Origin of the sequence: Leclercia sp. GLN_9 (genome assembly GCF_043105735.1) — a bacterium.
In the GTDB taxonomy this organism is placed as follows: domain Bacteria; phylum Pseudomonadota; class Gammaproteobacteria; order Enterobacterales; family Enterobacteriaceae; genus Enterobacter; species Enterobacter adecarboxylatus.
Window position 1 is genome coordinate 1 of sequence record NZ_JBICLV010000013.1, and the last position, 57,671, is coordinate 57,671.

51 protein-coding genes and 1 riboswitch (1 of these 52 running past the window's edge) are annotated in these 57,671 nt (G+C 57.2%); of the genes, 19 read left to right on the forward strand and 32 right to left on the reverse strand.

Annotated elements, in window-relative coordinates; translation table 11 throughout:
- Positions 1-552: 552 nt before the first annotated feature.
- Positions 553-1,461, reverse strand: a complete 909-nt coding sequence (gene yvcK, locus ACF8PE_RS06990; RefSeq protein WP_103791936.1) for a uridine diphosphate-N-acetylglucosamine-binding protein YvcK — start codon at positions 1,459-1,461, stop codon at positions 553-555.
- A gap of 225 nt (positions 1,462-1,686) precedes the next feature.
- A riboswitch (molybdenum cofactor riboswitch) is annotated at positions 1,687-1,821 on the forward strand.
- Between yvcK and moaA the strand changes: the two genes are divergently transcribed.
- The 6 genes from moaA to ACF8PE_RS07020 all read left to right on the forward strand — a co-directional run bounded on the left by moaA (position 1,809) and on the right by ACF8PE_RS07020 (position 5,278).
- Positions 1,809-2,798, forward strand: a complete 990-nt coding sequence (gene moaA, locus ACF8PE_RS06995; RefSeq protein ID WP_032617142.1) for a GTP 3',8-cyclase MoaA — start codon at positions 1,809-1,811, stop codon at positions 2,796-2,798. It overlaps the preceding riboswitch by 13 nt.
- A gap of 20 nt (positions 2,799-2,818) precedes the next feature.
- Positions 2,819-3,331 carry a molybdenum cofactor biosynthesis protein B gene (moaB, locus tag ACF8PE_RS07000; RefSeq protein WP_392494710.1) on the forward strand — a complete coding sequence of 171 codons (513 nt, stop codon included), beginning with the start codon at positions 2,819-2,821 and terminating at the stop codon, positions 3,329-3,331.
- A gap of 3 nt (positions 3,332-3,334) precedes the next feature.
- Positions 3,335-3,820, forward strand: coding sequence for a cyclic pyranopterin monophosphate synthase MoaC (moaC, locus tag ACF8PE_RS07005; protein WP_392494711.1), 486 nt, complete (start codon positions 3,335-3,337; stop codon positions 3,818-3,820).
- The gene (gene moaD / locus ACF8PE_RS07010) at positions 3,813-4,058 is read left to right on the forward strand and encodes a molybdopterin synthase sulfur carrier subunit (RefSeq protein ID WP_032617145.1); all 246 of its coding nucleotides are present in this window, start codon (positions 3,813-3,815) and stop codon (positions 4,056-4,058) included. Before moaC ends, moaD begins: the two co-directional genes overlap by 8 nt.
- A gap of 1 nt (position 4,059) precedes the next feature.
- Positions 4,060-4,512, forward strand: a complete 453-nt coding sequence (moaE, locus tag ACF8PE_RS07015; protein ID WP_163603595.1) for a molybdopterin synthase catalytic subunit MoaE — start codon at positions 4,060-4,062, stop codon at positions 4,510-4,512.
- Positions 4,513-4,570: 58 nt separating this feature from the next.
- A complete protein-coding gene (locus ACF8PE_RS07020; protein WP_032617147.1) occupies positions 4,571-5,278 on the forward strand; it encodes a Bax inhibitor-1/YccA family protein in 708 nt (235 codons plus the stop codon).
- An 87-nt stretch (positions 5,279-5,365) separates the two neighbouring features.
- Here ACF8PE_RS07020 and ACF8PE_RS07025 read toward each other — a convergent pair whose 3' ends face one another.
- The 3 genes from ACF8PE_RS07025 to ACF8PE_RS07035 are packed head-to-tail and all read right to left on the reverse strand — an operon-like array spanning position 5,366 to position 8,327.
- Positions 5,366-6,328 (reverse strand): YbhN family protein, encoded by a 963-nt coding sequence (locus ACF8PE_RS07025; RefSeq protein WP_032617148.1) that lies wholly within the window; start codon positions 6,326-6,328, stop codon positions 5,366-5,368.
- The gene (clsB, locus tag ACF8PE_RS07030; protein WP_032617149.1) at positions 6,328-7,569 is read right to left on the reverse strand and encodes a cardiolipin synthase ClsB; all 1,242 of its coding nucleotides are present in this window, start codon (positions 7,567-7,569) and stop codon (positions 6,328-6,330) included. Before clsB ends, ACF8PE_RS07025 begins: the two co-directional genes overlap by 1 nt.
- Positions 7,566-8,327: an endonuclease/exonuclease/phosphatase family protein gene (locus ACF8PE_RS07035; protein WP_032617150.1), complete on the reverse strand. Its 762-nt coding sequence runs from the start codon at positions 8,325-8,327 to the stop codon at positions 7,566-7,568. The genes clsB and ACF8PE_RS07035 overlap by 4 nt, the downstream gene beginning before the upstream one ends.
- Positions 8,328-8,459: 132 nt before the next feature.
- On the opposite strand from ACF8PE_RS07035, the gene ACF8PE_RS07040 reads away from it, so the two are divergent.
- A complete protein-coding gene (locus ACF8PE_RS07040; RefSeq protein WP_032617151.1) occupies positions 8,460-8,870 on the forward strand; it encodes a YbhQ family protein in 411 nt (136 codons plus the stop codon).
- On the opposite strand, the gene ACF8PE_RS07045 is transcribed toward ACF8PE_RS07040, so the two are convergent.
- The 5 genes from ACF8PE_RS07045 to cecR all read right to left on the reverse strand — a co-directional run bounded on the left by ACF8PE_RS07045 (position 8,832) and on the right by cecR (position 14,559).
- Positions 8,832-9,938: an ABC transporter permease gene (locus tag ACF8PE_RS07045; protein WP_032617152.1), complete on the reverse strand. Its 1,107-nt coding sequence runs from the start codon at positions 9,936-9,938 to the stop codon at positions 8,832-8,834. The two genes, ACF8PE_RS07040 and ACF8PE_RS07045, sit on opposite strands and share 39 nt — an antisense overlap.
- Before the next feature lie 96 nt (positions 9,939-10,034).
- Positions 10,035-11,168, reverse strand: coding sequence for an ABC transporter permease (locus ACF8PE_RS07050; RefSeq protein WP_059308461.1), 1,134 nt, complete (start codon positions 11,166-11,168; stop codon positions 10,035-10,037).
- A complete protein-coding gene (locus ACF8PE_RS07055) occupies positions 11,161-12,897 on the reverse strand; it encodes an ATP-binding cassette domain-containing protein (RefSeq protein ID WP_144883848.1) in 1,737 nt (578 codons plus the stop codon). The genes ACF8PE_RS07050 and ACF8PE_RS07055 overlap by 8 nt, the downstream gene beginning before the upstream one ends.
- The gene (gene hlyD, locus ACF8PE_RS07060; RefSeq protein WP_392494712.1) at positions 12,890-13,885 is read right to left on the reverse strand and encodes a secretion protein HlyD; all 996 of its coding nucleotides are present in this window, start codon (positions 13,883-13,885) and stop codon (positions 12,890-12,892) included. The genes ACF8PE_RS07055 and hlyD overlap by 8 nt, the downstream gene beginning before the upstream one ends.
- A complete protein-coding gene (gene cecR, locus ACF8PE_RS07065; protein WP_117385795.1) occupies positions 13,882-14,559 on the reverse strand; it encodes a transcriptional regulator CecR in 678 nt (225 codons plus the stop codon). The genes hlyD and cecR overlap by 4 nt, the downstream gene beginning before the upstream one ends.
- 229 nt (positions 14,560-14,788) lie before the next feature.
- On the opposite strand from cecR, the gene rhlE reads away from it, so the two are divergent.
- Positions 14,789-16,153 (forward strand): ATP-dependent RNA helicase RhlE, encoded by a 1,365-nt coding sequence (rhlE, locus tag ACF8PE_RS07070; RefSeq protein ID WP_392494713.1) that lies wholly within the window; start codon positions 14,789-14,791, stop codon positions 16,151-16,153.
- 95 nt (positions 16,154-16,248) lie between these two features.
- Positions 16,249-18,426: an ATP-dependent DNA helicase DinG gene (gene dinG, locus ACF8PE_RS07075; protein WP_392494714.1), complete on the forward strand. Its 2,178-nt coding sequence runs from the start codon at positions 16,249-16,251 to the stop codon at positions 18,424-18,426.
- Here dinG and ACF8PE_RS07080 read toward each other — a convergent pair.
- The 5 genes from ACF8PE_RS07080 to ACF8PE_RS07100 form a co-directional block, all read right to left on the reverse strand.
- Positions 18,413-18,916, reverse strand: a complete 504-nt coding sequence (locus ACF8PE_RS07080) for a fimbrial protein (protein WP_392494715.1) — start codon at positions 18,914-18,916, stop codon at positions 18,413-18,415. The genes dinG and ACF8PE_RS07080 overlap by 14 nt on opposite strands.
- 5 nt (positions 18,917-18,921) lie before the next feature.
- On the reverse strand, positions 18,922-19,911 hold the full coding sequence (locus ACF8PE_RS07085) for a fimbrial protein (protein ID WP_144839866.1): 990 nt from the start codon (positions 19,909-19,911) through the stop codon (positions 18,922-18,924).
- Between the two features lie 22 nt (positions 19,912-19,933).
- Positions 19,934-22,477: a fimbria/pilus outer membrane usher protein gene (locus tag ACF8PE_RS07090; RefSeq protein WP_392494716.1), complete on the reverse strand. Its 2,544-nt coding sequence runs from the start codon at positions 22,475-22,477 to the stop codon at positions 19,934-19,936.
- 30 nt (positions 22,478-22,507) lie between these two features.
- Complete coding sequence (locus tag ACF8PE_RS07095) at positions 22,508-23,182, reverse strand: molecular chaperone (RefSeq protein WP_392494717.1); 675 nt, start codon at positions 23,180-23,182, stop codon at positions 22,508-22,510.
- Positions 23,183-23,251: 69 nt separating this feature from the next.
- On the reverse strand, positions 23,252-23,788 hold the full coding sequence (locus ACF8PE_RS07100) for a fimbrial protein (RefSeq protein WP_032617161.1): 537 nt from the start codon (positions 23,786-23,788) through the stop codon (positions 23,252-23,254).
- Positions 23,789-24,007: 219 nt separating this feature from the next.
- Between ACF8PE_RS07100 and ybiB the strand changes: the two genes are divergently transcribed.
- The gene (ybiB, locus tag ACF8PE_RS07105) at positions 24,008-24,973 is read left to right on the forward strand and encodes a DNA-binding protein YbiB (RefSeq protein ID WP_165717565.1); all 966 of its coding nucleotides are present in this window, start codon (positions 24,008-24,010) and stop codon (positions 24,971-24,973) included.
- Between the two features lie 112 nt (positions 24,974-25,085).
- On the opposite strand, the gene ybiJ is transcribed toward ybiB, so the two are convergent.
- The 5 genes from ybiJ to mcbA all read right to left on the reverse strand — a co-directional run bounded on the left by ybiJ (position 25,086) and on the right by mcbA (position 29,507).
- On the reverse strand, positions 25,086-25,346 hold the full coding sequence (ybiJ, locus tag ACF8PE_RS07110; RefSeq protein WP_032617163.1) for a DUF1471 family protein YbiJ: 261 nt from the start codon (positions 25,344-25,346) through the stop codon (positions 25,086-25,088).
- Between the two features lie 285 nt (positions 25,347-25,631).
- Positions 25,632-25,898: a DksA/TraR family C4-type zinc finger protein gene (locus ACF8PE_RS07115; RefSeq protein WP_032617164.1), complete on the reverse strand. Its 267-nt coding sequence runs from the start codon at positions 25,896-25,898 to the stop codon at positions 25,632-25,634.
- A 72-nt stretch (positions 25,899-25,970) separates the two neighbouring features.
- Positions 25,971-26,648 carry a PKHD-type hydroxylase YbiX gene (gene ybiX / locus ACF8PE_RS07120; protein WP_032617165.1) on the reverse strand — a complete coding sequence of 226 codons (678 nt, stop codon included), beginning with the start codon at positions 26,646-26,648 and terminating at the stop codon, positions 25,971-25,973.
- 41 nt (positions 26,649-26,689) lie between these two features.
- Complete coding sequence (locus tag ACF8PE_RS07125; protein ID WP_392494718.1) at positions 26,690-28,975, reverse strand: catecholate siderophore receptor Fiu; 2,286 nt, start codon at positions 28,973-28,975, stop codon at positions 26,690-26,692.
- 271 nt (positions 28,976-29,246) lie between these two features.
- Positions 29,247-29,507, reverse strand: coding sequence for a DUF1471 family periplasmic protein McbA (gene mcbA, locus ACF8PE_RS07130; protein ID WP_032617167.1), 261 nt, complete (start codon positions 29,505-29,507; stop codon positions 29,247-29,249).
- A gap of 242 nt (positions 29,508-29,749) precedes the next feature.
- Between mcbA and rlmF the strand changes: the two genes are divergently transcribed.
- On the forward strand, positions 29,750-30,664 hold the full coding sequence (gene rlmF, locus ACF8PE_RS07135; RefSeq protein WP_032617169.1) for a 23S rRNA (adenine(1618)-N(6))-methyltransferase RlmF: 915 nt from the start codon (positions 29,750-29,752) through the stop codon (positions 30,662-30,664).
- A 54-nt stretch (positions 30,665-30,718) separates the two neighbouring features.
- Here the strand turns inward: rlmF and ybiO are convergent, their stop codons facing one another.
- The 6 genes from ybiO to rhtA form a co-directional block, all read right to left on the reverse strand.
- Positions 30,719-32,932, reverse strand: coding sequence for a mechanosensitive channel protein (ybiO, locus tag ACF8PE_RS07140; protein WP_032617170.1), 2,214 nt, complete (start codon positions 32,930-32,932; stop codon positions 30,719-30,721).
- Positions 32,933-33,137: 205 nt separating this feature from the next.
- Positions 33,138-33,860: a glutamine ABC transporter ATP-binding protein GlnQ gene (gene glnQ, locus ACF8PE_RS07145; RefSeq protein WP_032617171.1), complete on the reverse strand. Its 723-nt coding sequence runs from the start codon at positions 33,858-33,860 to the stop codon at positions 33,138-33,140.
- Positions 33,857-34,516 (reverse strand): glutamine ABC transporter permease GlnP, encoded by a 660-nt coding sequence (glnP, locus tag ACF8PE_RS07150; protein WP_032617173.1) that lies wholly within the window; start codon positions 34,514-34,516, stop codon positions 33,857-33,859. Before glnP ends, glnQ begins: the two co-directional genes overlap by 4 nt.
- 80 nt (positions 34,517-34,596) lie before the next feature.
- Positions 34,597-35,343, reverse strand: a complete 747-nt coding sequence (glnH, locus tag ACF8PE_RS07155; RefSeq protein ID WP_032617174.1) for a glutamine ABC transporter substrate-binding protein GlnH — start codon at positions 35,341-35,343, stop codon at positions 34,597-34,599.
- A 361-nt stretch (positions 35,344-35,704) separates the two neighbouring features.
- Positions 35,705-36,208, reverse strand: coding sequence for a DNA starvation/stationary phase protection protein Dps (gene dps, locus ACF8PE_RS07160; protein WP_032617175.1), 504 nt, complete (start codon positions 36,206-36,208; stop codon positions 35,705-35,707).
- 280 nt (positions 36,209-36,488) lie between these two features.
- Positions 36,489-37,376, reverse strand: a complete 888-nt coding sequence (gene rhtA / locus ACF8PE_RS07165; protein ID WP_032617176.1) for a threonine/homoserine exporter RhtA — start codon at positions 37,374-37,376, stop codon at positions 36,489-36,491.
- A gap of 355 nt (positions 37,377-37,731) precedes the next feature.
- Here rhtA and ompX point away from each other — a divergent pair, with 355 nt between their 5' ends.
- Positions 37,732-38,250: an outer membrane protein OmpX gene (gene ompX, locus ACF8PE_RS07170; protein WP_032617177.1), complete on the forward strand. Its 519-nt coding sequence runs from the start codon at positions 37,732-37,734 to the stop codon at positions 38,248-38,250.
- Between the two features lie 540 nt (positions 38,251-38,790).
- Here ompX and ACF8PE_RS07175 read toward each other — a convergent pair.
- Positions 38,791-40,374, reverse strand: a complete 1,584-nt coding sequence (locus ACF8PE_RS07175; RefSeq protein WP_059308450.1) for a phosphoethanolamine transferase — start codon at positions 40,372-40,374, stop codon at positions 38,791-38,793.
- 279 nt (positions 40,375-40,653) lie between these two features.
- Positions 40,654-40,779, reverse strand: coding sequence for a manganase accumulation protein MntS (mntS, locus tag ACF8PE_RS07180; protein WP_032617180.1), 126 nt, complete (start codon positions 40,777-40,779; stop codon positions 40,654-40,656).
- A 432-nt stretch (positions 40,780-41,211) separates the two neighbouring features.
- Here mntS and mntR point away from each other — a divergent pair, with 432 nt between their 5' ends.
- From mntR to ACF8PE_RS07210, 6 genes are all read left to right on the forward strand, one after another.
- Positions 41,212-41,685, forward strand: a complete 474-nt coding sequence (mntR, locus tag ACF8PE_RS07185; RefSeq protein WP_032617181.1) for a manganese-binding transcriptional regulator MntR — start codon at positions 41,212-41,214, stop codon at positions 41,683-41,685.
- A complete protein-coding gene (locus ACF8PE_RS07190) occupies positions 41,682-42,791 on the forward strand; it encodes an anion transporter (protein WP_059308449.1) in 1,110 nt (369 codons plus the stop codon). The genes mntR and ACF8PE_RS07190 overlap by 4 nt, the downstream gene beginning before the upstream one ends.
- Before the next feature lie 103 nt (positions 42,792-42,894).
- A complete protein-coding gene (locus ACF8PE_RS07195; RefSeq protein WP_059308448.1) occupies positions 42,895-43,995 on the forward strand; it encodes an HlyD family secretion protein in 1,101 nt (366 codons plus the stop codon).
- On the forward strand, positions 43,992-45,563 hold the full coding sequence (locus ACF8PE_RS07200; protein WP_059308447.1) for a DHA2 family efflux MFS transporter permease subunit: 1,572 nt from the start codon (positions 43,992-43,994) through the stop codon (positions 45,561-45,563). The genes ACF8PE_RS07195 and ACF8PE_RS07200 overlap by 4 nt, the downstream gene beginning before the upstream one ends.
- Positions 45,563-47,086 (forward strand): efflux transporter outer membrane subunit, encoded by a 1,524-nt coding sequence (locus ACF8PE_RS07205; RefSeq protein WP_392494719.1) that lies wholly within the window; start codon positions 45,563-45,565, stop codon positions 47,084-47,086. The genes ACF8PE_RS07200 and ACF8PE_RS07205 overlap by 1 nt, the downstream gene beginning before the upstream one ends.
- A gap of 98 nt (positions 47,087-47,184) precedes the next feature.
- Positions 47,185-48,225, forward strand: a complete 1,041-nt coding sequence (locus ACF8PE_RS07210; protein ID WP_059308446.1) for an aldo/keto reductase — start codon at positions 47,185-47,187, stop codon at positions 48,223-48,225.
- Positions 48,226-48,896: 671 nt separating this feature from the next.
- Here the strand turns inward: ACF8PE_RS07210 and ldtB are convergent.
- Entirely contained in the window at positions 48,897-49,817 is a 921-nt protein-coding gene (gene ldtB / locus ACF8PE_RS07215) for a L,D-transpeptidase (RefSeq protein WP_032617187.1), read from the reverse strand.
- Between the two features lie 220 nt (positions 49,818-50,037).
- Between ldtB and ACF8PE_RS07220 the strand changes: the two genes are divergently transcribed.
- The gene (locus tag ACF8PE_RS07220) at positions 50,038-51,633 is read left to right on the forward strand and encodes an ABC-F family ATPase (protein ID WP_077226631.1); all 1,596 of its coding nucleotides are present in this window, start codon (positions 50,038-50,040) and stop codon (positions 51,631-51,633) included.
- A gap of 236 nt (positions 51,634-51,869) precedes the next feature.
- Here the strand turns inward: ACF8PE_RS07220 and ACF8PE_RS07225 are convergent, their stop codons facing one another.
- From ACF8PE_RS07225 to ACF8PE_RS07240, 4 genes are all read right to left on the reverse strand, one after another.
- Positions 51,870-53,132 carry a DUF1479 domain-containing protein gene (locus ACF8PE_RS07225; RefSeq protein WP_059308444.1) on the reverse strand — a complete coding sequence of 421 codons (1,263 nt, stop codon included), beginning with the start codon at positions 53,130-53,132 and terminating at the stop codon, positions 51,870-51,872.
- Between the two features lie 148 nt (positions 53,133-53,280).
- A complete protein-coding gene (locus ACF8PE_RS07230) occupies positions 53,281-54,096 on the reverse strand; it encodes a Cof-type HAD-IIB family hydrolase (RefSeq protein ID WP_032617199.1) in 816 nt (271 codons plus the stop codon).
- Between the two features lie 813 nt (positions 54,097-54,909).
- A complete protein-coding gene (locus tag ACF8PE_RS07235; protein ID WP_164540042.1) occupies positions 54,910-57,342 on the reverse strand; it encodes a formate C-acetyltransferase/glycerol dehydratase family glycyl radical enzyme in 2,433 nt (810 codons plus the stop codon).
- A gap of 4 nt (positions 57,343-57,346) precedes the next feature.
- A protein-coding gene (locus tag ACF8PE_RS07240) for a glycyl-radical enzyme activating protein (protein ID WP_032617202.1) crosses the window boundary here: on the reverse strand, positions 57,347-57,671 show its 3' portion. Its footprint extends 575 nt past the window's final position; only the last 325 of its 900 coding nucleotides appear in the window; its start codon lies beyond the right edge, outside the window; it ends in the stop codon at positions 57,347-57,349.

Here is a 57,671-nt window from a genome sequence, read left to right on the forward strand (position 1 = left end):
CCCGTGCCACATTCAGGCGACTGAGAAGCGTGAGGGTGGGGGAATCCGGCTGAAAATCGACGAAGCGTTTCCGTAAGGCCGGGGCGAGGCGCAGGGACGCGCCGAGAGGGTATAGCCTGCAGGGATGCAGGCTGGTGCCCCGCCCGAAAGCCGGAGGGAATAAGCTGAGGACAAAATTGCCGGGAGCAATGTTGAACAGCGCCTGCGCTGGCCCCGAAGGGGTGAGGCTCGGGGATGGGGCGAATATTCTGCGAAGCGGCGATTTTCTTTGCCGGGAGCCGGGGTAGCCAGGGGGGAGGCGGCGAGCCCCCCTGGCACGTTCACCGCAGCGGAGGGGGCATAAAGCAGAGGTGCTGTAGTGAACAAAACTCTTCCACTTCACTCATTTAGAAATAACAAATTGCTCAACTGCCTGGCATTACAGACGAAGGCAGCCATTTTTAGGGTTTATACCTCCTCTCGGTGTGAGAAGGCCGGGATGAGGACACCAGACCGCACCAGCCCGTAGGCCCGGTAAGCGTAGCGCTACCGGGCAATAAAGGCCCCACAATCTCAACCTAACGCCTGAATGGCCTTCTCCAGCGCCACGCGCAGTAAATGCCGGTCATGACGGTATTTGATATCGCTGGCCTCCAGCGGCTCTTGCACCACCACCCGGCCTTCCATCCCTGATACATCCGCGTTCGGCCCGACCACCACCGCATCAATAATCTTTTTGCCGACATACTGCTCCATCAGCGCCAACTTAGCGGGCAGCGAAAGCCCGGCGGCGGCAGGGCTGAGTTCACGGCCCAGATTGCCGATGTAGACCACCGGCGCGGGCGTCCGGCGCAGCGCCTGGGCCAGCTCTTTGATGAGCAGCAGCGGTATCAGACTGGTGTAAAAACTGCCGGGGCCAATCAGAATCAGATCTGCTTCGCCAATCGCCTCTACCGCTTCCCGGGTGGCCGGGACGGTGGGGTAGAGCATCAACTCTTTTGGCGGCAGGTCCAGCTGGTCGATATTCACTTCGCCATACACTTCATGGTCGTGACTGTCGATAGCCATTAAATCGACCGGATGTTCGGACATCGGAATCAAAAACGCATCCACTTTTAACAGATTACGAATTAAATTGATCGCCTCCAGAGGCCGCACGCTGAGGTGGTCCAGCGCCTTTAACATCAGGTTTCCGAGGTTATGCCCCGAAAGCTCGCCATTACCGCCAAAACGATACTCAAACATGGCGGAAGCGACGCTGGGTTCAGTGATAAGCTGATTTAAGCAGTTGCGCATATCCCCCCAGGCGATCCCCCCTTCGGCGCGTCGAATGCGTCCGGTGGAGCCGCCGTTATCGGTGGTGGTAACGATCCCGGTCAGCCGTGAACCGAGCGATGACAACGAGGACATAACCCGGCCCAGTCCGTGGCCTCCGCCGAGAGCGACGACACGGTCGAGATCAGCAAAAATGCGATTGCGCATAGAAATTCCTTAGAAAGACGAACACCTTAACAGTAACTCAACTACCCCTAAATGACGATGTTACGCCGGGGGCAAAATGACATATATCAATGCAAGAATTTGATAATGACGTATTCTGGATCGAAATGGCACGAACATGTCGATATATACAAGTTTATATAACGAAAGACGGTAATAGCGAAACTGCTTTTAACACGCTACTATCGGCATAACCACGTTTTCGTAATCGAAAACATACACTCTAGCCTTTGCGCCTGTGTCGAAAGATATGGTGCTCTGGCCGTGGCGGTTTCGCCACCAGGGTACAGAAAGAAATGACTGTGCCTCCCGTATCAGGAAAGGTGTACATGGCATCACAACTTACCGATGCATTCGCGCGTAAGTTTTTTTACCTGCGTTTGTCTATTACCGATGTGTGCAATTTCCGTTGCACCTACTGTCTGCCGGACGGCTACAAGCCGGGCGACACCACCAATAACGGCTTTCTCTCCGTGGATGAAGTGCGCCGCGTGACGCGCGCCTTTGCCGCCATGGGAACAGAGAAGATCCGTCTCACCGGCGGCGAACCCTCGCTGCGCCGGGATTTCACTGAGATCCTCGCGGCGGTACGTGAAAACGACGCCATCCGTCAGATTGCGGTGACCACCAATGGTTATCGTCTGGCGCGCGATGTCGCCCAGTGGCGCGAGGCGGGGCTGACGGCCATTAACGTCAGCGTCGACAGCCTGGATGCCCGCCAGTTTCACGCCATCACCGGGCAGGACAAATTCCGCCAGGTGATGGAGGGCATCGATGCGGCCTTTACGGCGGGCTTCGACAAGGTGAAGGTCAACACCGTGCTGATGCGCGATGTAAACCATCATCAGCTGGATACCTTCCTGGCGTGGATCAAACCTCGCCGCATACAACTGCGTTTTATCGAGCTGATGGAAACCGGCGAGGGCAGCGACCTCTTCGCCCGTCATCACATCTCCGGCATGGTGCTGCGCGATGAGCTGCTCAGACGCGGCTGGATCCACCAGCTTCGCCAGCGTAGCGACGGCCCGGCGCAGGTCTTTTGTCACCCCGATTACGAAGGGGAGATCGGGCTTATCATGCCGTATGAAAAAGACTTCTGCGCCAGCTGCAACCGCCTGCGTGTCTCGTCGGTGGGCAAGCTGCACCTGTGCCTGTTTGGCGACGGTGGCGTCGACCTGCGCGACCTGCTGGCCGATGATGCCCAGCAGCAGGCACTGGAAGCGCGCATTTCTGAGGCGCTGATGCACAAAAAACAGACCCACTTCCTGCATCAGGGCAACACCGGGATCACCCAGAACCTGTCCTATATCGGCGGGTAATCGCTACAAGGAACCAGAAGATGAGTCAGGTAAGCGCAGAATTTATCCCGACGCGTATTGCTATCCTTACCGTTTCCGAACGTCGCGGCGAAGAGGATGACACCTCCGGCCACTGGCTGCGCGATGCCGCCCACGAGGCGGGGCATCAGATTGTCGACAAGGTCATCGTCAAAGAGAACCGCTACGCCATTCGCGAAGAAGTGTCGCGCTGGATCGCCAGTGACAACGTACAGGTGGTGCTGATCACCGGCGGCACCGGGTTTACCGCGGGCGATCAGGCTCCGGAAGCACTGCTCCCGCTGTTCGACCGCGAGATCGAAGGCTTTGGGGAAGTGTTCCGCATGCTCTCATTCGAAGAGATCGGCACCTCTACCCTGCAGTCGCGCGCTGTCGCCGGTATCGCCAATAACACGGTGATTTTTGCTATGCCGGGTTCCACCAAAGCGTGCCGCACCGCGTGGGAAAACATTATTGCCCCGCAGCTGGATGCCCGCACGCGTCCGTGTAATTTCCATCCACATCTGAAGAAGTAAGTTATGTCGCAACTGACCCACATTAACGCCTCGGGCGAAGCCCATATGGTGGATGTCTCCGCCAAAGCCGAGACCGTACGTGAAGCCCGCGCGGAAGCGTTCGTCACCATGCTCCCCGAAACACTGGCCATGATCATTGACGGCAGCCACCACAAAGGGGATGTCTTTGCCACGGCGCGCATCGCCGGGATCCAGGCGGCGAAACGCACCTGGGATCTTATCCCGCTGTGCCACCCGCTGATGCTCAGCAAAGTGGAAGTGAATTTACGGGCCGAGCCGGAGCATAACCGGGTACGCATCGAATCCCTCTGTCGCCTGACGGGCAAGACCGGAGTGGAGATGGAAGCGTTGACCGCCGCGTCGGTGGCGGCATTAACCATCTACGACATGTGCAAAGCGGTGCAGAAAGATATGGTGATCGGGCCGGTTCGCCTGCTGGCGAAAAGCGGCGGTAAATCGGGTGATTTCAGGGCGGATGAAAATGATTAAAGTGCTGTTTTTTGCGCAGGTTCGCGAGTTGGTCAATACCGATAGCCTGACGCTGGATAACGAATTCGCTACCGTAGAAGCGCTGCGGGCGCATCTGGCGGCGCAGAGCGACCGCTGGGCACTGGCGCTGGACGCCGGTAAGTTGCTGGCGGCGGTGAATCAGACCCTGGTGGAATTTAATCATCCGGTGACGTCGGGCGATGAAGTGGCCTTTTTCCCACCGGTGACCGGGGGCTGACATGACAGAGACCAAAATCGTTGTCGATGAGGCGCGTTTCAACGTCGGCACAGAATATACCTGGCTGGCGGAGCGCGACGAAGACGGGGCGGTGGTCACCTTCACGGGTAAAGTGCGTAACCACAATCTGGGCGACAGCGTGAAGGCGTTGACGCTGGAGCACTATCCCGGCATGACCGAAAAGGCGCTGGCAGAGATTGTCGAACAGGCCCGTGAACGCTGGCCGCTCGGTCGGGTGACGGTTATCCACCGCATCGGTGAAATGTGGCCCGGAGAAGAGATTGTCTTTGTGGGTGTCACCAGCGCCCATCGCGGCGGCGCCTTTGCCGCGGGCGAGTTCATTATGGATTATCTGAAAACCCGCGCCCCGTTCTGGAAGCGCGAAGCCACCCCGGAAGGGGAGCGTTGGGTGGAATCCCGCGACAGCGACAAGGACGCCGCCAGCCGCTGGTAGCCGGATTCCGGGGATGTGTTAGGCTATAACAGTGCGTCCACTTAAAAAGGAGTATGTTATGGACAGATTTCCCCGTTCCGATTCCATCGTTCAGCAGAGCCGTACCGGGCTGCAAACTTACATGGCCCAGGTCTACGGCTGGATGACCTGCGGTTTATTGCTCACCGCGTTTGTCGCGTGGTTTTCTGCGAACACCCCCGCCGTGATGATGTTCGTCTTCTCCAGCAAAATTACCTTTTTCGGCCTGATCATCGCCCAACTGGTGCTGGTATTTGTCCTGTCGGGGCTGGTGCATAAACTCAGTGCCGGGATGGCCACCACGCTGTTTATGCTCTACTCGGCGCTCACCGGCCTGACACTCTCCAGCATCTTCATCGTCTACACCTACTCCTCGATTGCCAGCACCTTTGTCGTGGCGGGCGGGATGTTTGGCGCGATGAGTCTCTACGGTTACACCACCAAACGCGATCTGAGCGGCTTTGGCAATATGCTGTTTATGGCGCTGATTGGTATCGTGCTGGCCTCGCTGGTGAACTTCTGGCTGAAGAGCGAAGCGCTGATGTGGGCGGTGACCTATATCGGGGTGATTGTGTTTGTTGGCCTGACAGCCTACGACACGCAGAAGCTGAAAAATATCGGTGAGCAGATCGACGTGCGCGACAGTTCAAACCTGCGCAAATACTCCATTCTTGGGGCGCTGACGCTCTATCTGGACTTCATCAACCTGTTCCTGATGCTGCTGCGCATCTTCGGCAACCGCCGTTAAGTGTGATGCCCGGCGGCGCGTTGCTTGCCGGGCCCGCAAAGGACTTCTCCCTCTCCCCGATGGGAAGAGGGTTGAGGTGAGGGGACATCACTTCGCCATCTGCTGCTCGTTTTTGGCCCGCATTTTCTTCGCCCGGCTCTCCAGCACCAGATAACAGACCGTCGCCAGCGCCAGCGGCAGGAAGTAATAGAGCATACGGTAGGCCAGCAGGGCGGCGATAATGGTGCCGTGGGAGACATGTTCCCCCGCCAGCAGGGCAATAAACACCGCTTCCAGCACGCCGATCCCGGCCGGGATATGCACAATCACCCCGGCAATACTGCTCACCAGCAGCACCCCCAGCACGAAGAAGTAGTTCACATCTTCGCCCATCAGCAGCCAGATAATCGCCCCCATCGCCATCCAGTTAGCGGCAGAAATGGCCATCTGCGCCAGCGCAAAGCGCCAGGAAGGCAGCACCAGCTTCTGTCCTTTGATGGTCATATGGCGATGTTTGGCAAAGGCGCAGGCCCACAGATAGACGGCAATCACCAGCAGCAATACCACGCCCAGAATGCGCAGCGTAGACTGGTCGATGTACCAGTGGTCAGGCAGTTGCACCACCCCGGCGGTAAAGATCACCCCGCCCAGCAGGATATAGCCCAGCCAGTTGGTGGTAATGCTCAGGGAGAAGATCCGCGTGATGGTACTGCTGGGCAACCCCAGGCGGGAATAGAGCCGGTAGCGCATCCCGATGCCGCCCACCCAGGTGCTCAGGGTCAGGTTGAAGGCATAGCAGATAAACGACACCAGCATAACCTGGCGTTTAGCCAGCTTATGCCCGCAGTAGACCCGTCCGAGCAGGTCGTAACAGCCATACAGCAGATAGCTCAGCACCACCAGCGCCACCGCGCCCATCAGCGACATACGGTCGTAGTCACGAATAACCTTCCAGACCTCAGCCCAGTCGACCTTTTTCGCGTAAACCACCAGCAGCACCGCAACGGCAATAAAAAACACCCAGGTGAGGATCTTTTTTGCCAGACGCCAGCGCGAATGTTTTTTGCTCATCAGGGTTTCACTCCCGTGCTACCTGCTTCGACTCGATCCTGGGTCTCCATTTCGGGTTGTACCGGCGGCGGCACCTGCGCCAGCTTAGGCGTATGGGCCGGCAGCCAACCCACCAGGGCCGGGAAGTGACGCAGGAAGTGGAACACCAGCACGCTTTTGCCCAGATTCCACCAGGTGCGTTTCGGCACCATGGTTTCATCAACCCGCACGCAATCCTCGGCGATGATGGCGGAAAGATTATCGCGCAAGGTCTGGTTAAACTCGCGATCGTGAATAATCAGGTTGGCCTCCAGATTCAGCGACAGGCTGAGGGGGTCGAGGTTACTGGAACCGACGGTCACCCAGTGATCGTCCATCAGCGCCACCTTGCCGTGCAGCGGACGGCGGCGGTATTCGTAAATCTCTACGCCACCTTTCACCAGATAGTTGTAGAGCAGGCGCGCCCCCACCGTGACAATCGGCATATCCGGCTCGCCCTGTACAATCAGCTTAACCCGCACCCCGCGACGGGCCGCGTTACGCATGGCGTGCAGCAGACGATAGCCCGGGAAGAAATAGGCGTTGGCGATGATCACTTCGCGCCGGGCGTTAGCCAGCATCTTCAGATAGTGCCGCTCAATATCATCCCGGTGCTCTTCGTTATCGCGCCAGACAAACAGCGCCTGGGCTTCGCCCGGTTTGGTGTTCTCTTCGGGGCGATGACGCCGCTTCCACCAGCGACGCACGGCGGCTTTGCCGGGCAGGTTTTCCACGACAAACTGCAAAATATCCTGCACCACAGGCCCTTCGACCTGGACGGCATAATCCTGTTTCGCCTCCGGGCCGTAGTCCGACATATGTTCGGCGGAGTAGTTAATGCCGCCGACAAACGCCACCTGCTCATCCACCACCACAATTTTACGGTGCATGCGGCGGAACACGTTTGTGCGCATACCAAACAGAGGAGGGCGCGGATCGTAATAACGGAATACCACGCCTGCCGCGGTGAGTTCCCCTACAAAGTCGTCGTCGAGGTCGGGGGAGCCGTAGCCGTCGAGCAGCACTTCGATATGCACCCCACGCTGGGCTGCACGCAGGATAACGGCATGCAGCTTGCGGCCCACACTGTCATCGAACCAGATGAAGGTCTCAAGGAACACCCGACTCTGCGCCTTATCAATGGCAGCAAAGACCGCCGGGTAAAATTGATCGCCATTTTCCAGCAGCTTGATCCGGTTACCGCTTTGCCATGAACTTTTCATAAATGGATCTCCGCACTTAACGGTGCATGGTCGGAGAGATGACGCCAGTTACTCAGGGCCAGCGCGGTTGGGCTGCTGGCATGGGCATTTTTCACATAGATACGATCAAGACGCAGCAGCGGGAACCTTACCGGGAAGGTGCGGGCAGGTCGGCCATGAGCAAGGGTGAACACCTCCTCCAGCCCGGCCTCCGCCTTCAGCGGATGGCTGGCGCGCTGGCGCCAGTCATTAAAGTCGCCAGCCACCACCACCGGATCGCCTTCCGGCAGGGCGTTGACCCATTCGGCCATCATCTGCAGCTGCGCCTGGCGGTGGGCTTCCCGCAGGCCAAGGTGAACCGAGGCCACATGCAGCGGCATGGTCAGCTCCGGCACGGCAAGCCGACAGTAAAGCAGCCCGCGCTTTTCGCTCTCGCCAACCGAGACATCGTGGTTTTCATAGTGTTCGATGGGGTAGCGGGAGAGGATCGCGTTGCCGTGATGCCCTTCTGGATAGACGGCGTTACGCCCGTAGGCATAATCGCTCCACATGGTGTCAGCCAGAAATTCGTAGTGGCTGGTATCAGGCCAGTTCTCCACATGCATCGGATGCACCTCATGCGCGCCCATGACCTCCTGCAGGCAGACGACATCGGCGCTGACGGTACGTACGGCGTCGCGCAGTTCGGGCAGAATGAAACGGCGGTTAAAAGCCGCGAATCCTTTATGAATGTTGATCGTTAACACTTTTAGCGAAAAATGCCGGGTTTGTTGGGCCATACACTCCTTCCCGCGTCTCTATCCTGATGAAAATAAAGTGTAGTCGTCGTCACAAAAAGGTGCTGTGTTACGGAATTTTCCGTAAAGTGCGATAGTCTGAACAAGCAGAGTAAAATCCTTCAGGAGAGTGCCATGAAGTGGCAACAACGCATACGCGTCGCGACCGGCCTCAGTTGCTGGCAGATTATGTTGCATTTATTGGTAGTGGCTGTACTGGTGATGGCCTGGATGAGCGGAACCCTGGTGCGGGTCGGCCTGGGATTATGTGTGTTGTACGGCGTCACCGTACTGTTAATGCTCTTTTTACAGCGTCACCATGAAGAGCGCTGGCGCGAAGTGGCGGATGTGCTCGAAGAGCTGACCACCACCTGGTATTTTGGCGCGGCAGTCATTGTGCTGTGGTTGTTGTCCCGGGTACTGCAAAACAACTTTTTGCTGGCCGTCGCAGGCCTGGCGATCCTTGCAGGGCCTGCGATCGTTTCACTGTTAACCAAAGATAAAAAGCTACGCGATATTGCGTCTAAACATCGCGTACGCCACTGAGCCTGTCACGGCCGCTATTACCAGTAGCGGCCACAAACTCCCCCACACAATATCCAGACTCGCATCCTTGAGATAGATCTGCTTGGTGATATCGGTGAAGTGCCGAATCGGGTTCACCCAGGTCAGGTTCTGCAACCAGACCGGCATATTCTCAACCGGCGAGACATAGCCCGAGAGCAAAATCGCCGGCATCATGAAGACGAACACCCCGATGAACGCCTGCTGCTGGGTTGAACAGAGCGCCGAGATCAACAGACCAAACCCCACCAGCGACAGCCCGTATATCACCATCGTGAAGTAAAACAACGCCAGCGAACCGGCAAAGGGGATGTGATAAGCCCAGATACCAATCGCCAGCACGATACTGGCCTGGAAGGTGGCAACAATCAGCGCTGGCACCGCCTTGCCGACGAAGATTTGCCAGGTCGCCAGCGGGGAAACCAGCAGCTGATCCAGCGTGCCCTGTTCGCGCTCGCGCGCCACCGACAGAGACGTGACAATCATCACCCCGATGGTGGTGATCATGGCGATCAGCGACGGCACCACAAACCATTTGTAGTCGAGGTTCGGGTTATACCAGTTGCGCACCACCAGCTCGCTGTTGTTCGGCTTCGGTTTGCCCTCCATCAACTCCTGCTGATACGTTTTCACTACCTGCTGCAAATAGTTAGCGGCAATCTGCGCGCTGTTGGAGTTACGCCCGTCGAGGATCAGCTGCATGGGGGCGGTTTGCAGGGTGTCCAGGTTACGGGAAAAATCGGCCGGGAAGCGCACCAGCAATAGCGCCTTTTGCGTGTCGATGGTTGGCTGGATTTCCTGCGGACTATTGAGGATCAGCACGTGGGTAAAGGCTTTGGCGCGGGCGAAGCGCTGGGTCAGCTCCACCGAATGCTTGCCGTTATCTTCGTTATAGACGGCGATAGTGGCATTGGTCACCTCCAGGGTGGCCGCCCACGGGAACAGCAGCACCTGGATCAGCACCGGCAATATCAATATTGCCCGGGTCTGTGGCTCGCGCAGCAGCGATTGCAGCTCTTTGCGAATCAACGTCCATAAACGGTAAAGCATAGTGTCGTCCTCTTGTCGGGTGGCGCGTTCGCTTACCCAACCTACAAAATCAACGGGTCTTACAGGTCCGGTGAGCGGAGCGCCACCGGGCGCAACCTAATCCAGGCGCCGTTTGGTTTTCATCCACGTCAGCCCGATAAACATCACCGCCGAGGCAATCAAAAACAGCAGGTTCACAATCAGCACCACCGGGATATTGCCCGCCAGGAACAGGCTTTGCAGGGTGCTGACGAAATAGCGCGCCGGAATGATGTAGGTCACCGCGCGGATCACCGCGGGCATACTGTCGATCTGGAAAATAAACCCGGACAGCATAATGGACGGCAAAAAGGCGGCATTCAGCGCTACCTGGGCGGCGTTAAACTGGTTGCGGGTGACGGTAGAAATCAACAGGCCCATCCCCAGGGTGCTGAGTAAAAACAGGCTGGTGATGATGAACAGCACCAGCAGCGAGCCACGATAGGGCACCCCGAGAATAAAGACTGCGACAAGCATGCAGAGCAGCATCGCCAGCATCCCGAGGAAGTAGTAAGGGATGAGCTTGCACAGCAGCAGTTCCGTGCGCGTGACTTCGGTAGAGAGCAGCGCCTCCATGGTGCCGCGCTCCCACTCGCGGGCAATCACCAGCGAGGTCAAAATAGCGCCGATCACCGTCATGATAATGGTCACCGCGCCGGGAATAATAAAGTGCTGACTGATGGCCGCCGGGTTAAACCAGTAGCGGGTCTGCACGTCGATCAGCGGCTCGAACGTTTCACCCCGATCTTCCGCCCGCTGCATTTGCCACATCTGCCAGATCCCTTCGGTATAACCCTGCACAAAGTTGGCGGTATTCGGTTCGCTGCCGTCGGTGATCACCTGAATGGGGGCGGTGTCGTTCGGGCGGGCCATGTGCTCGGCGAAATCCACCGGAATGACAATCAGCCCGCGAATGCGCCCGGCCTGCATCATCTGGATCAGCGCCTGGCGGTTATCGCTGATGGTGGCGTCAATGTACGGCGAGCCGGTCATGGTGTGGGTAAAGTCGAGCGCCTCTTCGCTGCGCTGCTCCAGCAGGATGCCGACCCGCAGCTTGCTGGAGTCGAGGTTAATGCCGTAGCCAAAGATGAACAGCAGCAGCAGGGGGATCACCACCGCAATCAGCCAGCTACTTGGGTCGCGAACGATCTGCCGCGTCTCTTTGATGCACAGGGCGCGCACCCGACGCCAGGAGAGGGCGGTATCAGACATGGCCGTGCTCCTTATCCCAGTCGTTAATCAGGGTAATAAATGCCTGCTCCATCGTCGGATCGGGCTGTTGCTCGTCGGCCACCTGGGCTTTGAGATCGTCAGGCGTGCCGTGGGCGATCAGCTTGCCGCGGTACACCAGCCCGATGCGGTCGCAATATTCCGCCTCGTCCATAAAGTGGGTGGTCACCATCACAGTGACCCCTTTTTCCACCATGCTGTTGATATGCAGCCAGAACTCGCGACGGGTGAGGGGATCCACACCGGAGGTCGGTTCATCGAGAAACAGAATGTCCGGCTCATGCATCAGGGAACAGGCCAGCGCCAGCCGCTGCTTAAACCCGAGCGGCAGATCGTCGGTGGCATGGCTGGCAACATGATCCAACCCAAACGCTTCGCTCATGCGGCTGATTTTGTCGTTCTGCGCCCGCCCACGCAGGCCATATACGCCGGAGAAAAAGCGCAGGTTCTGCTCCACCGTCAGGTTGCCGTAGAGAGAGAACTTTTGCGCCATATAGCCCAGATGCTGGCGCGCCTTGCCGGAGCTGACTTTCAAATCCATATCCAGCACCAGCGCCTTCCCGGCGGTGGGCACCAGCAGGCCGCACATCATTTTAAAGGTGGTGGATTTCCCCGCGCCGTTGGGGCCGAGCAGGCCGAAGATTTCGCCGCGTTTCACCGCGAAGTTCACGTCATCCGTGGCAGCAAAATCGCCAAACTTTTTGGTCAGGGATTTGGCCTCGATTACCGTTTCACCCGGCGTGCCTTCCACGGTATGCAGGATCGCCCCCAGTGGGGATTCTGCGGTGCCTGCACCACCGAGCAGATCGATAAAGGCATCTTCAAAGCGCGGGGCAGCATCCCTGACGGCCAGATCCGGGAGATCCGCATGCTGGCGCAGATCATCGGCGCTGGCCTCTTTTTTAAGGATCACCCGCACCGATTTCCCCTGGATCATGCCGTCGCTCACCTGGGGCAGCTTCAGCACCCGCTGCAGCAGGCGGCGGTTGTTTTCGTGGGGTGAATTCAGCAGCAGGCTGCGGCCGGTCATGCTTTGCGTGAGCGCGGTAGGATCCCCCTGATAGAGCAGCTCCCCTTCGTTCATCAGCAGCACGTCCCGGCACTGTTCCGCTTCATCGAGATACGAGGTGCTCCAGAGGATTAACATGCCGTCGCCTGCCAGCTCATGCACCATCTGCCACAGTTCGCGGCGGGAGATGGGATCCACGCCAACGCCAGGCTCGTCCAGCAGTAAGACTTTCGGTTCACCCACCAGGGTGCAGGCGAGGCCCAGCTTCTGCTTCATCCCGCCGGAAAGCTTGCCCGCCAGCCGGTCGGTGAAGGGGCCGAGCGCGGTAAATTCGAGCAGGCGTTGAAAGGTCTTCTGCCGCGTCTCGCCGGTAACGCTGCGCAGGTCGGCATACAGGGTCAGGTTCTCCATCACCGTCAGATCTTCGTACAGGCCGAACTTCTGCGGCATGTAGCCCAGCATCGCATGCAGGGCGCGATCGTCGCGAACCGGGTCCAGTCCCAGCACGCTGGCGGTGCCTTCGTCGGGCTTAAGTAGCCCGGCCAGCATCCGCATCAGGGTGGTTTTGCCTGCGCCGTCCGGCCCGACCAGCCCGGTGACATAGCCTTTATGCAGGGTGCAGTCGAGCGGCGCGACGGCGGGTTTGTCCATTCCGGCAAAGCGTTTGACCAGGCCGGTGAGCTGGATCACCGCGTCATTCATGGGTTTGCCCATCGTCGAAGCTGACGGTGACCGGCATCCCCTGACGCAGGGCTTCGTCGGCATCGTTGACGATAATGCGCAGGCGATAGACCAGGTCAGTGCGCAGATCCGGGGTTTCCACGGTTTTTGGCGTGAATTCGGCGGTCGGAGAGACAAAGCCGATCTTCCCGTGATAAGGCTTATCCGCGCGTCCGTCGGTGTAGAGCAGCACCTCGCGCCCCGGCCGGGCTTCGCCAAGGCTGGCTTCATTGATATAGGCGCGTACCCACACCGGGCGGGTCAGGGAGAGGGTTAGCACCGTGCTGCCCGCGTTCAGCATGCTGCCTGGCTCGACGGCGCGGGTCATCAGGGTGCCGTTGGCCGGGGCCACCAGGGTGGTGTCATGCAGATCCAGTTGGGCCTGCGCTAACTGGGCCTGGGCCTGTTCAAGACTGGCTTTTGCCTGGGCGATATCCTGCTCGCGGTTGCCGGAGCGGTACTGGCGTAACTTATCCTGAGAAGATTTCAGGGTCGCCAGAGCCTGATCGCGCGAGGAGCGGGTGTTTTCCAGATCGTTAGCCGACACGGTGCGGCTTTTCCACAGCCCCTGCTGGCGATTGTAGAAGTTTTGCGCATAGTCATACGCCGCCTGAGCCTGTTTCACGGCGGCGGCGGCCTGGGCCACCTCTTCATCCCGGTAACCGGCCTGCATTAAATCATATTGCGCCTGGGCGACAGAAACACCCGCCTGGGCCTGCAGCAGCGCATTCTGGTACGGGGCTTTATCCAGCTCGCCCAGCGTCTGCCCGGCGGTGATGGTGTCCCCTTCGTCCACGATTAACGACGCCAGCCGCCCGCCGACGCGAAAGCTCATATTCACGGTGCGAATATCTACGTTACCGTACAGGGTTAACGTCTTATCCTGCTGGCTCTGATACCACCACCAGCCACCGAATCCGGCGGCCAGCACAACCACCACGGCCAGAAGAATAACGGCAGGTTTTTTCATAACTCCAGGCTCCTTTGGGTTAAACCTTGCAGGATCAGATCAACATGGCAGGTGATGACCTGGCTTATCTGCGCGGCTTTGTCCGCATCAAATTCGGTCCAGCCGGTGCGTAACAAAATGGTCTCCCGCCCGAGGCGAAAGGCGAGCACTTCGCCCAGCAGGGCATGGGTATGCAAAATGGTCTGCGTATCACTGGCGTCGCGGCCGGTATACGCCGCCACCAGCCGGGTCAGGTGGGTGTGCATCGGGGCGATAACCTGATCGTGCACCAGCTGATAGGCAGCAGAGGGCGAGAGCTGCTCCCGGGAGATAAATTTACTCAGGTTCAGCGTATCGTCATGGGTCAGCAGCTGAATCATATTGTGGCAGGCATTTAAGATCAGCCCGCGAATGGCGGCGCGATCCGGTGAAGGCTCGGACAGCAGGGTGGTCGCGGCCTCGACGTGAGGACGAAAGTTGGTGCCGATGAAATCGGCGATCCACTGGGCGCAGGCGAGGTACAGATCCTCTTTCGAGCCGAAATAGTAGGTAATGGCGGCGATGTTTTGCCCCGCCTGGGCGGCGATATCGCGGGTGGTGGCATGCAGTCCGTACTCGCCAAACTGCGCCAGCGCCGCGGCAATCAACTGAGCTTTGGCCTGTTCGCCTTTCGTGGTGGTTGGGGTCGGATTCATAGTGTGCATAATCTTAATCAATCGATTGATTAAGATTATGCCAGATTTGTGATAAGTCCAGCCAGCCGGAGAAATATTTCGTTAAGGGAATCCAACGGGATATTTTATGCGCCACGTCACAAAAGCTGCTACACTCCGCTGCTTTGCGACACTGTGGTTTTTGTCCTCTTATTTGTCACTATCTCCCTGAAAACTACACCTGAAACGGTCGGGGCGGTTCGGAGTTGTTATGTCTTTTGATACCCTTGGCCTGGACCCGGAAATCCTGCGCGCTGTAGAAGAGCAGGGCTACCGCGAACCTACCCCTATTCAGCAGCAGGCCATTCCTGCCGTGCTGGCAGGCCGCGATTTGATGGCCAGCGCCCAGACCGGCACCGGTAAAACCGCGGGCTTTACCCTGCCGTTGCTGCAACGTCTGATCCAGAAAGAGCCGCACGCCAAAGGCCGTCGCCCGGTGCGCGCCCTGATCCTGACCCCGACCCGTGAACTCGCCGCCCAGGTGGGCGAGAACGTGCGTGAGTACAGCCGCTATCTCAATATCCGTTCGCTGGTGGTGTTTGGTGGCGTGAGCATTAACCCACAGATGATGAAACTGCGCAGCGGCGTGGACGTGCTGGTAGCCACCCCGGGCCGTCTGCTCGATCTGGAACATCAGAACGCCGTGAAGCTCGACAGCGTTGAAATCCTGGTGCTCGACGAAGCCGACCGTATGCTCGACATGGGCTTCATCCACGATATTCGCCGCGTACTGGCAAAACTGCCGGCTCGCCGCCAGAACCTGCTCTTCTCCGCCACCTTCTCCGATGAGATCAAAGGGCTGGCGGAAAAACTGCTGCACAACCCGCTGGAAGTGGAAGTGGCGCGTCGCAATACCGCCTCCGAGCAGGTGACCCAGCATGTCCACATGGTGGACAAAAAGCGTAAGCGCGAGCTGCTGTCACAGATGATTGGCGAGGGCAACTGGCAGCAGGTGCTGGTCTTCACCCGTACCAAGCACGGTGCCAACCACCTTGCAGAACAGCTGAACAAAGACGGGATCCGCAGCGCGGCCATCCACGGCAACAAGAGCCAGGGGGCACGTACCCGCGCGCTGGCAGATTTTAAATCCGGTGATATCCGCGTGCTGGTGGCAACCGACATTGCCGCCCGTGGCCTGGACATTGAAGAGCTGCCGCACGTGGTGAACTACGAGCTGCCGAACGTGCCGGAAGATTACGTTCACCGTATCGGCCGTACCGGCCGTGCCGCGGCAACGGGCGAAGCCCTGTCGCTGGTCTGTGTGGATGAAATCAAACTGCTGCGCGACATCGAACGCCTGCTGAAAAAAGAGATCCCACGTATCGCCCTCGACGGCTACGACGTAGACCCGTCAATCAAAGCCGAGCCGATCCAGAACGGTCGCCATGGTGGCGGGCGTGGTCAGGGCGGTGGACGCGGGCAGGGCGGCGGTGGCCGTGGTCAGCAGCAGCCGCGCCGTAGCGAAGGCGGTGCGCCAAAAGCCGCGAACAAACCTCCGCGTCGTGACGGCGACGCCAAACCGGCAGGCGAACAGCAGCGCCGACGCCGTCCGCGCAAACCTGCCGCAGCGCAGTAATCTGGAAGCCCGGTCGTAAAGCCGGGCTTTTCTTTTGCGGCCCGCTTAAGAAAGTGCCACAATAGTGGCTGTTTATACAGTATTTCAGGTTCATCATGGCTTTAACCGCCGCGCTGAAAGCGCAAATTGCCGCCTGGTATAAGGCGCTACAACAGCAGATCCCCGACTTCATCCCCCGCGCACCGCAACGGCAGATGATTGCCGATGTGGCAAAAACGCTGGCCGGTGACGAGGGCCGACATCTGGCAATTGAAGCCCCGACTGGCGTCGGTAAAACCTTGTCCTACCTGATCCCCGGCATCGCCATTGCCCGGGAAGAACAAAAAACGTTGGTGGTCAGTACCGCCAACGTCGCTCTGCAGGATCAGATCTACAGCAAAGACCTGCCCCTGCTGCGCAAAATCATCCCGGAGCTGCGCTTTACCGCCGCCTTTGGCCGCGGGCGCTACGTCTGCCCGCGCAACCTGGCCGCTCTTGCCAGCAGTGAGCCATCCCAGCAGGATCTGCTGGCGTTTCTCGATGACGAACTCACCCCCAACAACAAGGCCGAGCAGGAGCAGTGCGCGAAGCTCAAAACCGATCTCGACGGCTATAAGTGGGACGGCCTGCGCGATCACACCGATCAGGCCATCAGCGACGACCTGTGGCGCAGGCTCAGTACCGACAAAGCCAGCTGCCTGAACCGCAATTGCCACTACTATCGCGAGTGCCCGTTCTTCGTCGCCCGCCGTGAGATCCAGGAGGCGGAAGTGGTGGTCGCCAACCATGCGCTGGTAATGGCGGCAATGGAGAGCGAGTCGGTCTTGCCGGACCCAAAACACCTGCTGCTGGTGCTGGATGAAGGCCACCATCTGCCGGACGTCGCCCGCGATGCGCTGGAGATGAGCGCCGAGATCACCGCCCCGTGGTTCCGCCTGCAGCTGGATCTGTTCTGCAAGCTGGTGGCGACCTGCATGGATCAATTCCGCCCGAAAACCATCCCGCCGCTGGCGATCCCGGAGCGGCTGAGCGAACACTGCGAAACCATCTATACCCATATCGCCTCGCTGAATAACATCCTCAATCTCTACCTCCCGGCCAGCCAGGAGGCGGAACATCGCTTTGAGATGGGCGAGCTACCGGACGAGATCATGGCGGTTTGCCGCGAGCTGGCGCAGCTCATCGAAAAACTGCGCGGGCTGGCAGAGCTGTTTTTAAACGATCTGAGTGAAAAGACCGGCACCCATGATGTGGTGCGTGTACACCGGGTGCTGTTGCAGATGAACCGCGCGCTGGGCATGTTCGAGGGGCAAAGCAAGCTGTGGCGGCTGGCGTCCATGGCCCAGGCCTCCGGCGCGCCGGTCACCAAGTGGGCGACGCGGGAGGTCAAAGAAGGGCAAGTGCATCTCTTCTTCCACTGCGCGGGTATTCGCGTCAGCGATCAGCTGGAAAAGCTGCTCTGGCGCAGCGTGCCGCATGTGGTGGTCACCTCCGCCACGTTGCGCTCGCTGAACAGCTTCTCGCGGTTGCAAGAGATGAGCGGCCTGAAGGAAAAGGCAGGGGATCGCTTTGTCGCGCTCGACTCGCCATTCAACCACTGCGAGCAGGGCAAGCTGGTCATTCCACGCATGAATTACGAGCCACTGATCGACAACGAAGAGCACCACCTTGCCGAGATGGCGGCCTATTTCCGCGAACAGCTGGAAAGCAAAAAATACCCCGGCATGCTGGTGCTGTTTGCCAGCGCCCGGGCAATGCAGCTGTTTTTAACCTTTGTTACCGATCTGCGTCTGCTCCTGCTGGTGCAGGGCGATCAGCCTCGTTACCGGCTGGTTGAAACACACCGCAAACGCATTGATAACGGCGAACGCAGCGTACTGGTGGGGCTGCAATCCTTTGCCGAAGGGCTGGATCTGAAGGGCGATTACCTGACCCAGGTACACATTCACAAGATTGCTTTCCCCCCTATAGACAGCCCGGTGGTGCTCACCGAAGGCGAGTGGCTGAAAAGCCTGAATCGCTTCCCGTTTGAAGTACAGAGCCTGCCTGCGGCCTCGTTCAACCTGATTCAGCAGGTCGGGCGTCTGATCCGCAGCCACAGCTGCTGGGGGGAGGTGGTGATCTACGATAAACGCCTGCTCACCAAAAATTACGGTAAGCGCCTGCTGAATGCCCTGCCGGTCTTTCCTATCGAACAGCCCGACGTACCCGAGGTGAAAAAACGTCCGGCTACACTCGCCGCCGGGCGTAAAAAAAGCGTCCGCGCTAAGCGGCGTGCCCCTACTGGTAAGTAAAAGTCACCCGGACTACGCTGCTGAAAGTCCCTGCGCTGATGGGTATCGAGGTGACGTAATAGCGGGCGGCAAGGGGGAAGGTAGCCGTGTGCGTGTTTTGATCGATCAGCACGTTAAAGCTCGCCTGCGGCGCAAGCAGAATATTGTCCTGCGGGTCGCCCAGCTCCAGCGCCAGCCCTTTGGCGCTACCGATGTTGGCAAACTTTGTTGGATGAATGCGGTCGGCCTGCCCGTAAAAAAAGGCGTTGGCCAGCATCAGGGTTTGCGGGCAGTGCGATACCGACAGGCTGAACGCTTTCCACGTGCCCGTGTCTCCGACATTCTTAAAGTCACTTGATACGGCCTGCCCCAGGTTGACGGTGAGATCTTTGCTGGCGCTGTCTACGATGCAGGTATTGGCGTAAATATTCCCTCTCATCTCAATCTGAATATCCTCTGCGTGAGCCTGGCTCAGCAGCGTCAGCGCCATAATCAATGCGGTTTTTTTCATAACGATCACTTATAGGCGAGGGTAAGGGTCGCGATGCTGTTCGCTGGACCCGGTGTGACGACATCGCTGATCTGTTCGTAACGCACCTCGAAGGGGATCCTCAGCGTTTCATTGGCGTTTGCCGGACGTTGGGTAGGAACGTAGCTATCAAAGGTGGCAATGTTGTCGTCGAACAGCATTCTGACGCCGACGCCGGTTGCCATGCCGCTTTGCTGGGTGAGTTTGATGACCCCTTCAAACTGCGGTTCGTAACCATTGGCACTGGTGATTTTCACTAACGGCTGAACGGTGGTGTCACAATCCACATCCACATTAAACTCCTGGGCCGGAGACGAGAGCGTGCCAGTGACGGCGAAATCACTGACCGGGAAATCCCCCAGGTTGATGGTGAGATTTTTCGGTGATACGGAACAGGTGACCTGATGCAGAATAACGTTACCGGCATAGGAGACAGTATTGGGACTGCCGATGCCGTCATTGCCGAATACGCCAATACCAAACTGGGTTTGCGCCTGACTCAGCGTTCCTGACTTTACCGTTTCGCTGGTCTTGACGAGCTGGAGGGTCACGTTAAAGTCGAACGACATTTTTCCATCATTCGAGACATAGCCGATTGGGGTACTGCGGGAGTCGCACGCGGTCTTTCCCCCACCGGAGATACGCTGCCCCTTATCATTCATCAACGCCACGCCGACGCCCGGCACGCCAGAATCATAGACGCCAGTCAGCCCTGGAATTTCGGCCCCGCTGCCGTAATAGCAGGAGATAATTTCCATTCCACTCTCATACGAATGATCGCAATTACCCGCCACGTGCACGGTCTGTTCCGTACCCGGAATGGTGGAACCCACCGCCAGCGTGGTGGGGATGGAGACGGAGGCGACATCGATCATTTTTGGCATATCGGGAGTGGTACACGCCGCTTTAGCGTGGGGCATAAACAACGCCGCCATGCCAAGAACCAGAAGGAAAAAACAGTGTTTGAGAATCTGCATAATTGTTAGCCTGAACGGTGAATCAGTGACATTGCGCGGCAGCGTTGATGATGCTGGTTTTCTTTTCCTCATCCGTTAGCCGGTACTCAGCCACACAGCTTTCGCTGGCATCCTGACCCCAGGAAACAGACAGCGTTCCGTGCTGAGGCAGGCCGGAGAGGTAAGTCTGTCCGTCATTGCCTACGATAAACTCGCTATCCTTATCCCCGGTGGTAACCGTTGCGCCAAAGGGCAGCGGCTTACCCTGTCGCGTGAGCGTCATTAAGACCCGGCTGCCCACGCGGGTGTTAAAGCTGGCGCGGACCACCGCGCCGCGTGTTGGCGTAACAACTTGCGCCGCGTGGGTCACGTCGGCCTCGTCCGGCAGCGTTTCCGTATCCAGGGCAATGGTGTTGTGACGATAGGCGGTGACAAAGGGCACGACGGTATAGCCGCGAAAATCGGTTTTGACCCCGGTCTGGTTGGTAATGTGCGTGCCGTGCGTGCCTGGGGCTTTAACCAGCGCGATGGTATCCCCCAGCGGCTGGCTCAGGGTGATGCCGTTAGCATGGGCCACCATACCGCCCTGCAAGCCGACGTTAACGTTCCGCTGATTTTTGTCCTGGCTCACGCCGCCGCTGATTTCGCCATAGGTTCCTTTGTAATCGGCATTCAGGTTGGTTGAGTTACCGCTTCCGCTGTTGCTCAATCCCTCCTGGATATTCCAGCTCAGGTTGTCACCCTGGAGGGCGGTGCCGTTTAGCCCGATATTTTGCGTGGTGCCCGCTTTCGTGTTGTTCAGGTTGTATGTCGCCCAGGTGTTATGCATCCAGTGATCCAGTGGCACGGAGACGCTCAGCGCGAACTGGTTGTCCTGGGTAACGGATTCACCGTCTTCATTGCTGTCGTTGGTGTTCTTATTGAGGCTATAGCTCAGGCTGTAACTCACCCCGTGCCAGCTGTTGTTGTAGCTAACGCTCATGGAGGTCATGTCCTGGCTTTGGCTCCAGTAGGTCTCTTTCACCAGACTCAGGGTGACCGATCCCCAGCCTTCGCCCAGCGTCTGGTCAATGGTGGCTTCGGTACGGGCGCGGCGTTGCTGCGGTGCAGACCAGTCGTCACTCCGGGTATAAGACTCCATGGTATCTTCCAGGGTGTAGAACCCTTTGCTGTTATACCGATAGCCCGCCAGCATGAAGTTAGTCCCCATTTTTGAGAAATCTTTGCTGTAACGCACGCGCCATGACTGCCCGGTGCTGGCATGCTGTTTTTTAAGCAGTGCTTTGGCCCGCGTGATGTCGACAGAGAAAGCGCCTAAATCGCCCATATTTTTCCCGCCGCCAACGGCCTGCGACTGGTAATGGCTACTCTGCTGCATGCCGCCGTAGGCAGTAAAACCGTAAGGCAGGCCGTAGATGGCGCTACCCTGGGCAAAAGGGGTTTTTTCAACATCTTTGTCATAGGAACGATAGCGCCCTGCGGTCACGCTGTAGCGCAGATTCTTTTCACGTTGCAGCACGGGGACCGAGGCGTAAGGCACCACGAAATGGCTTTCGCTGCCGTCGGTTTCTTTCACCGTGACCTGCAGATCGCCGCTACTGCCGGTGGGGTAGAGATCGTTAATTTCAAACGCTCCGGGGGCGACGGTATTTTGGTAAATCACGTAGCCGTTCTGACGCACCATCACCAGCGCGTTGCTGTGGGCGGTGCCACGAATAATCGGCGCGTAGCCTTTCTCGCTGTCTGGCAGCATGTCGCTGTCGGAATTGAGCTGCATGCCGGTATAGGGCACGCTGTCGAACACATCCGCCGGGGAAGAGCTTTGCCCTACCGTCAGATCGCTTTTCATCGCCACGATATCGCGCTGAGCGTAGGTATAGACGGAGGAGAAGCTGTGCTGCTCTTCGTGACCGGTGGTGCTGCGATTCCAGGTTGAGTAGTTTCGCACGCGCCAGGCACCGATATTCAGACCCGGGCGCAGGTTCACATACTGGCTGCTGTTGTCCTGCTCGCCTGGCTGGCGCGCATGGCTCTGGCTGGCGTTGGTGCTGTAGTTGAGCAAACCGGCGGTAATACCTTCATCAAAGTCTTTCGGGTCGATATAGCCACGGGGTATCTGGCCGAGCGCAGACTGCGGAATGCTCAGCAGCAACTGCTGATGGCGGACTTTAAACGTGGCCGATGCGGCAGGAATCACGCTTAACTCTGCGCACTCACCCTTCGCCATCAGTTGCGGAAATTTTTCCGTTTTGACGCCAAGACGCTTTAAGTCGCCCAGCGAAAAACAGGGCTGAAGTGAACTGTCGCCTTTGGCATCCTTATGTAATTTAAACGTGATCTCACGGGTATCAATCTTGTTGTTATTAATAAAAAGGGCCACCTGATATTGACCCGGTGCCTGGCCCGGGCCTTTTTCATAGATTGAGAGGTCAGTTTTTCCCTGCCGGGGGTTATCCAGATCCAGCAGGGCGGGGTTAAAATAATCATCGGCCCATATTTGCTGTGAAAAACACGCCACTGCCAGGCCACATAAAATGACCAGCAGTGCGAGTAAATGACAGGAAAAAGGCTTTTTAGTGCTGTACATGATTATTTGAAACGCCCGTGTACCGCTTGATTAATGGAGTGCAGCGGTCCAGGTTTTACTGACGCTACCGTAATCAGTAATGATGGAGTAACTGACGGAATTACCGCTGATAGTGGCCGGAAGAGCAAAATGCGTTTCGGCTTTCGGTATCGCCCAGGTGACGTTTGGCACTTTCTTGCCGTTCAGCATGATTTGCTGGAAGTTCATATAAAACGGCGTTGGGTTATTTACAATCAGCTCGTTGCCCTCGCGATGCCACGCCAGTTTATCGCCTGCCTCTTCGGGTTGGCCTTTTACTGACGCGGGACGATAAAGCAACTTAATGCGCGTATTAATCGCGATTTGCAGGGTATTCACCCCCTGCTGATTTTTAGAAGAGGGAATCGCTTTAATGTTAAGCCAGAAAAGCGATTCGCGATCTTCGGGCATATTTCCGCCCGTACGGACCACACGCAGAACGTTATCTTCCTTGCCGTCCAGACGGAATAGCGGCGGCGTGATCAGGAAGGGGGCTTTGGCCATGTTTTTATCGCCAGAATCAACCCAGGACTGAACCAGATAATCCGTGCTATCTGGATTTGAAAGGCCAAGAGACGATTCCTTTTTATCTCCGTGGTAGACAAGACGGGTGCCGTTAATAATGACACCCGCATGCGCTGTCGCGGCTACCAGTAATAGAGTGCTCAGTAAATAAACATGGCGCATAAATATGTCTCAACATAAACAAGAAATATCAGCCCCGAAATCAGGGCTGATATTTCTGAATTGATGATATCAGTTATAGATAATGGTAAAGGTTGACACGGAATTGGCAGGGCCTGCGGTTACGGCCGCTTGCGTCTGAATATAACGTGCACCAAATTCCAGATCGTTTACCGTACTGCCAGCCGTTAACGGGTACTGACGAGAAGGGGTATACAGACTGACAGGTTGCCCGGCGGTGTCGAGCAGCTGAATTGCCACACCGGTCGCGGCATCCGCATCTCGCGTTAACGCCAGTGTGGAATTGTTATCTGCATCCGGCGTCCCGCCGAAGTTAACCGCAGCAGAGGTGACCGTTTCCGGGCAATTGGTTAGCTGAATGTCGAACTTTGTTGCGGTGCTGGTTGAGCCTGTGCCGGTAAAGAGGGTTTTCGACACCTTACCTAACTGCACATCCAGAGGATTACTCAAACCGTTCGTTACCTGACAAGCGGAATCGATAATTTCGCCGCTAAAGTTAATCTGTCCTTCGCCATTTGTGGCCGCAAAGGCGGACGCGGCGCATCCTGCCATTGCGGCGATGAATAAACTTAAAGCCACCTTGTTCATAATCAATCCTGGTTTCTACCTTCAACAACAATCCGGTGTTTATTTAATCAGAATGTCTCCTGATAAGAATCTTTTGCCCGATTCACAAATATGCTCGATAAATATTGCGTAATTAATTCTTCTGATAAAACAGCCTGTTAATGGCGAAGGATAAAAAGCTATCGGCCGGGTCTTTATCAGGGCTATAGTGTTTAAAACATGTCGTAAAGGAGAAATCCCGTGGATTACCGTAAAATTATCAAAGAGGTAGGGCGTGGTAAGAACCATGCGCGCGACCTGGATCAGGAGACCGCCCGCATGCTCTATACCCATATGCTGGACGGAGAGGTTCCCGACCTGGAGATGGGCGGTATTCTGATCGCGCTACGAATTAAAGGTGAAGGCGAAGCGGAGATGCGGGGTTTTTACGATGCGATGCAGGCCCGCACCCTACGCCTGACGCCGCCCGCACTCAAGCCGATGCCAATCGTGATCCCCACCTACAACGGCGCACGCAAACAGGCCAACCTGACCCCGCTGCTGGCTATTCTGCTGCGAAAGCTGGGGTTCCCGGTGGTGGTGCACGGCGTCAGTGAAGATCCCACCCGCGTGCTGACAGAAACCATTTTCACGCTGCTGGGCATTGAGCCGACCCTGCACGGCGGTCAGGCGCAGGCGAAGCTCGAGGGGCATCACCCGGTCTATATCCCGATCAGCACCCTCTGCCCGCCGCTGGAAAAACAGCTGGCGATGCGCTGGCGCATGGGGGTGCGTAACAGCGCCCATACCCTTGCCAAACTGGCGACGCCTTTTGCGGAGGATGCCGCGCTGCGCCTCTCCAGCGTCTCGCACCCGGAATATGTCACGCGCGTGGCGACCTTTTTTGCCGATATCGGTGGCCGGGGGCTGTTGATGCACGGCACCGAAGGGGAGGTGTACGCCAACCCGCAACGCTGCCCGCAGCAAACCCTGATTGATCCCAAGGCGGGTATACGGGTGATACTGGAGCGTGGGGAAGAGAACACCGACGTCTCCCTGCCGCAGGCGAAAGATCCTGAAACCACTGCCCGCTGGATAGAAAGTTGTTTGGCCGGACGCGAAGCGGTACCGCACTCCCTGAAGCTCCAGATGGCCTGCTGCCTGCTGGCGACCGGTGAGGTGGAGACGGTTGACGCCGGGCTGGCGCGGGTTAACCAGAGTTTTTAGCGAAAAAAAAGCCCGTCCAGCGATGGACGGGCCAAAAAAATAACAACAGAGTCAATGAGGGTTGGAGCAGCCCACCAGCGAACTGGCGAGCGGGGCAGAGATAAGGGTCAGGTTATTTATAGATAACCGCAGTACCGCTCAGTTTATTGTTGGTGTTAGCGGAGGTAATGGTGTAACCGGTCGCGCCAGCCGCTTCAGCTTTTGCTGCCAGGCGTGCTTCCAGACCGTCCAGCGTGGTCGCGCCTTCAGCACTCACCACACCGATTTTGTTCATGCTGTTTGCCTGGGCAGCGGTAAGAGATTCCGCAGCGAAAGCACCGAAAGATAGAGTCGTCAGGGCAACAGCAGCAACAGCATATTTGATGGTTTTCATGGTTAATCTCTCGCAGGTTATTCTGTTAAGGGGACGTTGTTCCGTCGATGTGATAAGTATCACGCTTTTTTGCGAAAGATAAAATCGAAGAGAATTGACTACATCATTCAAAAAATTTGAATGACAAATAAGTAATTGAATATTAATAAATTCAGTGAATGCCTTTACGCTTCTTGCCATTGCGCTTTACAGACGCAACGGTAAGGGCACATTTTGCCAAACCTGTGGTGAAAATTCGTGCACAAGAACGTAACCGCTTGCGTGGTAAACCCGCCGCCATGCCAGTCATCGCAACTGGCTGTCTTTCGATCCCCTGCGATTATATCCTGCATGAGATGCGTTATGTGAATCTTTCTCCTGCTGGCAGGCGATGCACAGCCGGACGCCGGGTACGGCTTTGCGCCGCGCCTCGGGGATGGGCTCCCCGCACTCCTCACAGGTTTTCAGGCTTTCGCCCTGCGGAATTTCGCCTCGCGCCCGCGCAACAGCATCTTCAATGGTACTGTTGATCTGTTCATTCACGGCGTCATCATTCGCCCAACCGGAAGCCATAGACCCCTCCTGACAGGATATTGCGCTATCCAGTAACTATGGGGTCAAAAAACGCACAATCAAGGCGCGGGGCTAGATTTCAGACCATTCGCGCAGCAGGTTATGGTAGAGGTTGAGCAGGGAGAGCACTTCGTCGCTTTCACCGTGACGGGCGCGCAAAGCCTGGATGTTACGGTCCAGGTCGAACAGCATGCCGCGCTTTTTATCATCGCGGATCATCGACTGGATCCACATAAAGGAGGCCACCCGCACGCCCGCGGTAACCGGGGTAACGCAATGCAGGCTGCTGGAGGGGTAGAGCACCAGATCCCCCGCCGGGAGCTTAACGCTGTGCTGGCCATACGTGTCGTTCACCACTAGCTCGCCGCCTTCGTAGCTGTCGGGGTCGCTTAAAAAGAGGGTGGCAGAGAGATCGGTGCGCATCCAGCCGCTCTGGGGGTGGCTACGTACGGCCCCGTCAACGTGAAACCCGTAGGTCTCCTGTTGCTGATAGCGGTTGAACAGCGGGCTGGAGATCTGACGCGGCAGGGCAGCGGCAAAAAAGAGCGCGTGCTGATTCACCGCCTGCAATACCGCCGCCTGCAAACTGGCGTACAGCGGGCTTTGGGTATCGACCTGTTGGTTATTTTTAACCTGTGCGCCCTGGTTGCCCACGGTGGCACGGCCGTCGACCCAGGGAGCCTGATCCAGCTGGGCGCGGAACTGCGCCACCTCATCGGCGTTCAGCACGCCCGGAATGTGATACATCATAAAAGGTTCTCCGAAAGGTGGGGCCGAAGCCCCACGCGGGATCAGAAGTGCATGTTCGCCGTTAACATAAAGGTGCGCGGCTCGCCCGGATGGTAGCGGTAACCGCTCTTGTTGATGGACGCGACATAGTCTTCATCAAACAGGTTGTAGACGTTGAGCTGCATATCGAGGTTGCGGTTAACGCGATAGCCCAGTTTGGCATCGGCCACCCAGTAACCTTCCGTGAATGACGGGGTACCCACCGCACCGTCAGAGCCGCGGTGCATACTGCCGATATAGCGTGCGCCAGCACCGACGGAGATCGCATCCGTGGCCTGGTACTGGCTCCACAGCGTAAAGGCATGCTCCGGGGTGTACGGCAGGGAAGAGGTGCCATCCTGCGCCACGTTGTTACCGGTGCGCACGCTGGCGTGCTGCTGGGTATAACCGCCGATCACCTGCCAGGCCGGAGTAATGTTACCTGCGGCAGAGAGTTCATACCCTTCAACACGTTTTTTACCGTACTGCGAATAAGTGCCGTCATCGTTCTGCTCGACTTCGTTTTCGATGTCGGTGCGGAAGATGGCTGCGGTCAGGAGCAGACGCTTATCCAGCACTTCCCATTTGGTGCCCAGCTCGCTGGTTTTGGCCTTCTGCGGTTTAAAGTCCGTGCGGTTGGCACTGCTGCCGGTGCCGCCCTGGGCCAGCGCGAAGTTATTGCCGCCCGGCGGCTGCTGGGAGATGGCATAGTTGACGTACACGTTGCCGTGCTCGGTCAGATGATAGAGCGCCCCGGCTTTCCAGTTGACCAGGTTGCCCGACGTTGCCGTGTCTACCGTGGTGACCGGAGAGCCTTTAGGCGTGCCGGCCGTGCAGGCAACAGCCCCGCGACCTGTGCCGCCGCAGACGCTGGCGCTGTCATATTCGGTATGGTAGGTGTCGAGACGAATGCCGCCATTCAGCTCAAAATCACGGGTGATTTGCAGCGTATCGAAGGCGTACAGACCGAAGGTATCGGTCTGGCCGTTGGCGTTGGCACCGTTGTTATCCAGCCCGCCCAGGCTGACGTTGCTGTTCGGGTGATAGATGTTCACCGGCGGCGGAGTAATGGCATTCACGCCGTAGTTGGTCTGGGTTTCGCGGGTGAACTCCACCCCGGTGCTGATATCGTGGCCGACGCTGCCGATAAAGAATTTTGTCGTCAGGTTGGTCTGGTTGGTGAGGATCTTATTGCTGACATCTTTGGTGTTAGCGAGACGCGACCAGGTCCAGGTATCCACGTTGTTGCGATCGGGCTGCGTAATGTTGGAGGCGCCGCCCATGACGGCGGTCATCAGGTAATCCTGCTTCACCCGTGACCAGCGCGTGGTGTTACGCACGGTGGTGTTGTCGTTAAAGTCGTGCTCAAAACGCATCGTGGCGGTGTCAGAGGTGGAGTCGTCGTAATCCGAATCGGTGCCGTAGAAGTTATTGGTATCCACTTTGCCCGAGTGATTCAGCGCCGCGGTCCCCGCAGATGGCGCAGAGTAGCCCGGCAGCCCGATGGTCGGAATACCGCCATCCGGGGTGTTGTGCTGGGTCACGTGCAGGTAGTTCAGATACAGACGGTTTTCCGTTCCCAGGCCAAAAGCGAGAGAAGGGGCCACGCCGTAGCGTTCGTTCTTAACGTTATCGCGCCCTTCGTCATGGGTCTTTTCACCCATCAGGTTCAGACGAAACGCCGAGGTGTCACCCATCACCTGGTTAATGTCGAGGGTTCCACGACGCATGTACGCGCTGCCGATGCTGGCAGAGGCATCAATGCCTGAGTCCAGACGCGGCTGTTTGCTGATCATATTGATGGAGCCGCTAGGTGCGCTACGTCCGTAATCGCTGCCGGATGGTCCTTTAATCACTTCGACCTGTTCGGTGTTGAAGGTGTCGCGCGTGGTGGTGCTGATGTCGCGGATCCCGTCAACGTAAATGCTGTTCGAGGTATCTACCCCGCGCATGTACACCGCATCTCCGGTGGTGGAGTTGCCGTTTTCCCCGGCAAAGAAGGCCCCCACGCCTGGCACGTTTTTCAACGCGTCGGTCAGATTCGTGGTGCCCTGATCCTTTAATACCTGCTCGGAAATCACGGTCATGGTGCGGGTGGTGTCGGCCACCGGGCGGCTGAACTTCGCATCGGCAGATTTCTGCGGTGCATAGAGCGAAGGCTGCGCGGCTTCTACTACCAGGGTTTCATCAGACTTTTGTTCGTTATTATCCGCAGCCAGCGCACTCGCGACCGGGGTCAGACCGATACACAGGCCGGCGAAAAAGGTCAGCGAACTGAAGCTGTTCGGAACGTTGCGATTTTTATCCATATTGTTTAGCGACTTATAATTTTTAGAATCGAGTTTCCATTACGTTGTCAGGCAGGTCTGTGCCTTTTCCTGTGCCACGTGAATAACCGTAATGAACCTACAAATGATAATAATTGTGATAAACATTATCATTTGGCGTGACTTTTTATCACTCTCGCCAACAAAATGAAATACGTAAATTTACATTGCCTGCTAAAAAACTTCACAAAGTGGATTTTGGGCAAAAAATCAACTGCACCCGAGAGGATGCAGTCGTTATACAGGGAGGGAACTATTTGTAGATGGTGGCAGTACCAAACATGGTGTTATCGCCGCTGGCAGAGTTAACCACATAGCCTTTAGCACCTTGTTCACGCGCTTTTTCAGCGAGTTTATCCTGCAGATCGTCGAGGTCTCTTGCGCCCGAAGCCTGCACCGTTCCGGCTGGCCTGAGTTGGCTAGTATCGCCGCTATTGAGTGATTCAATCGACCATGCAGCAAACGACGCGCCTGCCAGTGAAGCGGCAGCGAGCATTACCAGGTATTTTTTCATAATCACTTCCTCTGATTGACAACGGGGTGATGCACACTAAGTGTAGAACGGGTCAGAGTGTGATTTAGTGCAAAAAATTGATGATGATCTGCTTATTTTTTGAACGACATATTTTGACAATTCTATGACAAATCAAATACATACAGGTCACTGATTTTTGGCGATTTATTCGCCGGTGCAGAGAAATATTTACCGTCGCGCCCGCAACGGGTATCTTACGCCGCTGTTTACAGGAGAACGCCATGACACCCGAGAAGCCGGGGTTGCACCCACGCAACCGCCACCGCAGCCGTTACGATATGAATGCCTTATGCGAGAGCTGTCCGGCATTGCGCGAATTTATCATTCAGAACCCAACGGGCGAGCCGACGGTGAACTTTGCCGATCCGCAGGCGGTGAAGACGCTGAACAAGGCGCTGCTTGCCCATTTCTACGGCGTGGCGCAGTGGGATATCCCGGACGGCTATCTCTGCCCGCCCGTGCCGGGGCGTGCCGACTATATTCACCATCTCGCCGATCTGCTGGCAGAAGGGAATAATGGCGCGGTGCCTGCCCAGGCGACCATCCTGGACATCGGTACTGGCTCTAATCTCATCTACCCGCTGATCGGTGCGCATGAATATGGCTGGCGCTTCACCGGCAGCGAAGTGGATCCGCAGGCGTATGCCAACGCCACCGCCATTATTAATGGCAACCCCGGCATGACCCGCGCCATTCGTCTGCGTCGTCAGAAAGAGCCTTCAGCGATTTTTGCCGGGGTGATCCATAAAAACGAACAGTACGATGCCACCCTGTGCAATCCGCCGTTCCACGATTCGGCAGAAGCAGCCCGGGCCGGCAGCGAGCGTAAGCGCCGTAACCTCGGCCAGGCGGCAGATGCCGCGCTGAACTTTGGCGGCCAGCAGCAGGAGCTGTGGTGCGAAGGTGGCGAAGTGGCCTTTATCACGAAGATGATTGCCGAGAGCGCCCAGTTTGCCCGTCAGGTGAAGTGGTTTACCACGCTGGTGTCGCGCGGTGAAAACCTGCCGCCACTGTACCGCGCGCTGACGGAAGTCGGTGCGGTCAAAGTGGTGAAAAAAGAGATGGCCCAGGGCCAGAAGCAGAGCCGCTTCATTGCCTGGACCTTTATGGATAACGACAAGCGTCGCCAGCGTTAACAGGTGAGGCCCGATACGCATAGCGGCATCGGGCACGTCTGACGGCACCGTCCGTTACAGGGTAGGCTCCTGCGGCGAAGGCGGTGTCGGGCCAGGGGACGGCAGCAGCTGATACATCTGCACCGGCATCCGTACCTCTGCCAGATCGAAATGTTTTTTCACCATGCTGTCGAGGGCGAAACGCACCGTCCACTGCTTCAGCGGCTGGGTGGTGAACGACACGCGCAGCGTAAAGGCGGTGCTGGTCAGCCCGACAATCCCGGCGAACGACGGCTCGCCAATAATCAGGCCGCGAATATCCTCTTTCTCCAGCAGTTCATCCACCGCCGCTTTCAGCGCCTGCTTCGCTTTCTCGGCATCTTCATGCCTGTCCACGTCGTAGTTCGCCACTACCGAACCGATACCACGAACAAAGTTGGCGAAGGTGGTAATCGAAGACCACGGAATAATGTGGTACGCGCCGGTATCCTGTCGCACCCCGACGGAACGAATCGACATCCGCTCTACCGTGCCGGTCAGCGGCCCGATGGTCACCAGATCCCCGGTGTTCATCCCGTTTTCAAACTGAATAAAGATGCCGGTGATGATGTCTTTTACCAGCGTCTGGGAACCAAAGGATATCGCCAGCCCCAGTGCCCCGGCACCCGCCAGCAGCGGGGCGATGTTCACGCCGATTTCCGACAGCACAATCATGATGGTAATGGTGCTGATCACCACCGCCAGGGCGTTACGGAACAGCGTCAGCAGCGTGCGGGCGCGGGCGCTGGGAAGGGGGCGGCCATGAATATCCGAGGCCAGCCGGTTCTCGATCAGGCTCGCCAGTATCGTCCAGCCAATGGCGGAGAAGAACAGGATCAGCGCGATGCGGATCAGAATATCCACCGTCTTTTCACCTGCACCGTTATGCAGCCAGTTCCAGAGGTCGAATAACCCCCAGGCGCTGAGCAGCAACATGATGGCGACACAGACCGTCAGGATCCGTGCCACCTTCAGCGACACGGAGAGCCAACCGTTAATCCGCTTTTGCAGCTCCGGGTAGCTGCGCTGCACGTGCGGCGACAGGGTAATGGTTTTAGCCAGCCAGCGTGAGAGCAGCCCGGAGACGAACGCGGCGATCCCGACGATGGCCAGACTGCGGAAGGTGGCCCCCATCATAAACTTCAGGCTGTTTCCCGGATCGAACAGGGAGAAGAAGCAGAGCACGATAAAATAGGCGCTCGCCAGCCAGTGCCACACCAGGGCAAACGCGCGAATAAACAGGCTGAAGAAGGCGAGGGAGCGGTCGGCAAGGTGGAGCAGCCCCTCGGTAATGGCGCGTTTATTGTGGAAAATCAGGTACAGCGCCCAGACGGTGATGCACAGCATAATCAGCACGTTGGCCAGCGCCCCAATCTGCACGTTAACCTGGTTGGAGATAATGGGCACGGCAACCAGCAGACCATAGCCAATCATGCCGCTGAGAATGCTCAGGCGTAGCGACCAGTAGTGTGCGGCGCGATCGCTAATGGCAAAAGGGCGCAGGTCCGGTACCCGTGGGCAGAATATCAGCCGCAGGATCGCTTTGAAGAACTCAATGAGCGCGAAGGCGTTGAGGAACAGCGCCTGCTGGAAGGCGATGGTGGGGTTGCCGGTATTAAGATATTCGCTGAGGATTTGACCAATAAACAGGGTTAGCGCGAGCAGCAGCAGGTCGATAATAAAGGCGCTGGCGATGGTCAGCGGCAGGTGGAACCAGCTGCTGGTTTCCCGGTTCTTTCTGCGTCCCCAGGTGCCCATTTTGCGGTACAGCGGCAAGGCGCAGAGCCTGACCAGCCAGTAGAAGGCAAAGACTAGCCCGGCGAGGATCAAAAACTGCCGTGCGGCCACGACGAAAGTCTGTGGGTTAAAGGGCTTGTGCGGGGAACCGATCAGGTTGCGGTATAGCTGGGCAAAACGGGAGGAGAGTGCATCGCCGTAATGACGGCTGATGTCGGTCAGGTTCTCCAGCACGGTCTTTTCTTCCACGATCTCCGGCGGCGTAATTTTGGGCACCGGCTCCTGCGGGGGCGTGGCGGCCACGCTGCGCAGCTGGGTGATCAGCTCCTGGCGCGAGGCATCATTTTCCAGCACATCGGCCAGCGCGGAATAGGCGGCTTTTTTCTGCTCAACGTCCGGCTCGGCGGGCGGGGTTGTCGCGTCAGTCGCGGTAGCAGCAGGAACGCCGGGCAGGCTAACGGCCTGGGCAGGCAGGCAAAACAGGCTTATCAGGAGCAGCAAGATCCACGGCACGGCGTCCTCCGGTGACAATATTGTGCAAAGTGATAAGTATAGAAGGCGCGCAGAAGCGGGGGGTTTTTGGGACGATTCCAGGGATAAAATCGTAACAGTCGCAAAACCCTGGGTCGGGCAAGCGCCAGCGCCGCCTGACAACAGCGACAAAAAAGCCGGGTGGCGGCGACGCCTTACCCGGCCTGAAGTACGAACAGAGCTGTCATCAGGAAACGTGTTGCAGGAACTCCTGAAGACGCTGGCTCGGTGGGTTCTCGATCAACGTCTGCGGATTGCCATCTTCGGCAATACGGCCTTTGTCGATGAAAATCAGACGTGAGGCCACTTTTTCGGCAAAGCCGATTTCGTGGGTCACGATCACCATCGTCATCCCTTCTTCCGCCAGATCCTGCATAACCTTCAGCACTTCGTGGCGCAGTTCCGGGTCGAGGGCCGAGGTTGGCTCATCGAACAGCATCATTTTCGGTTTAACCGCCAGCGCACGGGCAATGGCCACGCGCTGCTGCTGGCCACCGGAAAGCTCGGACGGGTAGTGATGTCCGCGCTCCGCCAGACCCACTTTCGCCAGTAGCTCTTTTGCAAGCCGCTCGGCGGCCGCTTTGTCGGCACCGCGCACGCGCAGCGGACCAAACATCACGTTCTCCAGCGCCGTCAGGTGCGGGAAGAGGTAGAACTGCTGGAACACCATCCCGGCTTCCTGGCGGATCAGTCGCTCGTCCACTTTCGGGTCGTTGACCTTCAGGCCATCGACAATCAGATCGCCGCTGGTGATCTCTTCCAGTTTGTTGATGCAGCGCAGCAGCGTCGATTTACCGGAACCGGACGGCCCGATAATCACCACCACTTCACCGGTCTGGATCTGCAGATCGATATTGTGCAGCACCTGGGTCTGGCCAAAGTGCTTGGAAACGTTTTTAAATTCAATCACAGGATTTTCATCCTTCTTTCAAGACGACGCAGCACGAAGCTCAGTGCCAGGGTAATAATGAGATAGACCACTGCTACGGCGCTCCAGATCTCCAGGGCGCGGAAGTTACCGGCGATGATCTCCTGGCCCTGACGGGTCAGTTCAGCGACGCCGATAACAATGAACAGGGACGTATCTTTAATGCTGATGATCCACTGGTTGCCCAGCGGCGGCAGCATACGACGCAGCGCCAGAGGCAGGATCACGTGGCGGATGGTTTCGCGGCGAGAAAGCCCCAGCGCCAGACCGGCCTCGCTAAAGCCTTTGTGAATCGACAGCACCGCACCGCGGGTGATCTCAGCGATATAAGCACCCGAGTTGATCATAATGGTGACGACCGCCGCGCTGAACGGATCAATGCGCAGATCGGTAAACGCCATAGGCAGGGCGAAGTAGATAAACATCACCTGCACCACAATTGGCGTGCCGCGAATCACTTCGATGAAAACCAGTGCGATATGGTTGGCAATCCAGCCGCCGTAGGTGCGGGCGAAACCGGCGACGAGGCCGATAATTAACCCGCCAACCAGACCGAGGACCGAAATCCACAGGGTCATTTTGGCGCCTTCAAGCAACAGAGGAATGGCAGGCCAGATGGCGCTCCAGTCAAACTCCATGATGTGTTCCTGTATACCGTGGTGAAAACAACAGGGGGCGAAGCACGCCCCCAGGATAAAAAGTGCTCAAAACGTCATTATTATTTTGGCTCAGTTCCGAACCATTTTTTGTAAATTTCGTTGTAAGTGCCGTTGTCGCGCAGGGTTTTCAGCGCGCCGTTCACTTTAGTACGCAGATCGTCGCTGCCTTTCGGGAAGGCGATACCGTATTCCTGTGCTTCCAGGGATTCACCTACCGCTTTGAACTTGCCGTTACCTGCGGTTTTGATGAAGTACAGAATGTTTGGCGTGTCGTGCAGCACGGCGTCAGCACGGTTGGTGCCGAGTTCCATGTAGGCGTTGTCGATGTTCGGGAACTGGCGCAGGTCTTTGGTTTTGATATTGGCTTTCGCGTAATCAACAGAACCGGTACCGCTCTTCACCGCGACCACTTTACCGTCGAGATCTTTCGCGCTCTTCACGTCGTTGTTGTCAGCTTTGACCATTACCAGCAGGCCGCTTTTGTAGTAGCCATCAGAGAAGTCGATAGCTTTTTTACGTGCGTCAGTGATGGTGATACCGGCCAGCGCCAGGTCAACGTTTTTGGTTTGCAGTGCCGGAACGATGCCGCTGAAGTCCATTGGCTTCAGGGTGTAGTCCAGTTTCAGTTCTTTCGCGATGGCTGCCCACAGATCCACGTCAAAACCAACGTACTGATCGCCTTGTTTAAATTCAAACGGTACGAAGGCGGTGTCGGTGGCAACAATCAGTTTTTTATCAGCAGCCTGAGAAGAAACGGCAAAAGCCAGGGTAAGTGCAGCCAGTGAAACTTTTAATACAGACTTCATAGCATTTCCTTTTATATCCACGGGGCGATCCCCTGCGAGAACGAACGGCTCTATGAAAAAAACGTGCCAACTTTGCAACAGGTTGTTTTTAAAAGGCCAACACGAATTTCATTGCACAAAATGTGGAGCAATGGCGCTGAAATGCACCATAACGAAGCCCTGTTTTGGTGCATGGCAACGCCATCACTGACCGTTAAGCTATTAAGCGCAAATATTGATGAGAAAACAATCTTTCGTTAACGATTGTGTGAGGTGATTATTACAAATGCTTTACGTTTGCGGCGGGGAGGGCGAAATTGCTGCACTATAAAAGTGCAAAACCCCCGCCAGAAGCGAGGGTGTGATAGCAAAATGCTATGGATTACTCGATGTTAGACTCGATGAACCACAGGAACTGATCCATGTCGCGGGAAGCCGCGGTCAGGATGTCAGCGGTATCTTCATCTTTAACTTCACCAATCGCTTTACGAACGTCGTTTGCAACGACAGCATAACGATCCGCCAGCTCTTTCAGATGGTCCTGCACGCTGTGAATATCCAGCGGGTAGCTTTTCAGCGCCGTTTTGCTGTTGATCACCTGAGTGGTGCCCAGCGCCACGCCGCCCAGCTGTACAGCACGTTCAGCCATGGTATCCAGGTGGGTAGTCAGTGCGGTACGGAAGCCATCCAGCATCTCGTGTACAGCAATAAAGTTAGCGCCGCGCATATTCCAGTGCGCCTGTTTAGTAATCAGTGACAGATCAATAAACTGGATCACCTGGCGATTCAGCAACTCAATTGTCGCTTTCTTATCGCTGTCAGAGACATCGTTACGGGTATAGAGCAGATTAGGTGCTTTCGTTTTTACCAGTTTAGCGGTAGGCATAATCTCATTTCCTCTTGATGTTGGCGTCCAAAGTAATTTCCGAAATCAAGTATAGCACCGGCTATAGAAGGTGCGATTGGGTCCTGCCTATTGGTTTAATAGTGAAAGGCGGGTTGTGATAGTTAATTTGTTGAAAATATTAATTTATTTTTATTTGGGGGTAAATTTGTCTTATTTTTAACGGGCGGGTGAGAAGGTAAGGCGATATTTCAAAATAATGACGGTTATTGCGAATGGGAATATTTTGCCGGGAAGTGGCTTCCCGGCAAAATAATTTTGGCTAGCGGATATCCACTTCCTCGACTTTACTCTCCCGGCGCAGGGTGAGCGTCGACCCCATCGATGCGGCAATGATGGAGCAGAGCGCCAGCGTCTGGGTAAAGGTGAGGGATTCGCCCAGGAACACCATCCCGGACATCGCCGCCAGCGCGGGTTCCATGCTCATCAGGGTGCCAAAGATGCGCGTTGGCAGGCGCGTCAGGGCAATCATCTCCAGCGAGTAGGGGAGCGCGGTTGAGAGCACTGCCACCGCCAGACCTACCGGCAGGATCGACCACTGCCAGATAGACTCGGTGGCCTGCGCCATCCCCAGCGGCACAAATATGATGGCGGCAATCAGAGACCCCAGCGCCACGGTGGCCGGGCCGTGCTCTTCGCCGGCACGTTGTCCGGTGAGAATATAGACCGCCCAGCAGGCTCCCGCCCCCAGGGCCAGTGCCGCGCCGGTCAGATCGACGTGAGAGACGTCCTGCCCCAGCGGCAGCAGAAACCACAGCCCCAGTACCGCCAGCACCACCCAGACAAAATCGATCGGGCGACGTGAGGAGAACAGGGCCACCGCCAGCGGGCCGGTAAACTCCAGCGCCACGGCGATCCCCAGCGGCACCGTCTGAATCGACAGGTAGAAGAGATAGTTCATCGCCCCCAGCGACAGCCCGTACAGCAGCAGGGGCAGGCGCTGCTCTTTCTGGAAACGCAGTCGCCAGGGTTTAAAGATAACCACCAGGATTAAGGTGCCGAGTGCAATACGCAGCGCCGTGACGCCAGGCGCGCCCACCACCGGAAAGAGGGATTTAGCCAGCGAAGCACCACTCTGAATGGAGAGCATGGCAATAAGTATGACGATTACGGGCAACCAGACTGGCGCCCTGCGAGACAACCCAGGCATCCTTTCTCCTGTCAGTTTCTGTCAAAGGAAGTAAAGAGGGGGAGTGTAAAGGAAATATCGCCGCGCGGTTGAGTCTTTGTTGAAAAAAAAGTCGCCGCAAATCCGTAAAATGGCGTCATCCCACTGGGTGATTTCTGTAACAGATTAGGAATCGTCTGGATGAATGTATTGTGACTGACGCGCAATATGCGCTTTTGAAACACAAATTTGGTGTTTTTTGAAGAAGATAGCTGTGGGTGGAAATGTTTGGTTACATGAAAACCTGCGTTAGACATCACGAAGCACAAAGAGTTTCACAAGATTTTTTGATATATTTAAAACTTACGGAATTACTTGAAGCACATTTGAGGTGGTTATGAAAAAAATTGCATGTCTTTCAGCACTGGCAGCTGTTCTGGCTGTTTCCGCAGGTTCCGCTGTAGCAGCGACCTCTACCGTGACTGGCGGTTACGCTCAGAGCGATATGCAGGGCGTCATGAACAAAACCAACGGTTTCAACCTGAAATATCGCTACGAGCAGGACAACAACCCGCTGGGTGCCATCGGTTCCTTCACCTACACTGAGAAAGACCGTTCTGAAGACGGCGCTTACAACAAAGCTCAGTACTACGGCATCACCGCTGGCCCGGCTTACCGTCTGAACGACTGGGCAAGCATCTACGGTGTTGTGGGTGTTGGCTACGGTAAATTCCAGCAGACTGAAAACCAGGGCTTCAACCGCTCTGCAAGCACCAGCGACTACGGTTTCTCCTATGGCGCAGGTATGCAGTTCAACCCAGTTGAAAACGTTGCGCTGGACTTCTCCTATGAGCAGAGCCGCATCCGTAACGTTGATGTTGGCACCTGGATCGCAGGCGTAGGTTACCGCTTCTAATCACTTCGGTGAGCTAGTAAAAAACCCGCTTCGGCGGGTTTTTTTGTTTTTGTTCTTTACCTGAGGGGTGAGGGAAACATGTAGCAGAAGTGGTAGTTCCGTTCACCTCGCATCCCTTACTTCTCCGATACACCTGAATCTATCGTTAGGAGGAACATGTGGAAAATGTGGTCGTTCCGTTCACCTCACGTTCCTCACTTCTCTGATATACCTGAACCGGTGAACGTGCCAGGGTGGCTCAATCGCCACCACCCTGGCGACCCGGGCTACCGGCAAGAAAATCGCCGCTTCGCGGTGCACTCAGCTTATTCCTCCAGGCTTTCGGGTCGGGCACCAGCCTGCATCCCTGCAGGCTATGCCCTCTCGGCGCGTCCCTGCGCCTCGCCCCGGCCTTGCGGAAACGCTTCGTCGATTTTCAGCCGGACCAGGCCATCGCTGTTGTCTCTGAGCCATTCTTGTACTCTGTCATCGCGGGATGCGCGATCCTTCCCCTCTACCTGTGGGAGAGGGCCAGGGTGAGGGCATCAGGCCGCACCGCTGTTACCGGCTTTTCGTCTCAAACAGATCCGTCCCCAGATGGTTGTAATCCACTTTCTGTAACTTAAAGTTGGTCACATACACCGGCGGCGCCTTGTCGTTCGACACAAAGCGGTACTTATTGGCGATCTCTTTCGCGCTGATGCCCGTCCACTGCGAGAAGAAGCTTAAAAAATCATTCGCGGAACGGCGCGCCTTGACGATGCGATGGGCTTTATCATCGCTCGACAGCACCATAAACGGCACCTGGAAGTTCTGCTGGAAACTGTCGTCGTGTGCCAGGTACTGCACCTCTTTCCCGCGCTCTTTAAAGGCCAGCCCGTGATCGGAAAAATAGGCCATCGAGAAGGTCTCACCGGTGTTTTGCAGCTGGGTATAGAGCTTGCTGAGCAGGTCGTCGGTCTGGGTCATGGTGTAGAGATAGCACGAGGTCTCTTTAGACTGCACAAACTCAGCGTATTTCCCCTGGGTGCGATCGCAGGCCTGCGGGTGCGAACCCATCAGGTGCAAAACGATCAGCTGCGGCTGGGTGCGATGGCTGCTAAAGACCTGTTCGGTCATCTTAAGCAACGCCTCGTCCCGGGTATTTTTATCTGCCTCGAAATCCCCGCTTTTCAGGAACTGCACTTCGTCAGCCCGTTTAGCAATGCTGGCGATAGCGGTGTCGTATTCACCGATCTGCCCCTGGTTCGAGAACCACCAGCTCTGGAAGCCCGCGCGGTTGGCGAGGGTGACAAAGTTATCCTGATACTGCGGCTTGTTATCCACCACCCGGTTGAGCGTCAGCCCGAGCGACTTTTGCGTTGAACCACTGGCGGCAATGTAGTCGGTAAACAGCGTGCCGTTGACCTTGCTGGCAAACGGGGTGTTGTTCCAGTGTCCACCGAAGGCACCCAGCGCATCACGGCGGGCGCTTTCACCGATCACCACCATATAGATGTGATATTTCGGCTTCACGGCCAGCACGTTCCAGGTGTCCTTCATCTGCGACAGCTCGGCCATCCGGGTCTGCTCTTCCACCACTTCCTGGTTGTTCACCACCACATCTTTGACAAAGCGAAACACCGGATAACCAGTATCTTTCAGCTTGAAGACGCCGCCCCAGGCCAGGTTTTGCACCGGGGCGACGAAAAAGGCCACCAGGCTAAACACCAGACACAGGCTGTCGATTTTGCCCCACGCCTTTTTGGGCTGCGGCTTACGGCGTACGGCGATCACCCCGAGGGTAAAGATAAACAGGCCGACGACGTAGCTGTACCACGGGAAGATAGTGAGGATCTCCGTTGACTCCTCCATGTTGGTGGAGTGCATCGCCAGCAGGGTATTAAAGTTTGGCGCGCCATAGGCCTGGCCAAAGGGGAAATACATCGCCGCCACCAGCGAGCAGATCCCGATTAGCCCTTTTTGCACGCGCGGCGCGCTGATCCAGAGCAGATGCAGCACACAGGTAAAGGCAACGGCATACAGCAGGCTGAAGGCGTAGCCAAAGGAAAAGTTAATCAGCAGCGACTGTAAAAAGTAGAATCCCGTCCACGGGCTTAAGGCCCGGCTGCGGGTAATGAGCGTTTCTTTCAGGGTTAAATTCATAGGTCACTATTGTGAAAACGCCATGTGCTCACCCTGGCGCCAAGGGTCAAAACCTGCCTGAGAATGCGTAGAAGGGGAGAGGAGGTCCGCATCTGGGAGCCGCAAATAGTGCAGGGCTGCAAGAAGATAGAGCCAGTGGCCTTTAAGGTCAACAGTTATAAAGAGGGTGTTTTGCGAAGAGGATTCCATTTCCGCAAAAAAGGTCAGGGCATAACGTGGGGACGAGCAGTATAGCGGAGATAAATGACACAAAAATGAAGCGGCGTACCGCGACGCCGCTTAGTGAGATGGTTTGTTCTGCTGTGGCTTGCCGTTGATGATGTCGCAAATCATATTCAGCAGCATTAAGCGTACTTTAAAGGGAGAGTGGCTAAACACGCGTATACACCTCTTGAATTCGTTCATGGTTACCTCCTGCGGGTTGATCCCTTCGATCCGTGAAGGGTGACTGCATTACATACAGATATAGCACAGGCTATATTATATGGCTATGGCTATACCTCAAATAATTCGCGATGCCTGACAAAACGATTAATCGTTTTGAACTGCGCTTGCGCTGGACCTAAACCGGCGAGGCCAAATGCCGGGTAACGCGGCGGCGCAGCGAATCCCCAGGCGCTTACTGAAGTCAGTGACGGGGGTGGATGAGGGCAAACTGGCATCGCCAGGTTGAACAGCGTTTGCACTGGCCACAACGGGGCGAGGCCATGCTAACGCACAGGCACCCTGAAGCATGACGGGTATAAATCGTTAATTTTTTGTGCTTGTGTAGTGATGGTTTACAATGGCCGTTTATCTATTGATACGCTTGATGTGTCCCCCGCTTGAGGAAGCACAATGAACCGCCGTGCAGGTAAACCAACAACAAAAAAAATGACGCAACTGGTCAACGTCGAAGAGCATGTCGAAGGCTTTCGCCAGGTTCGTGAAGCGCATCGCCGCGAGCTGATCGATGATTATGTCGAGCTGATTTCGGATCTGATCCGTGAAGTGGGGGAGGCCCGTCAGGTGGATATGGCGGCACGTCTTGGCGTCTCCCAGCCGACGGTGGCAAAAATGCTCAAGCGCCTGGCAACGGTTGGTCTGATCGAAATGATCCCCTGGCGCGGCGTGTTTCTCACCCCGGAAGGGGAGAAGCTGGCGCAGGCGAGCCGCGAGCGCCATCAAATTGTCGAAAATTTCCTGCTGGTACTGGGCGTCAGTCCTGACATCGCCCGCCGTGACGCCGAAGGGATGGAGCATCACGTCAGCGAAGAGACCCTGCAACAGTTCCTGGCTTTTACCCTTAAATATGGATCGTCCGCGGAATGACCGTGCCTGGCCTGCGGGCGCTGGCCCGGGATCGTTTCTTTCATCTGTTACTGGTGGTTGGGGTCGGACTCAGCTTTCTGGTGCCCTTCGCCCCGCAGCGCTGGCCTGCCGCCATTGACTGGCACACCATCATTACCCTTGCCGGGTTGATGATGCTGACCAAAGGGGTCGAGCAGAGCGGTTTTTTTGACGTACTGGGGCGCAAGATGGTGCGCCGTTTCGCCACTGAGCGACGCCTGTCGCTGTTTATGGTCTTCTCTGCGGCGTTACTGTCGACCTTTCTCACCAATGATGTGGCGCTGTTTATCGTGGTGCCGCTCACCCTCACGCTGCGCAAGCTGTGCGAAATCCCGGTCAACCGGCTGATCATCTTTGAGGCGCTGGCGGTGAATGCCGGGTCACTGCTCACCCCGATCGGCAACCCGCAAAACATCCTGCTGTGGGGACGCTCCGGCCTGTCCTTTGCCGCCTTTACCTGGCAGATGGCACCGCTGGCTCTGGTGATGGTACTGACCCTGATGGCCCTGAGCTGGTTCGCCTTCCCGTCCAGGCCACTGCGCTATCACAGCGGTAGCGCGGCGGCCCAGTCTACACCGCGGCTGGCATGGAGCTGTCTGGCGCTTTACCTGGTCTTCCTTGTGGCCCTCGATCTCAAGCAGGAGCTGTGGGGCGTGCTGCTGGTGGCGGGGGGCTTCCTGCTGCTGGCCCGTCGGGTGCTGATTAGCGTCGACTGGACGCTGCTGCTGGTCTTTATGGCGATGTTTATTGATGTTCATCTGCTGATTCAGGTGCCGGCCTTGCAGAACGTGCTGCAAAACGTCACCCACCTGTCGCAGGGCCAGCTGTGGCTGACCGCTATCGGGATGTCGCAGGTGATCAGTAATGTGCCTTCGACTATCCTGCTGCTTAACTACGTGCCGCCGACGGCGCTGCTGGCCTGGGCGGTAAACGTGGGCGGCTTTGGCCTGCTGCCTGGCTCTCTCGCTAACCTGATCGCCCTGCGTATGGCAAACGATCGCCGTATCTGGTGGCGCTTCCACCTCTGGTCGCTGCCGATGCTGGTCTGGGCCGGGCTGATCGGATTCGGATTATTCCTTCTCATATAGTGCCCTGTTTGTCAGTTTTTCCTGGCAAATGTATAGCAACGTCCTAACTTTAGTGAACGGCATAAATTGTGATGCCGTTCACTAACAGGACGGATGCTGTTATATGGCTGAAGAAAACCAACCCTCCGAAAACACCGAAAACACCGATAAAAAAGAGACGCAACGTAAACGCCCCGGCAAAAAGCCGCTGATTATTCTGGGCATTGTGGTGATCGTGATGGTCATTGTGGCCCTGGTATGGTGGTTCATGACCCGTAACCAGGAGACGACGGACGACGCCTTTACCGAAGGCGACGCCGTGACCATCGCGCCCAAAACCGCAGGCTATGTCACCGAACTGCGGGTGCGGGATAACCAGCGCGTGAAAAAGGGCGATCTGCTGGTGACCATCGATCCCCGGGACACCGCTGCCCAGCGCGACCAGGCAAAAGCCCAGCTTGGCTTGGCCGAAGCGCAGCTTCATCAGGCCCAGGCGCAGTTGGCGCTCTCGAAGGTGCAATATCCTGCCCAGCGCGATGAAGCCAACGCCCAGGTGATCAAAGCCCAGGCGGATCTGGCCAACGCTCAGGCGGAATATCGCCGCCAGCGCGGCGTCGATCCCCGCGCCACCACGCAACAGAGCATCGACGCGGCCAACGCCCAGTTGCGCAGCGCCCAGGCCCAGCTTGCCAGCGCGAAAGCGCAGCTTGAGGTGGCTTCGCAGGTGCAATTGCAAATTCGCCAGCAGGAGACCAACGTCGAAGCCCGGGAGCGTCAGGTGGAACAGGCCCGCGCCCAGCTGGAAACCGCAGAGCTGAATCTCTCGTACACCGAGGTACGGGCACCCTTTGATGGCTACATAACGAAACGCAACGTCCAGACCGGCACCCTGGTGCAGGCGGGCACTGCGCTCTTTTCGCTGGTCTCGGCGGATATCTGGGTTGTCGCCAACTTTAAAGAGTCGCAGCTGGAGCGGATGCGCCCCGGTAATAAGGTGACGCTGAGCGTGGACGCCTGGCCGGATCTGGAGCTGGAAGGGCATATCGACTCTATCCAGCAGGGGAGCGGCTCGCGCTTTGCCGCTTTCCCGTCGGAGAACGCCACCGGTAACTTCGTGAAGATCGTCCAGCGTGTGCCGGTAAAAATCGTTATCGATAAAGGACTGGATCCCAACCAGCCGCTGCCGCTTGGCCTCTCGGTTGAACCTAAGGTAACCGTGGAATGAGTGAGCACAGCCATGAAAACTGGCGGCCAGCCAGTAACCCGTGGGCGGTGGCGATCGTCGTCACCCTCGCGGTATTTATGGAGATCCTTGATACCACCATCGTCAACGTGGCGCTGCCTCACGTCGCCGGTTCGCTTTCGGCCAGCTATGATGAATCCACCTGGGTGCTCACCAGCTATCTGGTGGCCAACGGCATCGTACTGCCTATCTCGGCGTTTCTGAGCCGGGTTTTTGGCCGCAAGCAATTTTTCCTGATCTGCATTGTGATGTTCACCATCTGCTCGTTCCTGTGCGGTATCGCCACCGAGCTGTGGCAGATCATCCTGTTTCGTATTTTGCAGGGCTTCTTTGGCGGCGGGCTACAGCCCACCCAGCAGTCGGTGCTGCTCGACTACTTTAAGCCGGAAGATCGCGGCAAGGCTTTTGGCCTGTCGTCCATTGCCATTATCGTCGCCCCGGTGCTGGGGCCGACGCTCGGGGGGTGGATCACCGATAACTACTCCTGGCGCTGGGTGTTCTTTATCAATATTCCGGTGGGGATCGTTACCGTGCTGGCGATCTACCAGCTGCTGGAAGATCCGCCCTGGGAGAGTAAATCGAAGGAGAAGCTGTCCATCGACTGGACCGGTATCGGGCTTATCGCCCTGGGCCTGGGTTGCCTGCAGGTGATGCTCGATCGCGGGGAAGATGACGACTGGTTTACCTCGAACTTTATCCGCACCTTTGCCGTGCTGACGCTGATTGGCATTATCGGGGCCATCTACTGGCTGATGTATGCCAAAAAGCCGGTTGTGGATCTGCACTGCATGAAGGACAAAAACTTCGCCGTCTCCAGCCTGCTGATGGCCGGTATGGCAATGATCCTGTACGGCAGTTCGGTGGTGATCCCGCAGCTGGCGCAGCAGGATCTGGGCTATACCGCCACCTGGTCGGGGCTGGTGCTGTCGCCCGGCGCGATCCTGATCGTGCTCACTATCCCGCTGGTGTTGAAGCTGATGCCGATTGTGCAGACGCGCTGGATCATCGCCTTCGGCTTTACCTGTCTCGCGGTGTCGTTCTTCTGGTCGCGCACGCTGACGCCGGATATCGACTTCGAGACCCTGGTGCTGTTCCGCAGCGCCCAGTCGATCGGGCTGGGCTTCCTGTTTGTGCCGCTGACCACCATCGCCTTTATCTCGATTCCCCGGCAGCTGAACGCCGACGCAGCGGCGCTGTTTACCATGTTCCGCAACGTGGCGGGGTCGATCGGCATTTCGCTCTCAACGGCGGCCATTACCGAGCGCTCGCAGGCCCATAGCGCTTATCTGGCTACCCACACTTCGGCATTCGACGAGCCGTTCCAGCAAACGCTCCGCGAGATGGCGCAGGCGATCCAGAACTTTACCACCCAGGTGGGCGACCCCACCGGTATTGCCACCGGACGCATGTACCAGGCGATGATCGAACAGTCGCGTTTCCTGGCCTACGTGGACGTTTTCACCATTCTGAGCGCGGTGGCCTTTTTACTGATTCCGTTTTGTTTGTTGCTCTCGCCGGTTAAGAGCGAGGGGAGTGCAGGAGCACACTGATGATTTGCAGACGTTTAAGCCCCCTGATGTTAATGCTGTTGCTGGCTGGCTGCGCCGTGGGGCCAGACTACCAGCAGCCCGCGCCCAACACCCCGACGCACTGGAACGATCCGGGCGACGGCGGCGTAAAATCGCAAACCGCGTCAACGGCCATCAATCCTCGCTGGTGGAAAACCTTTGGCGACCCGCAACTGGACAGCCTGATTGAACGCGCCATTGCCGGTAACCTGTCATTGCAGCAAACCGTGCTGCGCATCGCGGGGGCACGGGAACAGATCAACCAGGCGGGCGGTGCCTTCTTCCCGGCGGTGAACGGTAATTTGCAGGCCACCCGGCAGCAGCTGGGGCTGGAGGGAGAACTGAAATCCCACGGCGTATACGATCAGCTGGATGACGTCGATCCCGAACTGCGCGGCGCGCTGGGGCCGCTGACCCAGCCCATGAACCTCTACCAGGGCAGCTTTGACGCCCAGTGGGAGCTGGATCTGTGGGGCAAGGTGCGCCGTCAGGTGGAAGCCGCCGACGCGCAACAGCAGGCGGCCATCGAGCAGCGTAACGATGCCCTGGTGTCGCTGGAGGCCGAAGTGGCCCGCGGCTGGTTACAGCTGCGTGGCGCCCAGAGCAGTATCGCCACCCTTAACACCCAGATCGAGAGCGCGCAGCAGACGCTGGAGCTGACCGACAGCCGCCAGCGCGGCGGGCTGTCACCGCAGATGGACGTGGAGAACGCCCGCGCCCAGCTTGGCAACCTGGAGGCGCAGCTTCCGCAATATGAAGCCCAGGCGCGGCAGGCGATGAACGGCCTGGCGATCCTGCTTGGCAAACCCCCGGGGGCGCTGGATGGCGAACTGCAGGCCAGCAAACCGCTGCCTGCGCTGCCGGAGATTGTCCCTACCGGTATTCCCTCTACGCTGGCGCGGCGGCGCCCGGACGTGCGTGAAGCCGAGGCGAATCTGCATGCGGCCACCGCGCAGATCGGCGTGTCGGTGGCGCAACTGTTCCCCAGCGTCTCGCTCAGCGGCCAGTTTGGCCTGCGTAACAGCGAAGCCAGCTGGCTCACCGACTGGAGCAGCCACTTCTACAGCGTCGGGCCACAGGTCTCCATCCCCATCTTCCAGGGCGGGCGGTTGGTCTCCAGCGTGAAGGTCGCCCGCGCACAGCAGGGTGCCGCCGTACTGGAATATCGTCAGACGGTGCTCACCGCCCTGGGCGATGTGGAAAACGCGCTGGTCAGCTACCGCACCGATCAGAAGCGGGAAGCGGGATTAAGCAAAACCATCGATGCGCTGCAAAACGCCTTTGATCTGGCGAGCAGCAGCTATCGCCAGGGGATCGCGACCTTTATCGACGTGCTGGATGCGCAGCGCCAGTTGGCTCAGGCGCAGCAGCAGCGGGATCAGGCCCGGGTCCAGAGCGCGCTGGATCTGGTGGCGCTCTATAAAGCCCTGGGCGGCGGCTGGGAGCCGTATCAGCAGGTGCAGCTGCCGGATTACGCCGTCTTTGGCGACGCCCCGCGCGGATAAGTTCAGAGGATTGGGCAAGAAACGGGCAGGAACCGCACATTCGCTATCGGCGTGAGCCGGGTATAACTATCGGGTACTCAACATACGAGGAGCGTCAAATGCGATATCAAAAACTGGGTAATACCGGCCTGTTTGTTTCTGAGCTCTGCCTCGGCACCATGACCTTTGGCGGCGAAGGCGGCATGTGGGGCAAGATAGGTCAGCTCCAGCAACAGGATGCCGAGCAGCTGGTCGGGCGTGCGCTGGACGCCGGGATCAATTTTATTGATACAGCCAACGTCTATTCCGAAGGGCGTTCAGAAGAGATCACCGGCCAGGCGTTGAAAAACCTGAAGATACCGCGCGAAAACGTGGTGATTGCCACCAAAGTGTTTGGCGAAACGGGCACGGCGGGGGTGAACTCACGCGGTAGCTCGCGGTATCACATCATCAGCAGCGTGAAAGAGAGCCTGCGCCGCATGCAGCTCGATCATATCGATCTCTATCAGTTGCACGGTTTTGACCCGGCCACCCCGATTGAAGAGACGCTTTATGCCCTGGATAACCTCGTCCAGCACGGGCATGTGCGCTATATCGGGGTATCGAACTGGGCAGCCTGGCAGATCATGAAGGCGCTGGGCATTTCCGAACGGCTCGGGCTGGCACGTTTTGCCTCATTACAGGCCTATTACACCCTTGCCGGGCGTGACCTGGAGCGTGAGCTGGTGCCGATGCTGCAAAGCGAAGGTGTCGGGCTGATGGTCTGGAGCCCGCTGGCGGGCGGCTTGCTGAGCGGCAAATACAGCCGCGACGGGCAGGTGCAGGGCGGTGGCCGTCGCCAGGAATTTGACTTCCCGCCGGTGGATAAAGCGCGGGCCTTCGACTGCGTGGATGTGATGCGCCACATTGCCGGGAGCAAGGGCGTTTCCGTGGCGCAAATTGCCCTGGCGTGGCTGCTGCATCAAAAAGCGGTGACCAGCGTGATTATTGGCGCGAAACGGGTCGATCAGCTGGATGACAATATTGCCGCAACCGCGATTCGTCTGAGCGATGAGGAGCTGAAACAGCTGGATGCGGTGAGCGCGCTGCCGAGGGAATACCCAGGCTGGATGCTGGAGCGGCAGGGGGAATATCGGCGTAATCAGCTGGCGCAGCAGTAGCTTTTTATCGTTTTCTGGTCGATACGGTGGTGCGTTCCGTTCACCTTATTTCCAGCAGAATATGAAATGAACGGAACCTGTGAACGTGATAAGAGGGCCACCGCGGCCCCCTTATCAATCCCCGCTGCCCCGCAACGAAATCGGTGCTTCGCACTACGCTCACCTCCCGACCGGCTGCCTGCGGTCGGCTCAACTCGACATCCTGTCTCGATTCGCCTCTGGCCGCCATCCCTGGCGGCCAGCCCTTGTCAACCGGTCTCCGGTTCGCCGATTTCAGCGGGGACTCAACACCCGTGCCACATTCACGTGGCTGAGAAGCTGGAAGGAGGGATGAGTCCGGCTGAAAATCGCTGAGGCGTTGACCGCATGCCGGGTTGAGGCACATGGATGCGGACCTGGATGGATGTAGAATCACGCCGGACCCGATAGCCGGAGGGAATAAGCCGAAGACAACATTGCCAGGAGCAATGTTGAACAGCGCCTGCGCTAGCACCAAAGGGGTGAGACGAATATTTCTCGAAACGGCGATTTTCTTTGCCGGGAGCCGGGATGGTTAAGGGAGCGGCGGTAGCCCCCTTAACATGTTCACCGCAGCGGGATGGGCATAAAAGCAGAGATGCTTTAGTGAACGGAACAATTCCACAGTAACAACAGAATTGTTCCTGTTACGATCAGTTCAGACGAACCGGCATACCGGAACGGTTGTTGATCGCTTGCTCAACGATGTTCGCATCCACGTCCTGCTGGCCGGTGATGGCCTGCACGTTGCTGGTCAGAGTGACCGGAACGGTGACGTTGTTGTCGATCTGATCTTCGCTGGTAGAGAGCGGGTTATGCACTTCGAGGTAACGGCTGCCATCTGGCTCGGTAGTTGCTTTTACCGGCTCGTTGATGAACTGCACGCGAGTACCAACCGGCACGTTCTCGAACAGGAATTTAATGTCGTCGTTACGCAGACGCACACAGCCGTGGCTCACGCGCAGGCCGATACCGAAGTTGGCGTTGGTGCCGTGGATCGCATACAGACGGCCGATATAGAGAGCGTACAGACCCATCGGGTTATCCGGGCCAGCAGGAACAACGGCTGGCAGCGGCTCGCCCGCGGCAATGTATTCCGCGTGCATTTTCGCGGTTGGCGTCCAGGTTGGGCCAGCTTTCTTACGCTCAACTTTGGTGGTCCAGTTCATCGGGGTATCTTTGCCCAACTGGCCGATACCGATTGGCAGCACGATGACGGTGTTGGTGCCTTTCGGGTAGTAGTACAGACGCATTTCGGCGCTGTTGATGATGATGCCTTCATGCACGGTGTCCGGCAGGATCAGCTGCTGAGGAATGTTCAGCACGGTGCCGCCCTTCGGCAGATACGGATCGACGCCCGGGTTGGCTTCCATCATGTTGGAGAGGCCCAGCTGATATTCCGCAGCAAAATATTCCAGCGGCTGAGTGTTACCTTCTTCAATGGTCACAACCTGGTTCTGACCTACCAGACGGCTACCGTCGGTTGGCAGTGGATAAGTGACAGCAGAAGCGGTCTTGCAAAACCCTACTACGGCAAACGCCGCCGCAAAAAGCGATGTTAATTTCATATTCATGGTGTGCGAGGTATCTGTGCCACATTGGCAGGTTGTTTAAAAGTCAGAACGGTTTAGGGAGCGCATTATATGTGCATTCCTGACCGCATGGAATTCGGATGTGTACTAAATCACACTTTTTTCCATCCTGTTAGAGTTTAGCGCTACGTTGATACACGGGATCTCATTTCGGAATTGTGGCATAATGCTGGGTTTATCACACTTCTCGCAGGAATCTCCCGTGTTAGTTACCAGCAACGTCACTATGCAGTTTGGCAGTAAGCCGCTGTTCGAAAACATTTCCGTCAAATTTGGCGGCGGCAACCGTTACGGCCTGATTGGTGCCAACGGTAGCGGAAAATCCACCTTCATGAAGATCCTCGGCGGCGATTTAGAGCCGACGCTGGGCAACGTTTCTCTCGATCCGAACGAGCGCATCGGTAAGCTGCGTCAGGATCAGTTCGCCTTTGAAACGTTCACCGTCCTTGATACGGTGATCATGGGCCACGGTGAGCTGTGGGAAGTGAAGCAGGAACGCGATCGCATCTACGGCCTTGCCGAAATGAGCGAAGAAGACGGCTATAAAGTGGCCGATCTTGAAGTGCAGTACGGCGAAATGGACGGCTACTCTGCGGAGTCCCGTGCCGGTGAGCTGCTGCTCGGCGTGGGCATTCCGGTGGAACAACATTACGGTCTGATGAGCGAAGTCGCGCCAGGCTGGAAGCTGCGTGTTCTGCTGGCGCAGGCGCTGTTCTCTAACCCAGACATCCTGCTGCTCGATGAACCAACGAACAACCTGGACATCGACACCATTCGCTGGCTGGAGCAGACGCTGAACGAGCGTAACAGCACCATGATCATCATCTCGCACGACCGTCACTTCCTGAACATGGTCTGCACCCACATGGCGGATCTGGACTACGGCGAACTGCGCGTGTATGCCGGTAACTACGACGAATACATGACCGCAGCAACCCAGGCGCGTGAACGTCTGCTGGCCGATAACGCCAAGAAAAAGGCGCAGATTGCTGACCTGCAATCCTTCGTCAGCCGCTTCAGCGCTAACGCCTCTAAATCGCGTCAGGCAACCTCCCGCGCCCGTCAGATCGACAAAATCAAGCTGGATGAAGTGAAAGCGTCCAGCCGTCAGAACCCGTTCATCCGCTTCGAGCAGGACAAGAAACTGTTCCGTAACGCCTTAGCCGTCGAAGAGCTGACCAAAGGTTTCGACAACGGCCCGCTGTTCAAGAACTTCAACCTGCTGCTGGAAGTGGGCGAGAAGATCGCTATCCTCGGTGCCAACGGCGTGGGTAAATCCACCATGCTGAAAACGCTGGTGGGTGAATTGACTCCGGATCACGGCACCGTGAAATGGTCCGAGAACGCGCAGATTGGTTATTACGCGCAGGATCACGCCGAAGATTTCGACAACGATCTGACCGTTTTCGACTGGATGAGCCAGTGGAAGTCGGAAGGCGATGACGAGCAGGTGGTGCGCAGCTTCCTTGGCCGTCTGCTGTTCAGCCAGGACGACATCAAAAAGCCAGCCAAAGTGCTCTCCGGTGGTGAGAAGGGCCGTATGCTGTTCGGCAAGCTGATGATGCAAAAACCGAACATCCTGGTGATGGACGAACCGACCAACCACCTGGATATGGAATCTATCGAATCGCTGAACATGGCGCTGGAAATGTATCAGGGTACCCTGATCTTCGTCTCACACGACCGTGAATTCGTGAGCTCGCTGGCGACCCGCGTGATTGAAATTACGCCGGAGCGCGTGGTGGACTTCAGCGGTAACTACGAAGATTACCTGCGCAGCAAAGGCATCGACAACTAATTGTCCTCAGCCTGGCCCTTTCCCGTTGGGGGAGGGCCGTTCCTCTTTCCTTTCGCTTCACCCTCCGCACTTTTCCTGATAACGTCTTGTTTCGCTGATCAATCTCAGTGCGTCTTTTTGGCGTTCGGGAAATTGGCATGCCAATTTAACATTTAAAAAACCTGTCATACCACGATTTTAATGTTGTATGACAGGTTTGTATTCCGCTTTCTGGATCAGTGAGATAACTTCAGAGCTTACACCATACCCAGCGCGCGCTTGCCGTGGATATTTAAATCATCCGTGGTGAAGCGTGACTGCCAGTCTGACTCATAATCCTCCCTCGGGAAGTCGCCCGGAGAGGCACCGGTTTCCAGCGCTGCTTTCACCTTTTTCGCATAGGCGAGGTTTTTCTCGCACATCGGTGCCGCTGGAATGTACATCACGTTGCCCCAGCCCTGCTGGTTCTCTACCGGTGCCACCGAGTGGATCACATCGCAGTGCCACCACACGGAATCCCCGGCTTCCAGCGCCGGAATGCTGGTCAGCGCTTCAATCAACAGCGGGTGCCACTTCTCGGAAATCGGCAGGACGCGACCCGGTGCCACGCCGCACAGCTCATCTTCCGGTACATCATCCAGCAGCGGACGCAGCAGGATATACGCCATCGCTTCCGGGATCGGCACCACGTGCAGCAACCCCTGATCCGGGATCATGTCGGAGAGCGCCGTCCAGCCCTGGAAGGTACGGAACACCGAGCACTTGGTAGTGTTATCCACGGTATATTCTTCCACTTCGGTACGGTGTGCGGCATTCCACGGATCGTATTGATCGACATTGCCATCGAATACCCGGGCGAAGACCTGCTGATAGGCCGGGAGCAGCCAGCGCTCCAGCGCGCCGGAGTCGGTGTGTGCGCCGAGGCCTTTCGAGGTGGTGCCCGGTGGACGGCGACGGATGCGGTCCGGGTAGATCACGCTCACGTCCGGGTTAAACCACTGTTTGCCGTTGCTCTCAAACGTCCATAAACGGTTCAGGAACGACTGCACCTGGGCCATCTCTTCGCTCTGACGGGCTTCCATCTGCGCGTGTGACCAGTAGATCGGGTAGATCTCCGGGCGGGAGGCGGTGAGGCTGCCAAAGAAGTTATCTCCCGGGCCTTTGTAGACATCATCAAAACGGTTGAGATCGAGATAGTCGAGCATCGCGTTGTCCCACGCCAGCGCCTGCTCGCGGGGGAAATGACCTTTGATCACCGCACAGCCGCGACGCTTAACCGCCTCGCGCTGCTCCTGGCTGATGTTACCGCTCTGCACGTCGGCAAACGGGATCACCGGCCAGACGGGATCGCCTTTGCTTTTCAGCGCGTTAATTTCTGCCACGCGGCTGGCAATTTTATCGCTCAAGCGATCGAACACCGCCTGCACGTCACCGATCTGCGCCCGCAGCTCGCGTTTCATCTGGCGAATCGCGGCCTTGTGGTCTGAAGGCAAAGTTTCACTGGTAAAGGTTAAGGTCATAACAGCCTCGCTATCTTTCATTCGAAAGTAAAAGTAATTACAAGTGATACTTTAGGTTAAAAATAAGTTAAAGCAAGTTAAATAACTTGATGAAGTGCACAACCTGGAGAGAAAGGGAGATTCGCCGGAGCAGGCTCCGGCGAGAGGATCAGTGGCTGAAAGGCGGGGTGTTATCGAGGACGGCCTGAATCACGTTCAGCGCGCCCTGATGGTTGTTGTCGTCGGTCTGGTAGCGGGTGATGGCTTTAATGCTCTCGCCAGCATTTCCCATGGCAAAGGAGTAGTGGGCGAATTTCAGCATTTCGGCGTCGTTACCGCTGTCGCCAATCGCCACGCATGCCTGTGGGGAGATATTCCAGCGTTTCAGCAGACGGCTGAGGCCGTTGGCTTTATGCAGGCCGGGGATAATCAGATCGACAAAACCAAACCCGCTGGTCACCGGTTTCATGATGCCGTCGAGCGAAACATGCAGGGCGTCAATCAGGTTCGGGATATCGCTGTCGGGCAGGTTCAGGGAGAACTTAAACAGTACATCGTCGATGTCGCGATAGTCGCTGACGCGCTTTAAGCGGTGATAGTGTTTCGACATCAGCGCGACGAAGGCCTCAGGTGCCTGGTCGCTGACGTACGCACTTTCCAGACCGCAGGCGACGAAATTCAGGGATTTATCTTTCAGCAGCTCGCCGATCACAATCTGCGACTCGTGCTTCGTCAGCTCGCCGTGGAAAATCTGCTCGCCGTGATCGAACACCAGCGCGCCATTTTCCGCCACGAAGGAGATCTGCGATTTCAGCTCCGGGAAGAAGGAGATAAGCTGGTAATACTGGTTGCCGCTGGCGACAACGAACTCAATATTACGGGCCTGAAGTTGCTGGAACTGCGCCTGAAAGCGGTCACGATCGTACTGCTTGGCGTCATTAAGAAAAGTTCCGTCCATATCTGTGACGATAACTTTAACGGTCATACATTGCGCTCCTGGATGTTACTGCGACCAGCAACATTCTAATAACAATGTGACTAAAACCACAAATTTAATTTCATTCGAAAGTAAAAGCGAAACGGCAACCTGGGTTGTGATGCCAGTCAGTTAAGCCCGGCGGATTGTTCCGTTCACCTCATGTTCAGTAGAACATGGCATTACACAACCCGTGAACGTGACAAGGGGGGCCGCCGGGCCCCCCTTGTCAATCCCCGCGGCCCCGCAATGAAACCGGTGCTTCGCACTGCGCTCACCTCCCGACCGGCTGCCTGCGGTCGGCTCAACTCGACATCCTGTCTCGATTCGCCTCTGGCCGCCATCCCTGGCGTCCAGCCCTTGTCATCCGGTCTCCGTTTCGCCGGTTTCAGCGGGGACTCAACACCGGTGCCACATTCAGGCGACTGAGAAGCGTGAGGGTGGGGGAATCCGGCTGAAAATCGACGAAGCGTTTCCGTAAGGCCGGGGCGAGGCGCAGGGACGCGCCGAGAGGGCATAGCCTGCAGGGATGCAGGCTGGTGCCCGACCCGAAAGCCTGAAGGAATAAGCTGAGTGCACCGCGAAGCGGCGATTTTCTTTGCCGGGAGCCGGGGTAGCCAGGGGGGAGGCGGCGAGCCCCCTGGCACGTTCACCGCAGCGGAGGGGGCATAAAGCAGAGGTGCTGTAGTGAACGGAACCTGTCCACTTCAGTCATTTAGAAATACCGAGTTGCTTAGCTGACTGTCATTACAACCCAGGTTGCCGTTTTTAGTGTTTTCTCCCTCCCCCCGTGGGAGAGAGCGGGGGAGAGGGGATACACCGTTACAACGTATGCTCGGTACGCGCAATAATATCGTCCTGCGCGTCCGGAGACAGGGCGGTGAAGAACGCAGAATACCCCGCCACACGCACCACCAGATCACGATACTGGTCCGGGTGTTTTTTCGCTTCCAGCAACGTTTCGCGGGAGACGATGTTGTACTGGATGTGCCAGCCTTTATGCACCTCGAAGAAGGTACGCAGCAGCACCATCAGCTTCTGGCGGTCGCTGTCATTATCCAGCGTCGCCGGGTTAAGTTTCTGGTTCAGCAGCACGCCACCGAGGATCGCTTCGGTCGGCAGTTTCCCGACAGAGCCAATAACCGCGGTTGGCCCCAGGTGGTCAGTGCCGGAAGCCGGGCTGGCCCCTTCCGCGAGAGGGGTGTGCGCTTTACGTCCATCCGGGGTCGCCATGGTGGCCGCCCCAAACGGCACGTTGGCCGAGATAGACGACGTCCCGGCGTAGTAATTCCCGCCAATCGGGCCGCGGCCGTAACGCGGGTTATGGTACTGCTTCAGCTCTTCGATGTAGGTCTGATAGGCACGCGCCAACAGCAGATCCACGCTGTCATCGTCATTACCGTACTTCGGTGCGCCGTTGATCAGACGCTGGCGCAGCTGCTCGTGGGTTAGCCCTTCGTAATCATCGGCCAGTGCCGCCGCCAGCTGCTGTTGACCGATGACGCCCTGTTCAAACACCAGCTTCTTCACCGCCGCCAGGCTGTTGCCGAGGTTGGCGATGCCTACCTGCAGGCCGGATACCCAGTCGTATTTCGCGCCACCCTGCTTGATGCTCTTCGCGCGTTCAATGCAGTCGTCTACCAGCGCCGAGCAGAGAATGTCATGCACGTTCTCTTCCAGCATGGTGTCCACCACGTACTCAATCTCGATGGATTTACGGGTGTAGTATTTAATCTGGTTATCCCAGGCGGCCATTACCTCGTCGAAGGTGTTGAAATTGCCCGCGGACAGCGCTTTTTCCTGCGGCAGGAACACGTTGCCGCTGGTGGCGTCGCGGCCACCTTCCAACGCCGCCAGCATCACGCGGGCAAAGTTGATAAAACTCATCCCGGTGCAGCGGTAGCCCCACTTGCCGCCGACGGCGGTTTCGATGCAGCCGATGGCGGCGTAATCGTAGGCATCCGCTTTTTCGATGCCGAGTTTGATGAACTCAGGAATGACAATCTCATCGTTGTTAAAGGCTGGCATCCCGAAACCGCAGCGGATCACCTGCACGCAGGCGTCGAGGAAGTCATTGCTCATGCCCGCATGGTAGCGCACGCTCAGGTTCGGCTGGGTGGAGCGCAGACGCCCGCAGGATTCCAGAATCGCATAGGAGAGCGGATTGACCGCATCCATCGGCACGTCATTGACCAGCATCTGGCCACCGATGGTGACGTTCTGGTACAGCGGGCTACCGGCAGAGGCTTTAGAGTGAGAGCCGGAGCGGATTTTGTTCACTTCCAGCAGCTTCAGCCAGCAGCTGTGCAGCAGCTCAATGGCGTGCTCGCGATCCAGGGACTGGTTCAGCTCCACGTCGCGGCGGTAGAACGGGTAGAGATACTGGTCCATACGGGCAAACGACACCGAGTGACCGTTAGACTCAATCTGCAGGATAAGCTGAATGAAATAGCACAGCTGCAGCGCCTGCCAGAAGGTTTTTGGCGGCTCGTGGGCGATAACATCGCAGTTTTCCGCCATCGCCAGCAGTTCGTCGCGGCGGCTTTCGCGGGTTTCGGTCGAGGCCATCTCACGGGCCAGATCGGCAAAGCGTTTGATATGCAGGCTCACCGCGTCCAGGACGATATCAATTGCTTTCAGGAACTGGTCGCCGTGCAGATCTTCCAGCACCGTCAGGTTGATGCGCGAGCGGCGTTCGGCCACTTTCGCGCGCAGGCCGTCGAGCCCTTTTTCCAGCAGCAGCGGGAAGTTCACCGCCAGATGCGCATCGCCGGAGGTCATATTGCCTTCCGCTTTGATAATGCCGGTGTCCAGCAGCCCTTTCTGCTCATCGGTGAACATGCCGTAGCAGCGATCCTGCACCGTCTGGCCGCGCCACCACGGGCAGAGTTCATGCAGCATACGTTTGTTCTCTTCGCTCACCGCAAAGCCCGCGCCCGGACGGTCGGCCAGGTCGTCGATCTCTTTTTCAATCCACGAGACGGTATATTCCGGGAAGATCGGCGCGGCGCGCACTTCGCTTGCCTGGTTGCCGATGATCAGCTCGTCATGTTTGATCCAGATAGTGCGCTGCGCAAGGTGGTGCGCCAGCGCCAGCGCACGACGTACCGGGATCGGCTTATCCATATGCTGCTGGTACATTTCGGTGTAGTGCTGCGCACGCTCAGTACAGACCGGCGGCTTAACGATGTGGACCAGAGCCGTTTTGTGCGCCTTAATGCGATCGCTCAGGGTAGTAAGATTCAGCTGTGTCATAACATTATCCTCGTAAGGTCGCGGTTAACCCTTTCTGGGCGGCATACTGCCGGGCAAAGTCCAGTAATGCAGGATTATCGAGCGGTTTATCTGGGGCAGAGTAGGGTTGGCCGAGCAGGGTATATTTGTTCATGCCAAGTGTGTGGTACGGCAGAAAATGGATGTCGTGGACGTTCAGTTCGTCGGCGGCAAAATTGGTGATGGCGGTAATCGAGGCTTCATCGGCGTTAAAGCCCGGGATCAGCGGCACGCGAATAGTGAGCGGTTTTCCGGCCGCGGCCAGGCGCTTGAGGTTATCCAGCACCCGTTTCGCAGAGCCGTCCGTCCAC

Bases quoted from the DNA above. Each gene is read 5' to 3' on its own strand.
- mcbA (WP_032617167.1), bottom strand. From the start codon at position 29,507: ATGAAAAAATACCTGGTAATGCTCGCTGCCGCTTCACTGGCAGGCGCG.
- dps (WP_032617175.1), bottom strand. From the start codon at position 36,208: ATGCCTACCGCTAAACTGGTAAAAACGAAAGCACCTAATCTGCTCTAT.
- yvcK (WP_103791936.1), bottom strand. From the start codon at position 1,461: ATGCGCAATCGCATTTTTGCTGATCTCGACCGTGTCGTCGCTCTCGGC.
- moaD (WP_032617145.1), top strand. From the start codon at position 3,813: ATGATTAAAGTGCTGTTTTTTGCGCAGGTTCGCGAGTTGGTCAATACC.
- ACF8PE_RS07090 (WP_392494716.1), bottom strand. From the start codon at position 22,477: ATGTACAGCACTAAAAAGCCTTTTTCCTGTCATTTACTCGCACTGCTG.
- ACF8PE_RS07080 (WP_392494715.1), bottom strand. From the start codon at position 18,916: ATGAAAAAAACCGCATTGATTATGGCGCTGACGCTGCTGAGCCAGGCT.
- moaB (WP_392494710.1), top strand. From the start codon at position 2,819: ATGAGTCAGGTAAGCGCAGAATTTATCCCGACGCGTATTGCTATCCTT.
- ACF8PE_RS07205 (WP_392494719.1), top strand. From the start codon at position 45,563: ATGATTTGCAGACGTTTAAGCCCCCTGATGTTAATGCTGTTGCTGGCT.
- ACF8PE_RS07210 (WP_059308446.1), top strand. From the start codon at position 47,185: ATGCGATATCAAAAACTGGGTAATACCGGCCTGTTTGTTTCTGAGCTC.
- ACF8PE_RS07190 (WP_059308449.1), top strand. From the start codon at position 41,682: ATGACCGTGCCTGGCCTGCGGGCGCTGGCCCGGGATCGTTTCTTTCAT.
- ACF8PE_RS07100 (WP_032617161.1), bottom strand. From the start codon at position 23,788: ATGAACAAGGTGGCTTTAAGTTTATTCATCGCCGCAATGGCAGGATGC.
- glnH (WP_032617174.1), bottom strand. From the start codon at position 35,343: ATGAAGTCTGTATTAAAAGTTTCACTGGCTGCACTTACCCTGGCTTTT.
- ACF8PE_RS07235 (WP_164540042.1), bottom strand. From the start codon at position 57,342: ATGACACAGCTGAATCTTACTACCCTGAGCGATCGCATTAAGGCGCAC.
- mntS (WP_032617180.1), bottom strand. From the start codon at position 40,779: ATGAACGAATTCAAGAGGTGTATACGCGTGTTTAGCCACTCTCCCTTT.
- ACF8PE_RS07225 (WP_059308444.1), bottom strand. From the start codon at position 53,132: ATGACCTTAACCTTTACCAGTGAAACTTTGCCTTCAGACCACAAGGCC.
- moaE (WP_163603595.1), top strand. From the start codon at position 4,060: ATGACAGAGACCAAAATCGTTGTCGATGAGGCGCGTTTCAACGTCGGC.
- ybiJ (WP_032617163.1), bottom strand. From the start codon at position 25,346: ATGAAAACCATCAAATATGCTGTTGCTGCTGTTGCCCTGACGACTCTA.
- rhlE (WP_392494713.1), top strand. From the start codon at position 14,789: ATGTCTTTTGATACCCTTGGCCTGGACCCGGAAATCCTGCGCGCTGTA.
- moaC (WP_392494711.1), top strand. From the start codon at position 3,335: ATGTCGCAACTGACCCACATTAACGCCTCGGGCGAAGCCCATATGGTG.
- cecR (WP_117385795.1), bottom strand. From the start codon at position 14,559: ATGAATCCGACCCCAACCACCACGAAAGGCGAACAGGCCAAAGCTCAG.
- moaA (WP_032617142.1), top strand. From the start codon at position 1,809: ATGGCATCACAACTTACCGATGCATTCGCGCGTAAGTTTTTTTACCTG.
- ACF8PE_RS07045 (WP_032617152.1), bottom strand. From the start codon at position 9,938: ATGCTTTACCGTTTATGGACGTTGATTCGCAAAGAGCTGCAATCGCTG.
- clsB (WP_032617149.1), bottom strand. From the start codon at position 7,569: ATGAAAAGTTCATGGCAAAGCGGTAACCGGATCAAGCTGCTGGAAAAT.
- ACF8PE_RS07175 (WP_059308450.1), bottom strand. From the start codon at position 40,374: ATGAATTTAACCCTGAAAGAAACGCTCATTACCCGCAGCCGGGCCTTA.
- ACF8PE_RS07125 (WP_392494718.1), bottom strand. From the start codon at position 28,975: ATGGATAAAAATCGCAACGTTCCGAACAGCTTCAGTTCGCTGACCTTT.
- ACF8PE_RS07020 (WP_032617147.1), top strand. From the start codon at position 4,571: ATGGACAGATTTCCCCGTTCCGATTCCATCGTTCAGCAGAGCCGTACC.
- ACF8PE_RS07195 (WP_059308448.1), top strand. From the start codon at position 42,895: ATGGCTGAAGAAAACCAACCCTCCGAAAACACCGAAAACACCGATAAA.
- ACF8PE_RS07230 (WP_032617199.1), bottom strand. From the start codon at position 54,096: ATGACCGTTAAAGTTATCGTCACAGATATGGACGGAACTTTTCTTAAT.
- glnP (WP_032617173.1), bottom strand. From the start codon at position 34,516: ATGGAGTTTGACTGGAGCGCCATCTGGCCTGCCATTCCTCTGTTGCTT.
- ACF8PE_RS07050 (WP_059308461.1), bottom strand. From the start codon at position 11,168: ATGTCTGATACCGCCCTCTCCTGGCGTCGGGTGCGCGCCCTGTGCATC.
- ACF8PE_RS07095 (WP_392494717.1), bottom strand. From the start codon at position 23,182: ATGCGCCATGTTTATTTACTGAGCACTCTATTACTGGTAGCCGCGACA.
- ACF8PE_RS07115 (WP_032617164.1), bottom strand. From the start codon at position 25,898: ATGGCTTCCGGTTGGGCGAATGATGACGCCGTGAATGAACAGATCAAC.
- ACF8PE_RS07055 (WP_144883848.1), bottom strand. From the start codon at position 12,897: ATGAATGACGCGGTGATCCAGCTCACCGGCCTGGTCAAACGCTTTGCC.
- ybiX (WP_032617165.1), bottom strand. From the start codon at position 26,648: ATGATGTATCACATTCCGGGCGTGCTGAACGCCGATGAGGTGGCGCAG.
- ACF8PE_RS07035 (WP_032617150.1), bottom strand. From the start codon at position 8,327: ATGGCCCAACAAACCCGGCATTTTTCGCTAAAAGTGTTAACGATCAAC.
- dinG (WP_392494714.1), top strand. From the start codon at position 16,249: ATGGCTTTAACCGCCGCGCTGAAAGCGCAAATTGCCGCCTGGTATAAG.
- mntR (WP_032617181.1), top strand. From the start codon at position 41,212: ATGAACCGCCGTGCAGGTAAACCAACAACAAAAAAAATGACGCAACTG.
- ACF8PE_RS07085 (WP_144839866.1), bottom strand. From the start codon at position 19,911: ATGCAGATTCTCAAACACTGTTTTTTCCTTCTGGTTCTTGGCATGGCG.
- rlmF (WP_032617169.1), top strand. From the start codon at position 29,750: ATGACACCCGAGAAGCCGGGGTTGCACCCACGCAACCGCCACCGCAGC.
- ompX (WP_032617177.1), top strand. From the start codon at position 37,732: ATGAAAAAAATTGCATGTCTTTCAGCACTGGCAGCTGTTCTGGCTGTT.
- rhtA (WP_032617176.1), bottom strand. From the start codon at position 37,376: ATGCCTGGGTTGTCTCGCAGGGCGCCAGTCTGGTTGCCCGTAATCGTC.
- ACF8PE_RS07040 (WP_032617151.1), top strand. From the start codon at position 8,460: ATGAAGTGGCAACAACGCATACGCGTCGCGACCGGCCTCAGTTGCTGG.
- ldtB (WP_032617187.1), bottom strand. From the start codon at position 49,817: ATGAATATGAAATTAACATCGCTTTTTGCGGCGGCGTTTGCCGTAGTA.
- ACF8PE_RS07025 (WP_032617148.1), bottom strand. From the start codon at position 6,328: ATGAGCAAAAAACATTCGCGCTGGCGTCTGGCAAAAAAGATCCTCACC.
- ACF8PE_RS07200 (WP_059308447.1), top strand. From the start codon at position 43,992: ATGAGTGAGCACAGCCATGAAAACTGGCGGCCAGCCAGTAACCCGTGG.
- hlyD (WP_392494712.1), bottom strand. From the start codon at position 13,885: ATGAAAAAACCTGCCGTTATTCTTCTGGCCGTGGTGGTTGTGCTGGCC.